Origin of the sequence: Clostridium sp. UBA1056 (assembly GCA_002316385.1) — a bacterium.
In the GTDB taxonomy this organism is placed as follows: Bacteria; Bacillota; Clostridia; order Clostridiales; family Clostridiaceae; genus Clostridium_J.
Map to the genome: position 1 here is coordinate 1 of DCDL01000059.1, position 57,671 is coordinate 57,671.

48 protein-coding genes (1 of these 48 running past the window's edge) are annotated in these 57,671 nt (G+C 30.1%); 3 read left to right on the forward strand and 45 right to left on the reverse strand.

Annotation, left to right across the window (positions count from 1 at the left end):
• Positions 1–265 precede the first annotated feature (265 nt).
• The 39 genes from pyk to B3W71_RS16230 form a co-directional block, all read right to left on the reverse strand.
• Positions 266–2,023, reverse strand: coding sequence for a pyruvate kinase (gene pyk, locus B3W71_RS16040; RefSeq protein WP_346889953.1), 1,758 nt, complete (start codon positions 2,021–2,023; stop codon positions 266–268).
• Positions 2,024–2,131: 108 nt separating this feature from the next.
• Positions 2,132–3,091, reverse strand: coding sequence for a 6-phosphofructokinase (gene pfkA, locus B3W71_RS16045; RefSeq protein WP_346889954.1), 960 nt, complete (start codon positions 3,089–3,091; stop codon positions 2,132–2,134).
• A 763-nt stretch (positions 3,092–3,854) separates the two neighbouring features.
• Positions 3,855–5,375, reverse strand: a complete 1,521-nt coding sequence (gene lysS / locus B3W71_RS16050) for a lysine--tRNA ligase (RefSeq protein ID WP_346889955.1) — start codon at positions 5,373–5,375, stop codon at positions 3,855–3,857.
• A 688-nt stretch (positions 5,376–6,063) separates the two neighbouring features.
• On the reverse strand, positions 6,064–9,627 hold the full coding sequence (locus tag B3W71_RS16055; protein WP_346889956.1) for a DNA polymerase III subunit alpha: 3,564 nt from the start codon (positions 9,625–9,627) through the stop codon (positions 6,064–6,066).
• A 201-nt stretch (positions 9,628–9,828) separates the two neighbouring features.
• Positions 9,829–10,416 (reverse strand): class D sortase, encoded by a 588-nt coding sequence (locus B3W71_RS16060; RefSeq protein ID WP_346889957.1) that lies wholly within the window; start codon positions 10,414–10,416, stop codon positions 9,829–9,831.
• Between the two features lie 201 nt (positions 10,417–10,617).
• A complete protein-coding gene (locus B3W71_RS16065) occupies positions 10,618–10,908 on the reverse strand; it encodes a Dabb family protein (protein ID WP_346889958.1) in 291 nt (96 codons plus the stop codon).
• 34 nt (positions 10,909–10,942) lie between these two features.
• The gene (locus tag B3W71_RS16070; protein ID WP_346889959.1) at positions 10,943–12,247 is read right to left on the reverse strand and encodes a DRTGG domain-containing protein; all 1,305 of its coding nucleotides are present in this window, start codon (positions 12,245–12,247) and stop codon (positions 10,943–10,945) included.
• A gap of 1 nt (position 12,248) precedes the next feature.
• Entirely contained in the window at positions 12,249–13,199 is a 951-nt protein-coding gene (whiA, locus tag B3W71_RS16075; RefSeq protein ID WP_346889960.1) for a DNA-binding protein WhiA, read from the reverse strand.
• A gap of 4 nt (positions 13,200–13,203) precedes the next feature.
• Entirely contained in the window at positions 13,204–14,547 is a 1,344-nt protein-coding gene (locus B3W71_RS16080; RefSeq protein WP_346889961.1) for a gluconeogenesis factor YvcK family protein, read from the reverse strand.
• Complete coding sequence (rapZ, locus tag B3W71_RS16085; protein WP_346889962.1) at positions 14,544–15,428, reverse strand: RNase adapter RapZ; 885 nt, start codon at positions 15,426–15,428, stop codon at positions 14,544–14,546. Before rapZ ends, B3W71_RS16080 begins: the two co-directional genes overlap by 4 nt.
• A 250-nt stretch (positions 15,429–15,678) precedes the next feature.
• On the reverse strand, positions 15,679–16,863 hold the full coding sequence (locus B3W71_RS16090) for a pyridoxal phosphate-dependent aminotransferase (protein ID WP_346889963.1): 1,185 nt from the start codon (positions 16,861–16,863) through the stop codon (positions 15,679–15,681).
• A 25-nt stretch (positions 16,864–16,888) separates the two neighbouring features.
• Complete coding sequence (gene murB, locus B3W71_RS16095; RefSeq protein WP_346889964.1) at positions 16,889–17,812, reverse strand: UDP-N-acetylmuramate dehydrogenase; 924 nt, start codon at positions 17,810–17,812, stop codon at positions 16,889–16,891.
• A 158-nt stretch (positions 17,813–17,970) separates the two neighbouring features.
• The gene (gene uvrC / locus B3W71_RS16100) at positions 17,971–19,833 is read right to left on the reverse strand and encodes an excinuclease ABC subunit UvrC (RefSeq protein ID WP_346889965.1); all 1,863 of its coding nucleotides are present in this window, start codon (positions 19,831–19,833) and stop codon (positions 17,971–17,973) included.
• A 126-nt stretch (positions 19,834–19,959) separates the two neighbouring features.
• On the reverse strand, positions 19,960–21,378 hold the full coding sequence (locus B3W71_RS16105) for a peptidoglycan D,D-transpeptidase FtsI family protein (RefSeq protein WP_346889966.1): 1,419 nt from the start codon (positions 21,376–21,378) through the stop codon (positions 19,960–19,962).
• A complete protein-coding gene (locus B3W71_RS16110; protein WP_346889967.1) occupies positions 21,371–22,687 on the reverse strand; it encodes an FtsW/RodA/SpoVE family cell cycle protein in 1,317 nt (438 codons plus the stop codon). Before B3W71_RS16110 ends, B3W71_RS16105 begins: the two co-directional genes overlap by 8 nt.
• 16 nt (positions 22,688–22,703) lie before the next feature.
• The gene (locus B3W71_RS16115; protein ID WP_346889968.1) at positions 22,704–23,132 is read right to left on the reverse strand and encodes an FHA domain-containing protein; all 429 of its coding nucleotides are present in this window, start codon (positions 23,130–23,132) and stop codon (positions 22,704–22,706) included.
• Between the two features lie 70 nt (positions 23,133–23,202).
• Entirely contained in the window at positions 23,203–26,028 is a 2,826-nt protein-coding gene (uvrA, locus tag B3W71_RS16120) for an excinuclease ABC subunit UvrA (RefSeq protein WP_346889969.1), read from the reverse strand.
• 11 nt (positions 26,029–26,039) lie between these two features.
• Positions 26,040–28,025 carry an excinuclease ABC subunit UvrB gene (gene uvrB / locus B3W71_RS16125; RefSeq protein WP_346889970.1) on the reverse strand — a complete coding sequence of 662 codons (1,986 nt, stop codon included), beginning with the start codon at positions 28,023–28,025 and terminating at the stop codon, positions 26,040–26,042.
• A 25-nt stretch (positions 28,026–28,050) separates the two neighbouring features.
• A complete protein-coding gene (locus B3W71_RS16130; RefSeq protein ID WP_346889971.1) occupies positions 28,051–29,355 on the reverse strand; it encodes a hypothetical protein in 1,305 nt (434 codons plus the stop codon).
• A 213-nt stretch (positions 29,356–29,568) separates the two neighbouring features.
• The gene (locus tag B3W71_RS16135; protein WP_346889972.1) at positions 29,569–30,798 is read right to left on the reverse strand and encodes a S41 family peptidase; all 1,230 of its coding nucleotides are present in this window, start codon (positions 30,796–30,798) and stop codon (positions 29,569–29,571) included.
• 164 nt (positions 30,799–30,962) lie between these two features.
• Positions 30,963–31,856 carry a permease-like cell division protein FtsX gene (gene ftsX, locus B3W71_RS16140; protein ID WP_346889973.1) on the reverse strand — a complete coding sequence of 298 codons (894 nt, stop codon included), beginning with the start codon at positions 31,854–31,856 and terminating at the stop codon, positions 30,963–30,965.
• Positions 31,846–32,532 carry a cell division ATP-binding protein FtsE gene (gene ftsE, locus B3W71_RS16145; protein WP_346889974.1) on the reverse strand — a complete coding sequence of 229 codons (687 nt, stop codon included), beginning with the start codon at positions 32,530–32,532 and terminating at the stop codon, positions 31,846–31,848. The genes ftsX and ftsE overlap by 11 nt, the downstream gene beginning before the upstream one ends.
• A 169-nt stretch (positions 32,533–32,701) precedes the next feature.
• Positions 32,702–33,079, reverse strand: coding sequence for a hypothetical protein (locus B3W71_RS16150; RefSeq protein ID WP_346889975.1), 378 nt, complete (start codon positions 33,077–33,079; stop codon positions 32,702–32,704).
• Positions 33,080–33,203: 124 nt separating this feature from the next.
• Positions 33,204–34,142, reverse strand: coding sequence for a transketolase family protein (locus B3W71_RS16155; RefSeq protein ID WP_414632043.1), 939 nt, complete (start codon positions 34,140–34,142; stop codon positions 33,204–33,206).
• Positions 34,142–34,969 carry a transketolase gene (locus B3W71_RS16160; RefSeq protein ID WP_346889976.1) on the reverse strand — a complete coding sequence of 276 codons (828 nt, stop codon included), beginning with the start codon at positions 34,967–34,969 and terminating at the stop codon, positions 34,142–34,144. The genes B3W71_RS16155 and B3W71_RS16160 overlap by 1 nt, the downstream gene beginning before the upstream one ends.
• Before the next feature lie 322 nt (positions 34,970–35,291).
• Entirely contained in the window at positions 35,292–35,645 is a 354-nt protein-coding gene (locus tag B3W71_RS16165) for a type II toxin-antitoxin system PemK/MazF family toxin (RefSeq protein ID WP_346889977.1), read from the reverse strand.
• Between the two features lie 15 nt (positions 35,646–35,660).
• Positions 35,661–35,924 (reverse strand): CopG family transcriptional regulator, encoded by a 264-nt coding sequence (locus B3W71_RS16170; protein WP_346889978.1) that lies wholly within the window; start codon positions 35,922–35,924, stop codon positions 35,661–35,663.
• Positions 35,925–36,050: 126 nt separating this feature from the next.
• The gene (alr, locus tag B3W71_RS16175; RefSeq protein WP_346889979.1) at positions 36,051–37,214 is read right to left on the reverse strand and encodes an alanine racemase; all 1,164 of its coding nucleotides are present in this window, start codon (positions 37,212–37,214) and stop codon (positions 36,051–36,053) included.
• An 84-nt stretch (positions 37,215–37,298) separates the two neighbouring features.
• The gene (locus B3W71_RS16180) at positions 37,299–37,919 is read right to left on the reverse strand and encodes a germination lipoprotein GerS-related protein (RefSeq protein ID WP_346889980.1); all 621 of its coding nucleotides are present in this window, start codon (positions 37,917–37,919) and stop codon (positions 37,299–37,301) included.
• Positions 37,920–38,019: 100 nt separating this feature from the next.
• Positions 38,020–38,922 carry an NAD(P)H-hydrate dehydratase gene (locus B3W71_RS16185; protein WP_346889981.1) on the reverse strand — a complete coding sequence of 301 codons (903 nt, stop codon included), beginning with the start codon at positions 38,920–38,922 and terminating at the stop codon, positions 38,020–38,022.
• A gap of 1 nt (position 38,923) precedes the next feature.
• Positions 38,924–39,298 (reverse strand): holo-ACP synthase, encoded by a 375-nt coding sequence (acpS, locus tag B3W71_RS16190; RefSeq protein ID WP_346889982.1) that lies wholly within the window; start codon positions 39,296–39,298, stop codon positions 38,924–38,926.
• Between the two features lie 213 nt (positions 39,299–39,511).
• Positions 39,512–39,859, reverse strand: a complete 348-nt coding sequence (locus tag B3W71_RS16195; RefSeq protein ID WP_346889983.1) for a DUF6514 family protein — start codon at positions 39,857–39,859, stop codon at positions 39,512–39,514.
• A 275-nt stretch (positions 39,860–40,134) separates the two neighbouring features.
• Positions 40,135–41,397, reverse strand: a complete 1,263-nt coding sequence (locus B3W71_RS16200) for a hypothetical protein (protein WP_346889984.1) — start codon at positions 41,395–41,397, stop codon at positions 40,135–40,137.
• Positions 41,397–42,524, reverse strand: a complete 1,128-nt coding sequence (locus B3W71_RS16205; RefSeq protein WP_346889985.1) for a DUF58 domain-containing protein — start codon at positions 42,522–42,524, stop codon at positions 41,397–41,399. Before B3W71_RS16205 ends, B3W71_RS16200 begins: the two co-directional genes overlap by 1 nt.
• A 12-nt stretch (positions 42,525–42,536) precedes the next feature.
• On the reverse strand, positions 42,537–43,487 hold the full coding sequence (locus B3W71_RS16210; RefSeq protein ID WP_346889986.1) for a MoxR family ATPase: 951 nt from the start codon (positions 43,485–43,487) through the stop codon (positions 42,537–42,539).
• A gap of 625 nt (positions 43,488–44,112) precedes the next feature.
• Positions 44,113–44,454 (reverse strand): single-stranded DNA-binding protein, encoded by a 342-nt coding sequence (locus B3W71_RS16215; protein ID WP_147520628.1) that lies wholly within the window; start codon positions 44,452–44,454, stop codon positions 44,113–44,115.
• A gap of 233 nt (positions 44,455–44,687) precedes the next feature.
• Entirely contained in the window at positions 44,688–46,727 is a 2,040-nt protein-coding gene (locus B3W71_RS16220; protein WP_346889987.1) for a PAS domain-containing sensor histidine kinase, read from the reverse strand.
• Positions 46,728–46,971: 244 nt separating this feature from the next.
• Complete coding sequence (gene galU, locus B3W71_RS16225) at positions 46,972–47,835, reverse strand: UTP--glucose-1-phosphate uridylyltransferase GalU (RefSeq protein WP_346889988.1); 864 nt, start codon at positions 47,833–47,835, stop codon at positions 46,972–46,974.
• 124 nt (positions 47,836–47,959) lie between these two features.
• The gene (locus B3W71_RS16230) at positions 47,960–48,787 is read right to left on the reverse strand and encodes a YihY/virulence factor BrkB family protein (protein ID WP_346889989.1); all 828 of its coding nucleotides are present in this window, start codon (positions 48,785–48,787) and stop codon (positions 47,960–47,962) included.
• A 449-nt stretch (positions 48,788–49,236) separates the two neighbouring features.
• On the opposite strand from B3W71_RS16230, the gene B3W71_RS16235 reads away from it, so the two are divergent.
• Together B3W71_RS16235 and B3W71_RS16240 are read left to right on the forward strand one after the other, a co-directional pair.
• On the forward strand, positions 49,237–50,034 hold the full coding sequence (locus tag B3W71_RS16235) for a nitrilase-related carbon-nitrogen hydrolase (protein WP_346889990.1): 798 nt from the start codon (positions 49,237–49,239) through the stop codon (positions 50,032–50,034).
• A gap of 104 nt (positions 50,035–50,138) precedes the next feature.
• On the forward strand, positions 50,139–50,309 hold the full coding sequence (locus B3W71_RS16240) for an HTH domain-containing protein (RefSeq protein WP_346889991.1): 171 nt from the start codon (positions 50,139–50,141) through the stop codon (positions 50,307–50,309).
• 211 nt (positions 50,310–50,520) lie between these two features.
• Here B3W71_RS16240 and B3W71_RS16245 read toward each other — a convergent pair whose 3' ends face one another.
• From B3W71_RS16245 to B3W71_RS16255, 3 genes are read right to left on the reverse strand one after another with little or no spacing between them, the layout of a single operon-like run.
• The gene (locus B3W71_RS16245) at positions 50,521–51,513 is read right to left on the reverse strand and encodes a hypothetical protein (RefSeq protein WP_346889992.1); all 993 of its coding nucleotides are present in this window, start codon (positions 51,511–51,513) and stop codon (positions 50,521–50,523) included.
• Between the two features lie 18 nt (positions 51,514–51,531).
• Positions 51,532–52,560: a M42 family metallopeptidase gene (locus B3W71_RS16250; RefSeq protein ID WP_346889993.1), complete on the reverse strand. Its 1,029-nt coding sequence runs from the start codon at positions 52,558–52,560 to the stop codon at positions 51,532–51,534.
• Positions 52,551–53,591: a M20/M25/M40 family metallo-hydrolase gene (locus tag B3W71_RS16255; RefSeq protein ID WP_346889994.1), complete on the reverse strand. Its 1,041-nt coding sequence runs from the start codon at positions 53,589–53,591 to the stop codon at positions 52,551–52,553. Before B3W71_RS16255 ends, B3W71_RS16250 begins: the two co-directional genes overlap by 10 nt.
• Before the next feature lie 582 nt (positions 53,592–54,173).
• On the opposite strand from B3W71_RS16255, the gene B3W71_RS16260 reads away from it, so the two are divergent.
• Positions 54,174–54,788 carry a 4Fe-4S binding protein gene (locus tag B3W71_RS16260; RefSeq protein WP_346889995.1) on the forward strand — a complete coding sequence of 205 codons (615 nt, stop codon included), beginning with the start codon at positions 54,174–54,176 and terminating at the stop codon, positions 54,786–54,788.
• An 80-nt stretch (positions 54,789–54,868) separates the two neighbouring features.
• On the opposite strand, the gene B3W71_RS16265 is transcribed toward B3W71_RS16260, so the two are convergent.
• The 3 genes from B3W71_RS16265 to addA all read right to left on the reverse strand — a co-directional run.
• A complete protein-coding gene (locus B3W71_RS16265; protein ID WP_346889996.1) occupies positions 54,869–55,036 on the reverse strand; it encodes a hypothetical protein in 168 nt (55 codons plus the stop codon).
• A gap of 167 nt (positions 55,037–55,203) precedes the next feature.
• Positions 55,204–56,847, reverse strand: a complete 1,644-nt coding sequence (locus B3W71_RS16270) for a hypothetical protein (protein WP_346889997.1) — start codon at positions 56,845–56,847, stop codon at positions 55,204–55,206.
• A 164-nt stretch (positions 56,848–57,011) separates the two neighbouring features.
• A protein-coding gene (addA, locus tag B3W71_RS16275; RefSeq protein ID WP_346889998.1) for a helicase-exonuclease AddAB subunit AddA crosses the window boundary here: on the reverse strand, positions 57,012–57,671 show its 3' end. Its footprint extends 3,252 nt past the window's final position; the window shows 660 of its 3,912 coding nt (coding positions 3,253–3,912); its start codon lies off the right edge, out of view; its stop codon occupies positions 57,012–57,014.

A 57,671-nucleotide genomic window follows, 5' to 3' on the forward strand; every position in this document is an offset into this window, starting at 1 on the left:
ATTCTGACTTATTTATTTTTGGAAGATGCCTAAAGTTGTAGATATGATTTTAAAGACTAATATCCTTTAATTTATATTTTTGCGAAAAAGTAAAGACACCCTTTACGGGTGTCAATAATGAATCAGTTGCCAAAAATGTTATATTGTAAGTCTTATCCACTGGATTACTAATTATACATTAAATTTCAGACAATTTCAATATTTTCTATATATTTTACATAAATTCCATAATTATCTTGTTTTTAAAGAAATACACTAAATAAAACTATATAATATTAGCTTTTCCGCTATATACCATTCCCACTTTTGAGTCCATTGTTATAAAACAACCTGATTTTATAATTGAAGATGCATTTTGTGCATTATATATAATCGGAATATTTCTTGATGTACATTCTAGTAATACACTAGAACTCATTTCATCACTTTCAACTATTATACCTGTAACTTCATCAAGTACTGTAGAGAAGTCTCTACTTAACTTATCAACTACAATAATTTGTCTCTCATCTAAGGTATTAAAGAATTCTTTTGCACTCTTTACATGCATTACTGTTCCGTAAGTTGTTCCAGAGTTAGTTCCTTTACCTTGTAAAAGTACATCTCCTATAATATGAACTTTCATCATATTTGTGCTACCTATATAGTTCATTGGTATTCCTGCAACAATTACTACAAGATCACCCTTTTTTACATAATTAGCTGCTAATGCAATTTCCGAAGTCTTATCTATTAATTCATCTGTATCCTTTAATTTTGGAGTTATTACAGCAAATACACCCCAGTTTAGTGCTAAGCTTCTTGCAACTCTTTCATAAGGCGTACAAGCTATTACTGCACATTCTGATCTATATTTAGAGATTTGTCTTGCTGTTTGACCACTTTGAGTTGCTGTAATTATTGCTGATGCATTTAACTCTATAGCTGTTGTACAAGTGGCCACACTTATAGCATTAGGTACATTAGAAACATGGAAATTTCTTCTCTTATTGAAGCTTTCTTCATAGTTTATATATTCCTCTGCCTTCATAGCTATTTGTGACATTGTCTTTACAACTTCCACTGGATATTTACCGCTAGCAGTTTCTCCACTTAGCATTATAGCATCAGTTCCATCAAATATAGCATTAGCTACGTCTGAAGCTTCAGCTCTTGTAGGTCTTGGATTTCTAATCATAGAATCTAACATTTGAGTAGCAGTGATTACTGGTTTTCCAGCCTTATTACATTTTTGTATAATCATCTTTTGAACTACTGGTACCTCTTCAGTAGGAATTTCTACTCCTAAATCTCCTCTTGCTACCATAATTCCATCAGAATATCTTATTATTTCATCAATATTGTCTACACCTTCTCTATTTTCAATTTTTGAAAATATTTGAATGTATTCGCCACCATTTTTGTCAAGAAGGTGTCTTATATCTAAAACGTCTGTACCTTTTCTTATAAAAGATGCAGCTACTATATCTACTTCGTTCTGTATACCAAACATTAAATCTGAAATATCTTTTTCAGTTAATGCAGGAAGATTTAATTTAACTCCTGGTACATTCATGCCCTTATGATTGCCTATAACTCCTGTATTTTCAACATGAGTTTTTATGTCTTTTCCTTCTATAGATAGTACTTTTAATGCTACTAATCCATCATTTATTAAAAGCACATCTCCTGGTTTCACATCTTTATAAAGATTCTTATAGGTTATAGAACACTTAGTTTCATCTCCTATAATCTCTTCACCACAATGAACCATAAAAGTAGTTCCTTCTTTAAGCTCTACAGTTCCATTTTCAAAGTTTCCAGTTCTGATCTCTGGTCCTTTAGTATCTAATAATATGGCAATATGCTTATCTAGTTCAACTCTTCCTTCTTTAACCATATCTATTCTTTTCTTATGCTCTTCATGGCTTCCATGAGAAAAGTTTAGTCTGGCAGCATTCATGCCATTTTCAATTAGCTTTTTAATAATTTCTTTCTCGTCAGTAGTAGGTCCCATTGTACAAACAATTTTAGTTTTTTTCATAGTTATCCTCCTTTTATTTAGATAGCTTTAAAGTTTTTTACTCAGATAACTTTATCAATCTATAAAATTATATTAAAAAATTTGCAATTCTACAATAGCTGTAGTATATTAATTCGACAAATCTACACTTAGTTTATATAGCTCTTCATTAAAATGTGGTTTCATCTCAAGAGCTTCGGTTATATCCATATCTATAATCTCATTTGCCTTTATACCTATAAGTCGTGCAGTCTTTCCTTCTAGTAATACCTCAACAGCTCTACTTCCCATCCTTGAAGCTAGTATTCTATCAAAAGCACTTGGACTTCCACCTCTTTGTATATAGCCAAGTACCGTTGCCCTAGTCTCTATATTTGTTATTTCCTCTATACTTTTAGCTAATTTTTGAGCTCCACCTACACCTTCAGCTAAGATTATAATATTATGAAGCTTACCATTACGCTTTCCCCTAAAAATATTTTCACATATATCTTCAATGGTGAATTTTTTCTCTGGAACTATTACTTGCTCAGCCCCGCCAGCAATCCCTGAAAATAAAGCTAAATCTCCACAATTTCTTCCCATAACCTCAATTACACTTACTCTTTCATGGGAGCTAGAGGTATCCCTAATTTTATTAATTGCATCTATGGCTGTATTTAAAGCTGTATCAAAGCCAACAGTATACTCTGTATAAGCTAAATCATTATCTATAGTCCCTGGTATTCCTACTGTTGGAATACCTAAATCACTTAATTCTTTAGCTCCTTTAAAAGAACCATCTCCGCCAATTACTACAATCCCATCTATCTTTAGTACCTTAATAACATTGATTGCCTTCTGTCTTCCCTCTGGTGTTCTAAACTCTTCACTTCTGGCAGTTCTTAGTATTGTACCACCTCTTTGAATTATATCTGAAACAGAATGTCTATCCATTTCAAATATCTCCCCATTAATAAGTCCATTGTATCCTCTATGTACTCCAAACACCTGAACTTTATTTTCAATTCCCATTCTCACTACGGCTCTTATTGCTGCATTCATTGCTGGTGAATCTCCACCACTAGTCAATACCGCAATTCTTTTCATCATATTACCCCCTAGCTTTATTGTGGTTATTATCTATAATTATTGTTTGTTCATGTATTATCATAGTATACCTATATTTATAAATAATTCTCCTTTAGAACATATAATTACTCATACATTCTCATATATTCACCTAGGCTCACCCAACTACTATATTAATCAAAAATACCAATATACTATTGATTTCCTACATGCTTGCATAACTTAATTTTAATGTTTAGATTTACTCCTTGCAACCTATTATTAGCAACATTTAAATATTTTTCTTTAATTCTCCTTTGTAAATGTTATCACCAGTCTAATAAACTCTCTTAAACTCTATTCTCTCCATTTTTCATTTTATAATTAACATATTTAATTAAAATTTATATGTATAATTTCCAATATTCCATAGTGTAATCCAAGATTGTAAGGAAATTTAATGTAGAGACTTTAATAAAACTTATATTAAAAATTAAAAAGAGTCATGCCAACAATTTAACTAGACTTAATATAAACCTTTAATTTGCAATTTAATATTAAGTTAAAAAAACTTTATTTTCATGCACCTTAAAGTTAAATCTATGTAAATTTTGATATAACTCTTCTTATATAATTTATTTAATGCTAATTCTATCTAATGTGTAATTGCTTCCCCTTTTCCTTGAAAATTATATACAACAACAATACTATACTAGATAAATTTAACTCAATTCTAATGATGGATTAAACTTGCTCTAAATTTTATTTTTTCTACAATGCTAATATCTTATTTGTTCTTTAGTTATCTTTTAACTAATGGAAAAGCAATTACATCTCTTATAGATGATGAATTTGTTAAGAACATCATCATTCTATCTATTCCTATTCCAAGTCCGCCTGCTGGTGGCATAGCTACATCTATAGCTACTGCGAATTCTTCGTCCATTGGGCTAGCTGTTTCAAGTCCTGCCCTTAATTTTGCAGCTTGTTCATGAAGTAAAATTCTTTGTCTTAAAGGGTTATTAAGCTCTGAATATGCATTACCAAGCTCCACACCAAAAGCATATGGTTCAAATCTTTCTATTAACTCTGGATTACTTCTATGAACCTTACATAATGGAGATGAGTCTAGTGGAAAGTCTATTACAAAGGTTGGCTCTATTAATTTATCTTCACAATAAACTTCAAATAATGTAAGAATTAAATCCCCCTTATTTGCTTCTTCAAGACTAAAACCTTCTCTCTGCTCCTCTTCTAATAAAACTTTTTCTACGATTAAAGATACTATTTCTTCTTTAGTTAGCCTTTCCACGTCAATTCCTGTATCCTTATGAACTAGATTGCACATAGTTTCTCTCTTCCAAGGAGCTTTAAAGTCAATCTCAACACCATCATATACAGCCTTAGTTGTTCCTTTGATTTTAGTAAATACGTACTCATATAGATCTTCCATAATCCTCATCATATCATTATAGTCTGCATAAGCCATATAGCATTCAAATAATGTGAATTCTGGATAGTGAGTTCTATCTATACCTTCATTTCTAAAGGAACGCCCCATACTATAAACTCTATCAATTCCACCTACCATTAATCTTTTTAAATATAACTCTGGAGATACATTCATAAACACTTCGCAATCTAATGCATTTACATTAGTTATAAATGGCTTTGCTTCTCCTCCACCATATTTTGTATCTAAAATAGGTGTTTCCATTTCCATAAATCCTTTAGAATTCATAAATTCTCTTATGGCATACATAGCCTTAGATCTATTTACAAATCTTTCTCTTACATCATCATTCATTATCATATCTAGAGATCTGTGTCTTTGTCTTAAATCAATATCTTGTATTCCATGATATTTTTCTGGAAGAGGTCTTATAGATTTTGAAAGCACTGTGACATTTAAAGCTTTAACTGTTATCTCATTAGTTTTTGTTCTAAATACAGTACCCTCTACACCTATGATGTCACCTACATCAAGAAGCTTAATGACTTCATAAGCCTCTTCTCCAAGTTCATTTTTACTTATATATACTTGAATATTTCCACTTTGATCTCTTAAATTTAAAAAAGTTACTTTACCCATTCTTCTTAATAACATTATTCTTCCAGATAAAACAAATCTCTCTTCACTATTTATACTATCAAAATTATCTATTATATAGGTTGAAATTGTATTTGGTTCAAATGAGTATGGATAAGGATTAATTCCTCTACTTAAAATCTCATTCAATTTTTTTATTCTCTCTACATTAAATTCATTTGCATCCTGCATTATTTCTTGTAAATTGTTTAATTCTACATAATCATTGTACATATATAGTACCACCTTTCAATTTTGCTTTACAACTTTAATCTCTAGTAACCTTTATGAAGGTAAATAACACCTCACTATGATGCTTTCTAGTAGACTCAGTTACTTTAATTTCATAATTAAAGTACGTTACTTTCATCCATTAATATTTTTTTGCAAAATAAAAACTCTCACCTCCAAGACAATAGTCTTGGGGACGAGAGTTAGTAAGTTCAACTTCGTGGTACCACCCCAGTTTATTAATATGTCACCATATTAACCTTTTCAAGTACGGCTTTAACAATAGAATAGCTCAGCTTATACCCTAGCTCTATAACGGGAGCACCCGTTACACCATCTCCCTTTCTATAGAAAACTTCTTTCTTTTTAAGAAGCAACTTCACTCTAAAGTAAATTTTAGTGAAGTAAGGATCCTGTGCACAACTCAGAGGCTTTTTTCATCAAACTGTTTCTTGCTTTTTCTCACCATCTAAAGCTCTCTGTAAAAAAATTGAATTTGATTACTCTTCTCTTCATAGTTTTATTGAGTATATTTTAATATATTTAAAATAAAATGTCAAGAATTTTTGAAAAATTCATATTAAGAAAGGTTCTTATAATAAATTAGAAAAACCAAGGGGCTTTCGCAAAATAAATTAAATTTTTTTGCGATAACCCCTTAAATTAATTTCTTCTAAGATAATAGTTAGCTTTATTCTTCTAAAACTTTAACATTATCATCTCCAAAAAGTTGTCTTAACTTAGATGTGGTTTCATAATCATTATTAAGCCAGCTATTTTTATTTATAAGATATTTTTTCTTAGTATTGGCGGTAAATAGATATGTTGGTGTTGTACCAAATTCACCTTCAAAATTCTCTCTTATGAGCTTCATAGCACTATTTAACCTACTGTCATCTTCAACACGAATATATATCTTATCTGTACTTGCTTTAACTAGCAGAGATATTTTTTCACATAATATTTTAGGTTGTTCTTCCTCCTCTAGAGATACACGCCCTTCAATAGTAACTATTTCATCTTCCTCAACAAATTCTCTATAAGCTGAAAATGTCTTTGGGAATATAACTAACTCTATGGTTCCAAATAAATCCTCTAGGGTTGCAAATGCCATAGCCTGATTATTTCTCGTAATCTTTTTAGATACAGAAGTTAAAAGTCCTCCCAAAATTACCTTTTGCTTATCCTTTACTTTTGAAACTCTCTCATTCATAAGTTCTTCTCCAGCTATACCACTATCTTCTAAGGTATCTGCTAGAACTAAGTCTGATATCTTGTGAGTAGTTACATGTTTTAAAGTCTTCTCATAGTCATCTAGTGGATGACCAGATAAATATATTCCTGTCATCTCTTTTTCCATGGCTAACAAATACTTTTTATTAAATTCTTTAATTTCTGGATAAACTATTTTAAAAGCACTATCTTCCTCATCAACTCCCTGAAATAAGCTAATTTGACCTGGAACATTTCTCTTTCTTTCATTGTTTATTCCATCTAAAAGCTTCTCAAAGACAGCTATTAATTTAGATCTATATATTTTTAAACTATCAAAGGCCCCAACTTTTATTAAACTCTCTATGGCCCTCTTATTTACTGCTGCTGAATCAATTTTATTACAGAAGTCACTAAAACTCTTAAACTTTCCTTTTTCATTACGTCTTTCTACTATAGACTCTATAACATTTACTCCAACGTTTTTTATAGCAGAAAGACCAAACCTTATAGTATTCCCTTTTACAGTAAATCTACTAAAACTTTCATTTATATCAGGTGGAAGTACATTTATTCCTATTTCCTCTGCAAACCTAATATAGTATGCTACCTTTTCATTATTACCCATTATGCTATTGAGCATAGCTGCTATGAATTCTGCTGGATAATAGTACATTAGGTATGCTGTTTGATATCCCACCACTGCATAGGCTGCAGCATGACTCTTATTAAAAGCATAGGATGCAAAATCCATCATCTGGTCAAATATTTTATTGGCAGCTTCCTCTGAAACTCCATTTCTAATACATCCTGGTACTATAACTTTCTCATTTTCATCTACTATTCCATAAACAAAGTTTTTTCTTTCCTCTTCCATGACCTTATGTTTCTTCTTAGACATAGCACGTCTTACAATGTCACTTCTTCCAAGGGAATATCCTCCAAGATCCCTAACTATTTGCATTACTTGCTCCTGATATACCATTACTCCATATGTAACATCTAGTATGCTTTCTAATTGCGGTGTCACATACTCTACCTTGTCTGGGTTTCTTTTGCCTTCGATATATTTGGGAATTTCCGCCATAGGACCTGGTCTATAAAGACTTATTCCTGCTATGATATCCTCAAAGCAGTCTGGTTTTAGATCTCTCATGAAGGAAGTCATTCCTGCAGACTCTAGCTGGAATACACCTACAGTCTTTCCTTCTCCAATCATCTTATAAACCTTTGGATCTCCAAAATCTATATGGTCTATATCTATTTTTATGCCTTGATTTTCCCATACATTCTTAATGGCTTCATCCATTACAGTAAGAGTTCTTAATCCTAAGAAGTCCATCTTTAAAAGTCCTAATTCTTCTAGAGTACCCATGGTAAATTGAGTTACTATCATACCTTCATTTTTCTGTAGCGGCACATACTCCACTAAAGGATGAGATGCTATAACTACTCCAGCAGCATGAGTAGATGAGTGTCTTGGTAACCCCTCTAAATCTCTAGCTACATTTATGAGCTCTCTTACTCTTTCATCTACATCATAAAGTTCTTGTAGCTCACTATTCATCCCAAGAGCTTTATCTATAGTTATATTTAATACTGAAGGAATCATTTTAGCAATTTTATCCACCTCTGCATAGGAATAATTCATTGCTCTTCCTACATCCCTGATACATGCCCTTGGAGCCATAGTTCCAAAGGTTATTATCTGTGATACATTGTTTTCTCCATACTTATCAACTACATAATCAATTACCCTTTGACGACCTTCATAACAAAAGTCTGAGTCAATATCAGGCATACTTACCCTTTCTGGATTGAGAAATCTTTCAAAAAGTAAGGCATACTTTATAGGATCAATCTTTGTTATTCCTAAAGTATAAGCAACTATAGCTCCTGCAGCAGAACCTCTTCCTGGTCCTGTGGGAACTCCATTCTCATTAGCATATCTTATGAAATCCCAAACAATTAGAAAATAATCTACATATCCCATTTGTTTTATTATGCCTAACTCATAATCTAATCTATCACAAAGAAGTTTTCCTTCATCATTTTCTTCTCTTATCTTATTTATCTTTTCTTCATCAAATATTCCATTTAAAGATGAGAACACTTCATATCTTTCAATGAGCCCTTTATAACAAGTTTCTCTGAGATATTCAAAGGGATCTACCTCATTTGATAAAGGAAATTTAGGTAATTTAGATTCATGGAATTTATAATTAAAGTTACATTTTTCAGCTATCTTTACCGTATTATCCATAGCCTCTGGTATATAAGAGAAAAGCTCATACATTTCTTCAGGAGACTTAAGATAAAATTGATTTGAAGGATATCGCATTCTAGTTTTGTCATCTACAGTTTTACCTGTTTGAATACAAAGTAATACATCATGAGATTTACTATCTTCTTCATTTATATAGTGAATATCATTAGTGCATACCAATGGAATATCACATTCCTTAGATAAATTCACTAACATTTCATTTACTTGTAACTGCTGAGAAATTCCGTGGTATTGTAATTCCAGATAAAAATCATCCTTAAATATATCCTTATATTTTAAAGCAACTTCCTTAGCCTTCTCATTGTTTTCTCTTAGAAGATTTTTCTGAACCTCACCACCTAAGCAAGCACTAGTAGCTATTAATCCTTCACTATGTTTCTTTAAAAATTCGTAGTCTACCCTTGGTTTATAATAAAACCCTTCTATGGAAGCTGTAGATACTATTTTCATTAGATTTTCATAACCTATTTCATTTTTAACTAGTAGAACTAAATGGTAGGTATCATTGTCCTTTTGAGGTTCTTTAATATACATCGATTTTCCTGCTACATATATCTCACAACCGATTATTGGTTTAATGCCATTCTCTATAGCTTCTTTATAAAAATCTACTGCACCGTACATAGTTCCATGGTCAGTAATAGCAATAGCTTTCATACCTAGTTCTTTAGTTCTTTTGATAAGCTTAGATATTTTTCCTGAACCATCTAAGAGACTATACTCTGTATGCACATGCAGATGTACAAAATCCTTCATATTTTCACCCCCTGCATCTTTCGTAATAAAATTATATTACTCCACACCATTCTCATCATGTCTTACATATATATACATAAAATCTCTATAACTCACATATTCCCTTGGAAATAATCTATCCCTTAAATGTATCTGCAGATAACAATTTTCCCTAAGAATTCTATTAATAAGAAGCAAATCTTTAAAGTGTCTTTACTTATATTATTTTTCTAGTTTACCTTTTACTATTAATCTATCCTTACCATCATAGGTGCATGTTACAAGAGTTATTATTGCATCTTCACTCTTATCTAAAACATACGTGTCTTCTGGAGCAACTGTAAAGCTGTCTGTAACCTTGTAAGTAAAAGTCTTATCATGAGTAGATACTATTATATCATCATTAACTTCTAATTTGTTTAATCTAAGAAAAAATTCTCCTGTATCATAGTTTCTATGTCCTGCTAGCGCAAAATTTCCTAAATCACCCGGCATAGCAGTATCCTTAAAGTGGCCTACAGCATATTTTATAATTTCATCATCAGTACCTTCTGCTACAACTACCTTTAAATTTATTTTAGGTATTTCTAAAATCGCAATTGGATTCACCATATCTATATAAGATAGCTTTTCTTCTTTATTGTTTTTATTTTCTTCTTGATTAACTTCTTTTTCTTGAGATATAAACTTATCATAAAGCTCATCTTGAACTCTCTTTGTCTCCCATTTTCCCTTAAAAGCAAACAGTAAGAGTCCAACACCTATTAAAATTAAAAGTATACTTATAATGTTTCTAACTTTCCCCTTCATTAATAACACCTCTTTACTTAAAACTAGAAAACTTATTAAGGAATTGCACACACATATATTTTCTAACATTCTTAAAAATGGAATGTATCCTGTAATTAATCCGCCTCAAGGTCAGTAATTCATCTATAGAAACTGAAATTAAGAGCATTAATATTGAGACATTCCTATATAAAATATTATACTTATTCTCTCTATAATATTTTATATACTATAATCAACTACTTTAGAAAACTCTATATATGGTTTAATTTTATTTAACACTTCATTCACATGGTATGCATGAATTTGATATTCATTCATGTCATCCACAGAATCAAATCTTGTTATTAAACATATATCAAAGGACCTTTCCGTATGAAGTTCATCCACACCTACTTCTAATCCTTTAAGTAATGAAATTTTTCCCTCCATAGCTTTAAGTGTGTCTGCTACAAAATTCACATTTTCCTTTGTATTTTCCTTTAACTTAAATAAAACTACATGCATAAACATTACTTATCCCCCCCATAAATTAACTCTATTTTATTTAGTTGTTTTTTAGTACTTTAGCTGATAGTATAGCCTTCGCCATAATCTCTTTATTTTGGTTATACATAGTAACTTCTACCTTTGAATAATATCTTCCTCTATCTATTACTTCAGAATAAACATCCATTATTCTCCCCATCTGAACAGGCTTAGTAAAGTAAGATGTAAAACTATCTATAGCTACATTTGTAATACCATTTTGTCTTAGTACCATTGTTCCCATAGTAGATAACAGCATGTTTAGTGCATTCCATGATGCAGTACCTATAGAGTCAAGCATCTCTGGAACAATTTCTCCCCAGAAATGCATAGTGTTTTTGCTAGATTCGAATTCAAAGTTCCTTAAAATTAAGTCATCCATAGTCTGACCTACATGTGGTTGTCTTACTACTATTTGCAATGCCTTTATCACATCTTTCCTAGTAATAACCCCTACTAACTCCTTTTTATGAACTACTGGACATATTTTTATTCCTTCCCAAGCCATAATGTGAGCTGCATAAGCAACAGTACTAGTTGGGAGTAATACTATAGGATTTTTAGTCATGATATTTCCTATAACTTCATCATCATCATTATGTTTAATCTGAGTCACACTCACTACGCCAACAACTTTACCTTCTTCATCTATAACAGGATATCTCTCATGGCCTGTTTTCTCTGCTATATCTCTTATGGTTTTCGCCTTGTCCCATGAATTTACACAGGTTGGCGTTCGCTCCATAACATCCTCTACTAATACAATTTCTTTCTTCACATTATTTTCGTATATAGCCTTATTAATAAGGCTAGCTACTGTAAAGGTATCATAAGTACAAGATATTACTGGAAGATTATTTTCATCTGCTAGTGCCTTTATTTCATCACTACAGCCTAATCCACCAGTTATTAATACTGCACATTGATTTTCAAGTGCTAATCGCTGTGCCTCTTCTCTATTTCCTACTATAAGCAGTGACCCTGGGTTTATGTATCTCTTCATTGTCTCAACTTCCATAGCACCTATTATAAATCTTTCAAGGAAATTATCTTCTCCCCCTTTACCACCAATTAGGGTTCCATCTACCATATTTACAATTTCCTTAAATGATATTTTATCAATATTCTTTTTTTCTAATTTTTCTACCCTTACTGTACCAACCCTAGGAATTGTATTAACAATTCCTATAGATTCGCACTCTTTTATTGCTCTATATGCCGTTCCTTCACTTACGCCTAATTTATTACTAATTCCTCTAACAGAAATCTTAGTATTTATTTCTAAGGATAAGATATATTTAATTATTTCTTCATGCTTTGACATCCTATCTACCCTCTTTTCTAAGCTCATCTGCTATTTTTTCAATTCTTCTAAGACGATGATTTATCCCTGATTTTCCCACAGGTGGATTTAGCATAGCCCCCAGTTCCTTTAAGGACTCATCTGGAAATGCAAGCCTTAACCTAGCCACTTCCTTTAAGTTTTTAGGTAATCTGTCAAGACCAATTTCGTTTTGAATTAGCTTTATACTTTCTACCTGTCTTACAGCTGCATTAACGGTTTTACTAAGGTTTGCTGTCTCACAGTTAACTATTCTATTTACATTGTTTCTCATCTCTTTCATGATTCTTATGTTTTCAAGCTCTAGTAGAGCATTATGAGCACCTATAATATTCAAAAGATCAACGATTTGTTCCCCTTCTTTTAAATATATAACAAAACTATTCTTTCTTTGTATAACCTTAGAATTAAGCTTATAACTATTAATAAGGTCACTAAGTTCGTTTGCGTAATCTTGGTCATGGGTTACGAACTCTAAATGATAGGTTTTCTCTGGGTTACTTATGCTCCCTCCCCCAAGAAAAGCTCCCTTTATATATGCTCTTTTACAACTTTCATTTTTTATAATTTTATCAGGTACTCCATAATGTATGTTAAACAATCCATCATTCTCAATGATACCTAATTCTTGAAGAAGTCCCTTTACATCTACTTCTTCTGGTATTAAAACCATATATATATTATTCTTCTTTAAAGAATTACTTTTCTTTACTAACAATTTAGTGTGAATATCAAAGAAATCTTTTAAATTCTTAAAAATCCATCTTGCTATAGCTGGATTTTCAGTTATTGCCTTAAAGGTTATTGATCTATTAAATCCAAAACCTAAAGTTCCACTAGACTTCATTATAGCTGATAACTGAGCAGCTATTTCATCTTTAGATAATTCACTATTTCTACATACTTCATTTTTTACCTTTAGTGAAAATGACATTTCTCTACTCCCTATCCTTATTTTCTCTTCTTAATCTCTGCGATAAATATATATATTCAAAAACCCTTTTCTCATCATTAATCATTTTTTTCTTTAATATGGTTTCTATAAGTATTTTGGCAAGTTTATCCTCATCATGCCTTATAAGCCCTTTTTTAATCTTTATCATATCAAATTCTATATATTTCACGTTTAGCTTTTCTTTGTCATAATGATCAATCTGAACAAAAGTGGATCCCTTCTGTAAGTATTTTTCTTTTATATTTTCTTCTTCCTTTGTAAGTCCCTTATTTACAATGGCATAATCTATAGGCATACCTTCACAATGTTTCATTATAGCTCTTATATGATCTTGAACACTAAAGTTATCACTCTCACCTGGTTGCGTCATTATATTTGATACATAAATCTTTAACGCATTAGTAGTCTTTATAGCTTCTCTTATATCACCTACCATTAAATTAGGAATTATACTAGTGTATACACTTCCTGGTCCTAATATTATTGCATCTGCATCCAATATAGCATCGAGAGCTTCTTGAACTCCCTTAGCATCTTTAGGTTCTATAAATACTCTATCTATAGGTGATTTTCTATTTAAGCTTTCTGTAGGTATTGAAGATTCACCTTTTATCATATCTCCATTTTTTAGCTTTGCATATAATTCTACATTTTCAAGAGTAACCGGCAACACTTTCCCAGTTACTGCCAAAACATCACTAGTTCTTTTAATGGCCTCTAAGAAATTATCAGAAATTCCATTCATTGCTGCTAAAAATAGATTTCCAAAACTCTGATTTTCTAAAGATCCGTCCTTAAACCTATATCTAAATAGCTGCTCCATTAAAGGTTCTGTATCTGCTAAAGCTATTATGCAGTTACGAATATCTCCTGGTGGTAACATACCTAAATCTTGCCTTAGTATTCCTGACCCACCTCCATCATCGGCTACTGTAACCACAGCAGTTATGTTATTAGTATATCTTTTAAGTCCGCTAAGCATATTAGAAAGTCCTGTTCCTCCTCCAATGACTACCACTTTAGGCCCTTTTACTAATATACTATTTTTTAAAAAATCATCATCTAAACTTTTCTTTCCCATAGAAAAGTTTAAAGCTTCAAATTTTATTATAGTCACTACTTTCTTAGTATACCTTTTTAAGCTTATATAAGTTAATACACATCCAACAACTAGTAATGCCACTAACAATAATTTAATAGAAACGCCACTATGAGATTTTCTTATGAGCTCAATTATAGCATAGGAAATTAAGAATATACCTAATATCATTTGGCATATCCATCTCTTAATTCCTATTCCTGGCATTAACCATTCCTTAAGCTTCATTGCTTTCCAGCTCCTCTACTTACATCCTCATTTATATCTCTATGGTCTATGGTTACATTATTTCCATTATGATTTAAAACTTCATATACTTTATTTGCAATGGCCACGGAACGATGTCTACCACCAGTACATCCAATAGCAACAATTAATTGTCTCTTTCCTTCGATTTTATAATTTGGAATTAAAAATTTAAGCATATCTATAAATTTTTCTACAAATTGTTGTGTTTCAGTTTTGGATAATACATACTCTTTCACTGGTTTATCTAGACCACTAAAAGGTTTTAAATCAGCAATATAATAAGGGTTAGGAATAAATCTTACATCCATAACTAAATCTGCATCTAGAGGTATTCCATATTTAAATCCAAAGGATATTACATTAATTAGTAATGGACTTTCTATTTGACCTACATCACCATAGGCCATAGTTATTTCTTCACTAAGTTCCTTATTAGTAAGTTTTGATGTATTTATTATTTTACTAGCTCTCTCTCTTATACCTTTTAGTTTTTTCTTTTCTATGCTTATACCATTAATAATTCTTCCATCTGGTGCAAGAGGATGTTTTCTTCTTGATTCCTTATATCTTTTAACAAGAGTTTCATCTGTGGCTTCAAGATATAATACTTCATATAGGTACCCTTCTTTATCAAGCTTAGACAAACTACCCAATAAATCATCAAAGAAAGTTCTACCTCTAATATCTACTACTATTGCAATTTTATCTATTTTCCCCTCTGTTTTAAAACACACTTCTGCAAACTTTGTTATAAGGGTTGGTGGTAAATTATCAACACAGTAAAATCCTAAATCTTCAAGACATCTTATTGCTTGTGTTTTGCCCGCTCCTGACATACCTGTAACTATCAAAAATTCCATTTTATCACACCTCTTTTACACATTTGATTTTCATTAAATATATTAATTAAATTTAAATTTCCTTTTAAAGATTGTATCATCTTTAGATTAATAATTTCTATAAAAATATAATTACATTTTTATATTATATACGTTAATTATATCATATAGTAATTTATATTACTAAAAAAAGATATAGAGTAAATTAGTATTTACTCTATATCTTTTACGCAAAATTCTATTAAACCAGATTACTTTTATTATTATACATTTATTTTATAGATTCAATTAAAGCCTTAAATCCTGGTAGAGCATTTTCTATAGTACTGTATCCTACGCAATAAGCAATTCTAATATATCCTGGACAAGCAAAAGAAACTCCTGGCACAATTAAAATGTTATATTTTTTTGCCATGTTACAAAACTCAATATCATTTTCTATAGGTGACTTAACAAACAAATAGAAAGCACCTTCTGGCTTTATACAATCATATCCATAAGAGGTGAGCTCATTATAAAGTAATTCACGATTTTTATTATAAAAATCAACATTTACTTCATTATCTAAACATCTACTAATTACTCTTTGGAAAAGTGATGGTGCATTTACATAGCCTAAAATACGAGTTGCTACGTTAGCTGCTGATACAACGTTTTCAAAATCTGAAACTTCATTTGGAATAACTAAGTATCCAATTCTTTCTCCTGGTAATGAAAGAGATTTACTGTAAGAATACCCAATAATTGTATTTTCATAATACTTTGTTAGATATGGAACTTCAATGTTATCATATGCAAGCTCTCTATAAGGCTCATCTGAAATTAAATAAATATCGGTTCCTAATTCTTTTTGTTTCTCTTTTAAGATGTTAGCAAGATTTATAATAGTCTCTTCTGAGTAAACAACACCAGTAGGATTATTTGGCGAATTAACTATAACAGCCTTAGTTTTATCAGTAATTTTACTTTTGAATTCAGCTAAATTAGGTTGAAAATCCTTAGTATTTGGTGATACTACCACTAATTTTCCATCATAATTAGCTGCGTAGCTTCTATATTCACCAAAATGTGGTGCAAATACTACTACTTCATCACCTGGATTTAAAAGAGTTTTAAAAATTACATTTAAACCGCCTGCTGCTCCTACGGTCATAACTATGTTCTTTTCTGTAAAGTTTGTATCAAACTTTTTGTTTATTGACTTGGCAATGGCTTCTCTGACATCTTCATATCCTGAATTACTCATGTAACCATGAACCATAGTATTAGGTTCATCGTTTAGAATATCTATAATTGCCTCTTTTACAGTACTTGGTGGTTCAAGATTTGGATTTCCTAAACTGAAATCATAAACATTTTCTGCACCATAAATTGATGCAAGTTTTTTACCTTCTTCGAACATAGCTCTGATTAAAGAGCTACCTTTTACATAATCAACCATTTTTTCTGAAATCATGTCCCCATCTCCCCTATTTTTTATATTAGGTTAAACTATCTTCACCTATAATTCTAACTTCAGTGTGTAGTTCAACTTTAAATTTTTCATAAACTCTAGCTTTTACAACTTCAATAAGGTCTAAAACATCCTTTGCCGTTGCATTGCCTTTATTTATGATAAATCCTGAATGTTTTTCAGACACTTCAGCGTCTCCAACGCTATTGCCCTTTAATCCTGAATCTTGAATAAGCTTACCTGCAAAATATCCCTCTGGTCTCTTAAATGTACTTCCTGCTGATGCATATTCTAAAGGTTGCTTATTCCTTCTTCTCCCCGCTAGGTCGTCCATTCTTTCTTTGATTAGAGCCTTGTCACCATAAGACAACCTAGTTCTAGTTTCTAACACTATATATCCATATTTCAAAATCGCACTAATTCTATATCCAAATTCTAATTCTTCTTTGCTTAGCTCCCTAATGTTTCCCTCATTATCAATAACTGTGGCACTTTCAATTACTTTTGACATTTCTCCATCATAGGCACCTGCATTCATGGCAGTAGCTCCTCCAATAGACCCTGGTATCCCTGATGCAAACTCTAAACCCGTTAAACTATTCTTCAAAGCATAATCTGCAACTTCATTTAATTTAGCTCCACATTGTGCAGATACTAGATCTCCATCCACTACTACTTTATTTAAATGTCCTAATTTTATAACTACCCCTCTTATTCCTCCATCTCTTACTATGAGATTAGAACCATTTCCTAATATGAAATAATCTACTCTATTTTCTTTACATATACTAATCAAACTTTTAACCATTTCATAATTAGAAGGGTAAACTAATGCATCTGCTGGTCCACCTACTTTAAAAGAAGTATGATTCTTCATTGGTTCATCTATCTTTACATTTTCATTTCCTACTATATCTATAACATTTCTTATAAAACTATCCTTTAAATTCATTATATACCTCTTACTATATTATTATATATTAAGTATAAGATATTTACGCTATACATATCAACAGTTATTACATATTTCTTTTACTTTTAATCATACTATTCTATTAATCGTATAACATAATTATCTTCACTCAACATCTTCTTACCCATTAGTGGTAACTAACTGTTCTTCTTAAAATACTCCATTATACTTTCACTGGCTTTACCATCCATAGACGGTGTATCCATTAACTCTTCATAGGTAGCCTTCTTTATATTTTCAATACTACCAAATTTCTTTAAAAGTTCACGTCTTCTCTTTTCTCCTATTTTAGGTATCTCATCCAAAATAGAATATAAAGTGCGTTTATCTCTTAAGGTTCTATGATAAGTAATAGCAAATCTATGAACCTCATCCTGAATCCTAGTTACAAGTAACATAGCTTTAGATGATGGCTTTAGCAAAATGTCTTTATTATTATAAATAAGACCTCTTGTTCTATGCTTATCATCTTTTACCATCCCACATACAGGTATATTAATATTTAGCTCCCTTAATACTTGAAGAGCTATATTAATCTGTCCTTTTCCTCCATCCATCATAATCAAATCAGGAAAAATAGAAAATTTACTTGTATTGAAGTTCATATCATTATTATTTATTTTCTTTATCTCCTCTAACCCGTGAGTAAATCTTCTTGTTAATATTTCTCGCATAGAACCATAATCGTCAGCACCCTCTACAGTCTTTATCTTAAATCTTCTATAATCACTATTTTTAGCTACGCCATCTTGAAAAACTACCATAGTTCCTACAGAGTCCATCCCCATAATATTAGATATATCATAGGCTTCAATCCTATTAGGTATTTCATCTAATTCAAGTGCTTCTTGAATTTCAGATAGAGCTACATTATTAAGCTCCTTGTCTACTTTATGCTTAACTTTAAACATTTCAAGTGCATGGCTAGCATTTTTTTCTACCATATCAAGAGTCTTTCTCTTTTCTCCCTTATGCGGAATCCTTATAGTTACCTTATACTCTTTTTTTATAGTCAGCCATTGCTCTAAAATTTCAATTTCATCACAGTGGCTTACATATATGGTCTTAGGTATAAAAGCAGTTCCACCATAGAAGTTTTTAATAAATTCTTCTATGACATAGGCTGGTTCTTCCCCTCCTGTATTATCTAGTATGAAATCTTCTCTTCCAACAATTTTTCCATCTCTCAAGAAGAATATCTGAATACAACTATCCTTTTCATCTTGGGAAATACCTACAAAGTCTTCATTTTCAAAGTTATTACTAATAATCTTTTGCTTTTCATTTATCTTATCAATTGCTAATAACTTATCTCTTAAAGAAGCTGCTCTTTCAAAGTCTAAATTTTCCGCAGCTTCTTCCATTTCAGCTTTAAGCTTATTAGTAATCTTTGTATCTTTTCCTGTGAGTAAATCTACTACATCATTGATAATTCTTCCATATTCAGCTTTGGAAATTAATCCTTCGCAAGGTCCACTACATAACTTAATGTGATAGTTAAGACATACTCTTGTTTTAGGTCCATCCTCTTTTATAACTCTCCTACATGTTCTAAGTGGAAATACCTTTTTAATAAGTTCGTTTATGGTGTATACAGCACTTCCATCAGTATATGGTCCAAAATATCTAGATGAATCATTGCCATAATTTCTTGTAACTAATACCCTTGGAAATTCTTCATTAGTAATTTTTATAAAAGGAAAATACTTATCATCTTTTAGCAAAATATTATACTTAGGACTATATTTTTTAATTAAATTACATTCCAGTATTAAAGCCTCTACTTCTGAGTCTGTAACTATATACTCAAATTCGCTTATATTCTTAACCATAGCTCTAACTTTTTCGCTATGATTTTTAGAATTTTGAAAGTATTGCCTTACTCTATTTTTAAGATTTTTCGCTTTTCCTACATATATTACTTCTCTTAAAGAATTTCTCATTAAATAAACTCCAGGATTATCTGGAAGATTTTTTAGATGATACTCAAAATCGAACATTAAATCACCTCACTTCTTATCCAAAAGTTGCTTCATCTTTAGTATGATACTTCTATTTTTACTTCTCTATCTATTAATTAGCATCCATAATTTATCCTATATAAATTCATTCTAAAAGTTTCCGAATTAGTTTGTATTAAAATGGGTTTTCATAAGCTCCTTTGCCATAGCACTAGCATTAAAGCTATCATTTCCACCCTCTTCTGCAATTATAGCAAATGCTATTTCTGGTTCATCATAACCAGCAAAACCTATAAACCAAGTATGTGGTTCCTTATCTCCAGAGTCATGGTCTGCAGTTCCAGTCTTTCCTGATACTTGAACTCCCCATAATCCGGCTGCCTTACCAGTTCCTTCATTTACAACTGCTTTCATATATTCCTTTAATAAGGCTGCATTCTCAGGAGTTGTAACTGTAGCAGCTTCCTTTGGTTCATAGCTTTTAACTACTTTTCCTTCTGGATTTATGACTTCTTTTACTATATTAGGCTCCATCATTACACCATTATTAGCTATAGCGCTAGCCACCAGTGCCATTTCTATAGGACTTGCTAATACTCCACTTTGTCCTATACCACTTTGTGCTATATTTCCAACCTCGTCACTTTTATATTCTGGGAAAATGCTATTATCAATAGTAAGCGTTCTAGATGGAATATCCTTATTAAATAAAAATTTCTCAGCTGTTTCCTTTAATTTATTATTTCCAAGCTCCATGGCTAAAGTACCAAAGATCACATTACTAGATTTTAAAAAGGCTGTTCTAAGTCCTATAGACCCATTGGCATATCCCTTATAATTTTCCAGATATTCCGTTTCATTAAAGCTAATTTTTCCTTCATCATTAAAGGTTCTATCCGTTACCCCTCCTATGTTCTCTAGAGCACTTATTGCTGTAATTACTTTAAATGTCGATCCTGGTGGATAAAGTCCAGACACTGCTCTGTTTAGGAAAGGTGTATCCTCTTGTTGAGATAAAGTTTCAAAATCTTCTTGGATGTTATTAGCATCAAAACTTGGCTTCGATACCATAGCAAGAACCTCTCCAGTCTTAGGATCTAATGCTACTACTGAACCCTTTCTATTACCTAAAACCTCAAATGCTCTTTGTTGTAGCTTAGAATCCAATGTGGTAACTACATGATTTCCAACTTTATTCTGATCTTTCTTACTAGAGAAAATATCTTTTATAAGGTTTACTGATTGTCCTGAAAGTTCTTCATCAAATTTCTTTTCAATTCCACTAGATCCATATTTAACATCGTTATATCCTAATACATGCGAAAAAGCTGGACCTCCAATATATTGTCTTGTTTGAGAAAACTCTCCTGTTTTTTCACCTGTAGTTAAAGCATTCATATCTCTGTCGTAAATAGTTCCTCTTAGAATTCTATTTTTCTCTGCCTGATTTCTTTTATTATAAACACTATCTAATGCTGCCTCACTTTTAAATAATGCACTATAACTTATATAGGAGATCAGAGCAATAAATAATAACAAAAATACAATCATTACATGTTTTATGTTCTTTTGTAGATTATTCATAATTATTACTCTCCTCTGATATTTTTTGTATTATACCTAATGAAAGATAACTTATAAGCATAGAGCTTCCTCCATAACTAACAAAAGGTAAAGTTATTCCGGTAAGAGGTATGGCTCCAGTTACTCCTCCTATAATTACTAGAGTTTGAGACACTATCATAGTACTGTATCCCACAGCTAATAATCTTGAGAATTTATCTTTAGTATAAAGAGCAGCTCTTATACATCTATAGAACAATAAAAAATTTAAGATTATAATTGCAAAACCTATAAGTAATCCTAATTCCTCACAAATAGCTGCAAATATGAAGTCCGATTCAACTACTGGAATGTATCCTGGATATCCATTTCCAAGGCCTACTCCAAAGAAACCTCCATTAGCTATAGCTATAAGAGATTGAACAAGCTGCAAGCCTTCATCATACCCATATTTCCATGGATTTTTCCATATCCTTACCCTTACCCTAACGTGATTGAATAAGAAGTATCCTACTACACCTCCAACTACAAATAAAAGTAAAGCTATTATTACATATTTTTTATTTGATGTGGCAATATAAAGCATAGTAAGAGCTATCGCAAAGAAAATTAAAGCTGATCCTAAATCCGTTTGGGCTAGCATAAATAACAATGATATCATCATTACCATGGCAGGCTCTATTAAACTTATGTATTCATATGAACTTTCTTTTCTAAATCCTATTCTCTTTCCTATCTTAATCCAAAACTTCGAGGGTTTCCCATAATCTTTTAACGCTGAAGCTAGATAAGCTACTAAAGCAATTTTACCGAACTCAGATGGTTGAAATCCAAATCCAAAAAAATTTACCCAGTTTTTAGCTCCAAATTGTTCTCTTCCAAAAAAAGTACCCATGGACATAAATATTAATGTGATTATAAGATATAAATACTTATACTTGCTAAACCTTTTTAAATCTGGAAGTATTACAACTACTAATATAAACATTGTAATACCTAAAGCAAAAAATATAATTTGCTTAGCTGTTAAAAAGTTTCTAGTTCCTTCAGCTATGTAGCTTCCCCCTGATATAGGTAAGTCCAACCTATATATCATTGCAATACCTATGACCGCAAGAATATTAGAAAATAGTAATATAAATTTATCTCCATCTGGATAAAACCTTCTTATTACAAAGTGAGAATAACATAATAACCCACATATTATTGCTCCTATAAATATCGCACCCTTATCAATGGTTGGAGTTAGAATTGCTACATTAAAAAACAGCACCATTACAAGCAAATAAGTAAACCTAAGCACTCTTTTCTCTTGTTTTATACTCTTCATACCTGCCTCCTTATAATTACATAAATTTAAAGGTAGCAGTTCCCACCTTTATTACATCCCCTGATTTTAATATAAGGGAATTCTTTATTCTAACATCATTGACCTTAGTACCATTAGTACTCTCTAAATCTTCTAAGACATATTCATTATTCCTTTTAAATATTTTAACGTGATGAGAAGAAACATACTTATCATCCAAGATTACTGTATTATCACTTTTTCTTCCCATAGTCAAATTATCTACTATTGGCAGTATTCCTCCATTTTTTAAATTTGTATTTTCGCCAGCTACTACGATTTCTAATCCAGAAGTAGCTTTTCTAGCTTTATTTCCTCTTTTTCCCACTGATTTAGTATCTGTACTCATTATTTTCAAAGCATAAATTATAATAAAATAAACTATAGCTATTATTCCTAAATTCAATCCGAATTTTAAAATATTCATAAGCAAAACTCCTTTATACATATATAACATAACTAGCATCAATATAAAACATGATGCTAGTTATAAATAATTATATCATCTTTTTTAAATACTGTCCTGTATATGACTTAGAACATTTAATTACTTCTCTTGGATTTCCTTTAACTATAATAGTTCCGCCTTTGTCGCCACCTTCTGGTCCTAAATCAACAATATAATCTGAACACTTTATAACATCTAAATTATGTTCAATTACTATAACAGTATTTCCTCCGTCTACAAGTCTTTGAAGAATCTTTATAAGTTTACTAACATCATCTATGTGTAATCCTGTAGTAGGTTCATCTAATATATATAAAGTTTTCCCTGTACTTCTTTTAGATAATTCATATGCAAGCTTTATTCTTTGAGCCTCTCCTCCTGATAATGTAGTTGATGGTTGCCCTAATCTTATATAGGATAATCCAACATCCATAAGAGTCTGAAGCTTACTGCTTATACGCGGTATATTTTCAAAGAAAGCAAGGCCTTCTTCTACGGTCATATTTAAAACATCTGCAATAGTCTTTCCTTTATATTTAACTTCTAGTGTTTCTCTATTGTATCTCTTACCTTTGCAAACTTCACATTCCACATATACATCAGATAGGAATTGCATTTCTATCTTTATTATTCCATCACCCTTACAAGCTTCACATCTTCCCCCTTTAACATTAAAGCTGAAACGTCCTTGTTTATACCCTCTACTCTTTGCTTCTGGAACCATAGAAAAAATTTCCCTTATTAAATCAAATACTCCTGTATAGGTAGCAGGATTACTTCTTGGAGTTCTTCCTATAGGACTTTGATCTATATTTATAATTTTATCAATCTGATCTACCCCTATAATTTCATCATGCTTTCCCGGTAACTTCTTAGAGTTATTTAACTTTCTATTTAACCCCTTATATAAAACTTGATTAATTAATGTACTTTTTCCTGATCCAGAAACTCCTGTTACAGATGTAAATAGTCCTAACGGAAAATCAACAGTTACATTTTTTAAATTATTTTCATTTGCCCCTTTTACTCTTATAATCCTATTTTTATCCATAGTTCTAAATTTTTTAGGAACCTCTATAGTTTTACGACCACTTAAGTATTGTCCTGTAATGGATTCTTTACATTTCATTACTTGATTTACTGTACCTGCAGCTACAATTTTACCTCCATGCTCTCCTGCTCCTGGCCCTATATCTACTAAATAATCTGCCTCTCTCATTGTATCTTCGTCATGTTCAACTACAACTAAAGTGTTTCCTATGTTTCTAAGATGCTTTAAGGTCTTTATTAATTTATCATTATCTCTTTGATGTAGTCCAATACTTGGCTCATCTAAAATATATAAAACCCCCATTAAGCTAGATCCAATCTGAGTAGCTAATCTAATTCTTTGAGCTTCTCCTCCTGATAAGGTACCAGCTGCTCTACTTAAGTTAAGATAGCTAAGTCCCACATCCTTTAAAAAACTAAGTCTACTATTAACTTCCTTCAATACCTGAGCTGCTACAATTTCATCCTTCTGTGATAATTTTAAACTATCTACAAAATCAAGTTCTTCAAGAATAGGCATATTGCAGAACTCGCTTATATTTTTACCACCTACAGTAACAGATAGAGCTTCTTTAGATAATCTTCTTCCTTTACACTTTGGACAAGGATTATCACTCATGTACTCTTCTACTTCTCTTTTTATGTAATCTGAGTTGGTTTCCATATATCTTCTTTTTAAATTATTTATTATACCTTCATAAGCATAATTATAGACTCCAGTTTTAAATTCCTTTGTATACTCTATTCTTAGCTTTTCTCCATTTGTTCCATACAAAATAGCATTTAAGTTTTCTTCTGACAATTTTTCTATAGGGGTATCTAATGTAAATCCTCCTCTTTTAGCAAGAGCTTCCAATATAGCGCGAGTCCAAGAGTCATCCTTTAGACTTCCATCACCTAAAGTTAAAATAGCTCCTTCTAATATGGATTTACTTTTGTCCGGAATTATTAGATCTTCATCTATTTCCATCAAAGTTCCAAGTCCATCACATTCATCGCACTTTCCAAAAGGAGAGTTGAATGAAAACATTCTAGGCTCAATTTCTCCAATACTAATTCCACAATCTACACATGAAAATTTTTCACTTAGAAGTATATCATCGCCATCAATAACATTTAAAATCGCTATACCTTCACCTAGTTTTAGAGCCGATTCTAGGGAATCAGTAAGCCTTGATTCAATTCCATCTTTAATAACTATTCTATCTATTACTATTTCAATAGTATGTTTTTTATTCTTCTCTAACTTAATATCTTCATCTTCTAAATCTATAAGATCACCATCAATTCTAGCTCTTACATAACCATTCTTTTTTATATTCTCAAGAATTTTTACATGCTCGCCTTTTTTCCCTGTAACTATTGGTGCTAAGATTTGAATTTTTGTTCTTTCTGGTAAAGTCATAGCTTGGTCTACCATTTGATCTAAAGTCTGCTGAGTAATCTCTTTACCACATTTAGGACAGTGTGGTACTCCTATCTTTGCATAAAGTAATCTCAGGTAGTCATAAATTTCAGTAACTGTTCCTACTGTTGACCTTGGGTTTCTGCTTGTAGTCTTTTGATCAATAGATATAGCTGGTGATAGACCTTCTATGTACTCTACATCCGGCTTATTCATTTGTCCTAAAAACTGCCTTGCATAAGCAGAAAGAGACTCCACATATCTTCTTTGCCCTTCTGCATAAAGTGTGTCAAAAGCTAAAGAAGATTTTCCTGACCCTGAAAGTCCAGTGAAAACAACAAATTTATCCCTTGGTATTTCTAAATCTACATTTTTAAGGTTATGTACCTTTGCACCTTTAATATAAATACTATTTCTCATAGGATTCTCCTTTACAAATTAAAATCTCTCTTCATACGCTCTATCTCATCTCTTAAAACTGCTGCTCTTTCAAATTGTAAGTCCTTAGCTGCTTCTTTCATTTCTTTCTCTAATTTAGAAATATGCTTAGCTAATTCCTTCTTATCTAAGAGCAAGTCACTACTTGCTTCACTAGTGTATGTGGCTTTTTCCTCCGCTACTGTAGAAATTTCTATAACTTCTCTTATTTCCTTAATTATGGTCTTAGGAACCATGTTATGCTCCTCATTATATGCTTTCTGGATACTTCTTCTTCTATTTGTCTCATTTATAGTTCTTTCCATAGAATTAGTCATCTTGTCAGCATACATTATTACTTTGCTTTCTGAATTTCTTGCAGCTCTACCTACAGTCTGAATTAAGGATGTTTCACTTCTTAAGAATCCTTCCTTATCTGCATCTAATATAGCAACTAGAGCTACTTCTGGAATATCTAATCCTTCCCTTAAAAGGTTTATCCCAACTAATACATCGAAATCTCCCTTACGAAGTTCCTGTATAATTTTCATTCTTTCCATGGTATCTATATCAGAATGTAAGTAAGTAGTTTTTACTCCTAACTCCTTTAAGTATTTAGTTAAATCCTCTGCCATTTTCTTTGTAAGAGTTGTAACTAATGTTCTAAATCCTTTTTCTGTAGTTCTATTAATTTCGCCATATAAGTCATCTATTTGCCCCTTTACTGGCTTTATTATAATTTCAGGATCTAATAATCCAGTTGGTCTTATTATTTGCTCTGCTGTATTCTCCGAATACTCTTTTTCATAAGAGCTAGGAGTAGCACTCACAAATAATACTTGGTTTAGTTTTCCTTCAAACTCTTCAAATTTAAGTGGTCTATTATCATAAGCTGACGGAAGCCTGAATCCGTATTCTACTAACGATGTTTTTCTAGATTTATCGCCTCCATACATAGCCTTAATTTGTGGCAATGTAACATGGCTCTCATCTATAAAGAACAAAAAGTCATCTGGAAAATAGTCAATAAGAGTTTGAGGTGGTGTTCCTTTTGCTCTTCCATCTAATATTCTAGAATAATTTTCTATTCCTGTACAGTAACCAACTTCTCTCATCATTTCTATATCAAAATTTGTTCGTTGTTTTAATCTTTGAGCTTCTAACAGCTTATCTTCAGCCTTTAATTCCTTTAGTCTCTCTTCCAATTCAAATTCAATCTGAGAAATAGATCTTTCTAAGTTTTCTTTTGATGTAGCAAAGTGAGATGCTGGGAATATAGATACATGTTTTCTTCCACCAATTATATTCCCTGTAAGCACATCAAACTCACGTATTCTATCTATCTCATCTCCAAAGAATTCAACTTTTATCCCTTTATTAGTTGATGATGCTGGAAATATATCTAGCACATCTCCTCGAACTCTAAAAGTTCCTCTTACAAAATTAATATCGTTTCTTTCATATTGAATATCTACTAATTGGCTGATAACACTATTTCTATCTTTAATCATACCTTCTCTTAAAGATACAGTAAGCTTTTTATAATCCTCTGGATTACCTAGCCCATATATACATGATACAGAAGCTACAACTATAACATCTCGTCTTTCTATCAAAGCTGAGGTAGCTGAGTGACGTAATTTTTCTATCTCCTCATTTATTGATGCATCCTTTTCTATATATGTATCAGTTTGAGCTACATATGCTTCTGGTTGATAGTAATCGTAGTAGGATACAAAATATTCTACAGCATTCTCAGGAAAAAACTCTTTAAATTCAGAGCACAATTGTGCTGCTAAAGTTTTATTATGGGCAAGAATTAACGTCGGTCTTTGAACTCTCTCTATAATATTGGCCATAGTAAATGTCTTTCCTGATCCTGTTACTCCAAGTAAGGTTTGATATTTTTTATCTTCAAACATTCCTTGAACTATACTATCTATAGCCTCCGGTTGATCTCCTGTTGGCTTAAATTTTGAATGAATCTTAAACTGACCCATGATACATCACCTCACCTTATAAAAATTACTCTTTATCGTTACTATCCTTCTTTTCCTTAATTTTATTTAATACATCTGAAAAACTAGAGTTATCCGATCTTGTTACAGTAGCCTGCTTAGGAACTTCTCTCGGTACAATAACAATACCTAGTTTTTCTTTGCTATTGAGAACTTTACCTTCCAACTCTTCTATATTACCATTTTCTCTTCTTACTTTCATATTTATGATACTTGGAAGAGTTTCTAATATATTGAATATAATTTCATCCTTATATAATTTCATATTATTTATTTCTAGTATCAAATCTCCCATTTTAATTCCCATACCTTTAGCTATAGAATCAGATGCCACATCAAGAACGCATACACCTTCTTCATTACTCACATATTTTATTTTTCCTTTTTTCTCTGATAGTCGATCAATGTATAGCATATACTCATGTAGAGCAGGCATTAATATAAGAATTATTACATCTAGAACTTTATTTATATCTCCTAAGAAAGATAATAAAATTAATACAATACCATATCCTAGAATAAGTAATCCTGAAAACACAGGCTTACTTTTTTTACTTTTTGTAAATGTCACTGTAGAGTAATTAACCCCTGCAAAAATTGGTAGTGCACCTATAACCATAGTAGCAAAAAGTAGAGTATTCTTGCTATGCTTAATAATTGGCCACCACTCTGGAGTTGTTACACTTCCTCCCATAGTCGTGTTTGCGCTAGTAGCCTGTACCATTAGCAATATTATCATCGGAAGTATCCACTGTCTTCTATATGCAAATCCACCTATAATTTTTTTATCTCTTGATCCAAATACGGGTATAGCGCCACTTCTACCATCAAAGATTACTAATAATCCTTCAACAATATGCATTACTGCAATTAACACTAATAAATTAGTTATATCCATTTTTATAACATTTAAACTTGGATTACCCATAATTAATGATACGAAATACAGTAGTATAGATATTAGTCCTAAAATGGCCCCAGAATATGAAAGACAAACTAACTTGGGACTAAAGAACATTAGTGCTACTGATAAAATAAATATTAAGAATATGTTTGAAGTCTCATAAAAAGCAATTCCTAAAAATGTAAGAATCAAACTAGCTACTACGCCTCCTAATATCCCCATAACTATTTGTGATATAGTCAGTTCAAAGGCAGAAGATGAACTTTTACCCATAATTAATCTTTCCATTACTGTAGTTTTTTTATTTTTCATATAGAATACAACAGCCATCATTACCAATATGAATGCATAAGACGGTTCCACAATAGCATATGATACCTGCTGCAAAGTATACTTTAAAAGTTCCATTCTTTTTCTCCTTTTCATTATGTAACAAAAAGTAAATATACATAACTTAAATTAAGTATCTATTTATTATAATAGATACTTAATTTAAAATCATCATTTATCTACTTTAAACTATAAAATTAGTTTTTAATTGCTTCTATGCATTAACTTATTTTAACTTATTGTTTACTATAATAAAAAACATCTACCTTCATTATAGTACCCTATATTTAATTACTTAATCTTTTCTTTTGCAACTTCTAAAGCTTTCCCAAATTGAGGGTCTACTGATTTATCATAGGTTTTTCCTCTTAACTCCTCTGGATATTCTACTGCAATATCTGGCTCTATACCTATGCCATGGATATTTTGACCATTCGGAGTATAATATTTAGAAATAGTGACTTTTAATGCTGTTCCATCACTGAATCCATCCCTTTCTCTATAGAAAGTTGTTTGAACAACACCTTTTCCAAAGGTTTTAGTACCTACTAAAGTTCCCAGTTTATAATCCTTTATAGCGCCTGTAAATATCTCTGAAGCACTAGCACTACCTCCATTTATTAATACAGTAAGTGGTAAACCTTCTGCAATTCCTCCTATAGAATCATAATCCTTTCTATTTCCATACTTATCTTCTGTGTAAACTATATTCTTACTTTTAGGAATAAATTGTGAACACATATTTACAGTTTGATCTAGCAACCCACCTGGATTATCTCTTAAATCTACTATTAAGCTCTTCATTCCTTGTGATTTTAAATCTTTAATAGCATTTTGAAAGTTACTAGATGTATTTTCATCAAACATAGTAACTTGAATATATCCAACCTGACTATCAATCATTTCTTTCTTAACAGTTACCATTTCTATCTCGTCTCTTACAGCTTTAACGTCAAAAGATCCTTTCTTTTCTCGAGATAAAGTAAGCTCTACAGCTTCTCCTTTCTCTCCTTTCATAGTTGCTACAGCTTTTTCTAAATCTTTACCTTCAACCTTTGTGCCATTCACACTCTCAATAACATCTCCTGAAAGTATTCCTGCTTTCTCTGCTGGTGAGTTCTCAAAAGTAGCTACAACAACTATCTTATCATCTTTAACACCAACTTGTATTCCTAAACCTACATAATTCCCTTCTGTTTGAGAATAGAAATCCTTAAATTCTTCTGCATTCATGTATGTTGTATACGGGTCTCCTAGGGCTTCTGTCATTCCCGCAGCTGCTCCATCTACAAGTTTATTAATATCAATTTCCCCCAGATAATACTTTTCTAACTTATCTTTTATAGTATATAACTTCTCAAAATCTATTATATTTTCATAAGTATTTCTACTAACTAAAACTTTACCATTGGGCAAACTAAATGATATATAATTAGCCAGTACTAAAGTTATTAAATTTGTGACTACTACAAGAGCCACTATGCCGGTTATTCGTTTCCATTTACTTTTCTTTTTATCCATAAAATCACCCTCTCATTCTCTTACATCTATTATTTCTTTTCAGCCCCTATAATAATACTATGTAATTTAAACTATTTTATTAATTTTTCTACAAACCCAATATATTATATTATACACAAATGAGACTAAGAAATAAATTCTTAGTCTCATTTGTTCTTTATAATTTAAACTTTTAAGAACTTTCTCATTGATAATATACTTCCAATAGCTCCTATGAAAACTCCACATCCCGATAATTCCCAGATAACTACCTTCCATATATAAGAAATCTCTACTAAATTAAATCCCAATAATGCATCTGTACTTAAGTTGCTAATCATAATCGCATATATAGTACCTAGTGCTAACACTGATATGAATGCCCCAATTATACCAAGAACTACACCTTCTATTATAAATGGCCATCTAATAAACCAATCAGTAGCTCCTACATATTTCATTATCCCGATTTCTCTTTTTCTCGTAAACACTGTAATCTTTATAGTGTTTCCTATTAAGAATAAAGATATCATAATAAAAACTACAAAAGCTACAATAGCAGCTATTTTAACTGAATCTGTAATTTTAGTAATTTTACTAATTAGAGCTCTAGCATCTTTTATCTCTTCAATTCCTGACATATCCTTAACACTACTTACTACTTCATCTACCACTGGTGGCTCTTTAACATTTACCGTAAATGAAGCCGGGAATGGATTTCTCTCTTCAAATCCAGAAGATAACTGACCTGATTCGTCATTCAGCTGTTTCTGTACATCCTTTAAAGCCTCTTCTTTACTTTGGAAGGTTATTGTGTTAATGCCTTCCACTGCTTTTATTTTACCTTCTATAGCATTTTTATCATTATCACTTATATTATCTTTTAAATAAATTTTTGCCTCAACCATAGACCCTAGTTGAGTAACTACTTTGTCTACATTGGCAATCCCTAGTGTTATAACTCCTAAAATAAAAAGGGTAGCTGTTACTGTAGCTATGGATGATATACTTAAAGTTTTATTTCTTTTTATACTTTTAAATGCTTCCTTTATCGAATATTTAAGAGAATCAAATTTCATAACCATATTTCCCCCTTTCCTCATCTCTCGCAATAACACCTTTTTCAATAGCTATAACTCTCTTTTTCATAGAGTCAACTATATCTTTTGCATGAGTTGCCATTACAATTGTAGTTCCAGCTCTACTAATATCACTTAAAATATCCATAATCTCTAATGAAGTTTCAGGATCTAAGTTTCCTGTTGGCTCATCAGCAATAAGTAATGATGGACTATTTACTATAGCTCTAGCTATAGATACCCTTTGCTGTTCCCCACCTGACAATTCTGTTGGAAGAGCATCTCTCTTTTTAGATAATCCTACCATTGATAGCACTGCTGGCACTTTCTTTTGTATATCTTTTTCACTTGTTCCTATAACTCTTAATGCAAAAGCCACATTTTCAAACACATTCAAAGTTTGTATTAATCTAAAGTCTTGAAATACTACTCCAATTTTCCTTCTATAATAAGGTACTTCTCTTCTTGTTAATTTTGTTAGGTCTGATCCTGCAACCATAACCGAACCTGCTGTTGGATCAACTTCTTTTAATAACATTTTTATAAATGTAGATTTTCCTGCTCCACTTGGGCCTACTAAGAAAACAAATTCACCTTGGCCGATATGTACGTTTAAATTAGATAAAGCTAGTACATTATTATTATAAACCTTAGTAACATTTTTAAAATCTATCATAATTATTAACTCTCCTCGACTTTTTACTTTATATCTGTGTATATTATAACATAAAAATAAAAAAATCAAGTCCTACAAAAATTAAAAAATAATAAATTATTACTTATTTCTATAAAAAAAGATGAAAATACACAGATAATTTCCCACAATTAATTATATATGTATTTTTTTACATGTATAATTTATAAATTATTATGTCATATATGAAAAAATATAATATTAAAAATGAAGAAGTACAGAATATAGTTCCTACTAAGCCAAATTTATCAAGATATTTTCTCCAAGTTTTTTCATAATTTAAAGGTCTTAATAATTTTGTAGGCTGTAGAAATCCTAATGCTGATATAAATAAACCAGCACAAGAAAATATAATTCCTATATTTCTTATTCCCATAAGTATTGGTAAAAATTCTATAGCTTTTCCTTTAATTAATAAATATGTAAAACTAATAACTGCACCCAAAACTATAGGTATAATGGCTAACTTTAAAGACAGTTTAAAACAAAAAAACACATCGCCCATATACCCTTTAACACCTTGCTTCATTTACGATTCTCTCCTTAGTAAATAGAATTTTCGAATTATTATGTTTATAAATTATATCACAGGTTTTTAAAAAAAGAAACCTAAGATAAGTCCTAGATTTCTTTCCTCTATAAATTTTATTATTTTATTTCATGCTAATTCCAGTTTTAACTGCTTTAACTATATCTGTTGCTGTTAATCCATAAGCCTTTAATAACTCTGCAGGCTTACCACTTTCACCAAATGTATCCTTTATTCCAACTCTTAAAACTGTAGCTGGAGAATTTGTAGTTACAACCTCTGCTACTGCTGAACCAAGTCCACCTATAACGCTATGTTCCTCAGCCGTAACTATAAGTTTTGTTTCCCTTGCAGCCTTTGTTATTAATTCTTCATCTATAGGTTTTATAGTATGGATGTTAATAACTCTAACTCTTATACCTTCCTCAGCCAAGATATTATAGGCTTCTAACGCTGCTTCTACCATAATACCAGTTGCAATTATAGTAGCATCTTTTCCATCTCTTAAAGTTACACCCTTACCTATTTCAAATTTATAATCCTCATTATCATTTATTATAGGTACTGCACTTCTACCAAGTCTTACATAACAAGGCCCCTCATATTTTGATATAGCTTCTATTGCTGCTTCAACTTCAATTCCATCACTTGGACTAATTACTACCATATTAGGTATACTTCTCATTAATGAAATATCTTCTACAGATTGATGCGAAGCCCCATCTTCTCCTACCGTTAAACCAGCGTGAGTAGCACATACTTTTACATTTAATTTAGGGTAGCATATAGAATTTCTTATTTGCTCAAAAGCTCTTCCTGTAGCAAATATAGCAAAAGTGGATGCAAAAGGTATTTTACCGCAAGCTGCCATTCCTGCTGCCACAGTCATCATATTTCCTTCTGCAATACCCATATTAATAAACCTTTCTGGGCATACAGCTTTAAAATCAGCAGTTTTTGTAGACTTAGATAAGTCTGCATCAAGAACTACAATATTTTCATTTTCTTTACCAATTCTTGCTAATGCTTTTCCATAGGCTTCTCTAGTTGCAACACTCTTCATTATTCTTCTCCCCCAATCTCTTTTAATGCCATTTCACATTGTTCTTTGCTTGGAGCTGAACCATGCCAACTTGCTTGATTTTCCATAAAGGATACACCTTTTCCTTTAATAGTTTTACAAACTATCATTGTAGGCTTATCTTTTACTTGCTTTCCAGCTTCTATGGCATCTTTTATCTTAACTAAATCATGACCATCCTCTAAATAAATTACATTCCATCCAAAAGCTACAAACTTATCAGCTATTGGATTTGGATTCATAACTTTATCAATATCTCCATCTATTTGAAGTCCATTATAATCTACAAAGGCTGTTAAATTATCTAGTTTATAGTGAGCTGCACACATAGAAGCTTCCCAAACTTGACCTTCTTCTAACTCGCCATCTCCAAGTAGTGTATACACTCTATATGAACTATTGTCAAGCTTACCTGCTAATGCCATACCTACAGCCGCTGAAATACCTTGACCTAGTGAACCAGTAGACATATCTACACCTGGTATATAATTCATGTTTGGATGGCCTTGTAGCATTGCTCCAGTTTTTCTCAATTTCATAAGCTCTTCTTTATTAAAGAATCCTTTTTCAGCAAGAGCTGCATATAAAACTGGTGCTGCATGACCTTTTGATAGTACAAATCTATCTCTATTAGGATCCTTAGGATCTTCTACGTTAATATTCATCTCACTAAAATATAACGTTGTAATAATTTCTACAGCTGATAGGGAACCACCTGGATGACCAGATGCTGACTCTGTTACCATCTTAACAATATCTTTTCTTAAAACTTTCGCTATATTTTCTAATGATGCTAATGACTTTTCCATTACTTATCCCTCCCTGATTTTCTTCTAAACTCATTATATCAATAATTCATTTATTCTCAACTATTTAGATGAAATTTTCCTTGTACACATACATTTTATCACAAAAGTTACATGCTAACTTTATTTATATTATATATAAATAAATACATTAACAAATTAATAAAATATATTATTCCCCTTATACTTTAATTAAATACTAATACCCTACAATATTTATGAAGGCACTCCAATTCTTACATGTTAGATAAAACTCATTATCCTTTAAATAAAAAAAGAAGATAGACTCACTTTAAATCTATCTTCCTCTATATTAAGTTTAACCTTACATTTTTAAATCTAAACTAATTTTAAGAGCAACATCAACTTTACTCATATCTTCGTCAGTCATATGACCAATCTTTTCTTTTAGTCTTCTTTTGTCTAAAGTTCTAACTTGCTCTAGCAAAACTACCGAGTCTTTATTTAATCCATATTCTTCAGAAGAAATTTCTACATGGGTTGGAAGTTTTGCCTTATTTATTTGAGAGGTTATAGCTGATACTATAACAGTTGGACTATACCTATTGCCAACATCATTTTGTATAATTATTACAGGTCTTATTCCACCTTGCTCCGACCCAACTACTGGGCTTAAATCAGCATAAAATATATCGCCCCTCTTTATAACAATTGTCATTAGGCATTCACACTCCTAAAGGCTAGCTTCATATTCGTTCAAGTCATTAATATAACTCTCAAAGCCATATTCTGATAATTCTAAATTTAATTCTCTCATAGCTAAATATCCTTGTTTCATTTTTTCTATATAGCTACTATTATTATAACCTTCACTATATACTATTCCATAATCCATAATTAATTTACTATTTGTTATAAATTGTTTTTTATCTACATCATTAAAATCTTTACAAAAATTCTTGCTAAAATTTAGAATAAATTTCTTTGAGCTACCCATGGATTTCATTACCTCCAATTAAAATAACAACTATATGTACAACTTAATTATAAATCATCAATTGTTATTATGTCAAAGAGTTTATCCTTAATTTCTACTTTTTACAACATTTTTTTCTGATTTTTATTATACATAATTCCTTACAGCAAAAGCTTTTCCATCTTCTGTATATACTCTAGGCACTCTCTTACTTATATCACAAACCACTTCATAACTAATAGTTCCTATAGCTATTGCTATATCATCTGCCGTTATAACATTATCTCTATCATCTTTTCCCATTAATATAACTTCGTCACCAACTTTTATATTTGGTACATCCGTTACATCTACCATACATTGATCCATACAAATACGTCCTACTATTGGTACTACTTTACCATTTATTATCGCCTTAGCCTTTCCTGTTAGCAATCTAGAAAAACCATCTGCATATCCTATTGGAAGGGTACCAATTAGACTCTCTCTAGGAGCTCTATATAATCTACCATAACTCACATAGTCTCCTTCTCGTATTTTTTTTACATGAATAATTCTAGACTTTAATGACATAACAGGTTTTAAATTAATGCTATTTTTATTTACATAATTTGAAGGATAGTATCCATAAAGCATGATTCCTGCTCTCACTCCTCCATATGGTAGATTGGGAAAATCTATTATAGCCGCACTATTACTTACATGCTTAAAATATATGGTTACGCCTAATTCTTCAAGGTATACATTGAACTCATTAAATCTTTTAATCTGTAAATTGGCATAACTTTTATCTTTCTCATCCGCAGTAGCAAAATGAGTAAATATTCCTACAATTTTTACTCCTTCTAATTTAGTTATCCTATGTACTTCTTTCGCCTGTTCCCTTGTTGGTAAAAAACCTATTCTTCCCATACCCGTGTCTACCGCAATATGAATCTTAGCTAATCTATCCTTTTTCACAGCTTTATCCGAAAGTATCTTAGCATCCTCATAACTATATATGGTTTGTTCTATATCAAAGTCAATGACTTCGTCATAAAACTCCCTTGGTGTAAATCCCAATATAATAATAGGAATTTCTACACCAGCTTTTCTAAGCTCTATAGCTTCTGTAATTACAGCTACGGCAAACCTACTTACTCCTTCTTCTAACATTGTCTTATATATGTCTATAGCTCCATGTCCATATCCATCGGCTTTTATTGTGGCAATTACTTCTTTCCCCTTAGAAATCTTTTTAATTTCCCTCACATTATTCCTTAAAGCATCTAAATCTATTTCAGCCCAGGAGGGTCTTATTTTATTTAACATATTACTCACCTTACTTACCTTTCCAGTTGCGAAGAACTTACCGTAGTAAATACTAGGTTTCGTGCTTACTTCTTTGTGTCATTGTTATAAATCTAACTCAACATTCTCAACTTTATCAGTCCAATTAAAGTTTTCATAAGTATATATAACTCTTTCTCGACCTTTGTTATCATAAATTGCTATTTTCTTTGGTACACAATTTTTAATATCATAGTATAGTCTACCTTTGTAAATATTATTATTACTTCCAGGAATTAATGTTGTTATTATAAGGTATTCATTGCTATTTATTGTTTCAGTTTCAAATTCTAGCTCTTCATTGGTATATATCAACCCTATATATTCACCAATAAATCCATACTTAAATACTTCATCAAACTCTTTATTTAAAGTATACTCTTTGGTGTTATCATTGTCTTTGATAAGTATTTCATCTCCCTTAAAAATAAATGATCTATTATCATTTAAATCTAGCCTATATCCTATGTCCTTTTTATAAGTTTGAACCCCTTGGTATTGGTTAGATTCTCTGTCATTTATAACTTCTATAGTTATATTGCTTTTATAAGCTTTAATTTCTTTTAAGGTATCAATGGCATCATACTCATCTAAAGCCTTTGATTTTCCTTTCATTAATAAACCTATTATAACTATTAGAGTTATACCTATAACAGACACTAGTGTATAAATTAGTTTTTTCTTCATAAACTCCTCCAATTAACTTACTACACTATATGTTTATTATAGTTATATCTCCTCTATAACCATATTTATTTTATTATCATCAATAGTGATCTTTTATGTATCAATTACTATCCATAATTTCTTTTATTCCAAAAGGCAATTCTTCTATAATATGAGTAGCATTGACACAGAACATATTCTCTGACAATCTATCACCACAATACCCATGTACAAAAGCCGCAATATATGTAGCTACTAAAGGTTCATATCCTTGAGCAATAAATGAAGTTATAATTCCTGTTAAAGTATCTCCCATTCCTCCTGATGCCATAGCGCTATTTCCTGTGGTATTTTCAAAAACTTGTGTTCCATCAGTTATTATGGTTCTATGATCCTTTAATAAAACTATCACATTATATTCATAAGCAAAGTTTCTTGCTACTTCTATCCTATTTTCTTTTATTTCATCAATTGATAACCCAGTTAATCTTGCCATTTCCCCATAATGCGGTGTCAATATAACGCTGTTGTTTTTGCTATGAAGCAATTCAAGTTTTCCTTGTAGTACATTTATTCCATCAGCATCAATTACAATAGGACACTCTGCATTTTCAATCATACTTTTTACTACATTAAAAGTTAACTTAGTATTCCCCATGCCCGGTCCAATAGCAATACAACTAGACTTAACCATGATATTACCAATTTTTTCACTTTGTTCAAAGTTAATTGTCATTGCCTCGTTAAGCTTTATGCTCATTATCTCTTGTATTTCCTTAGGAACACAAAGAGTCACTAAGCCTGCACCGCTTCTTACCGCACTCTGTGCTGCAAGATATGCTGCACCTGAAAACCCCATAGATCCTGCTATTATAAATGCTTGTCCGTAATCACCTTTATAGGAATTATCATCTCTAACCTTTAATGTGCCCTGTATCATTTCTTTGTCTACTTGTACGGTCCTATGCTTGAATCCTATAAATCCCAATCTATTATTTTTTAACTTATCAAAAGGATTTACCATATTAAATGACCTCCAAAACAGCATAAGCAATGGCACTATCATATCCATGAGAAATACTTAGATGAATAGCTGTATCCCCATTCCTATTTGAAATATTTTTTGCTTCACCTTCTAATCTGACTATAGGTTTACCAAGAGTAGTACTCTCTATTATTATATCTCTGAAGTTGAATCCTCTAAATCCTGTTCCTAGAGCTTTCGAAACTGCTTCTTTGGCTGCAAACCTACCTGCTACATATTCAGGCCGCAAATTTCTAGCTTTTAGATACTCAATTTCTTTAGTTGTAAATATTTTTTCTAAAAATTTATCATTTCTTTCTAATATATCCTTTATACGCCTTATCTCAATTATATCTACTCCAATGCCTACTATCACTATCTCACCTCCTAATCTCAGGAAAACAGTATATATTTATAATCCATTGAAAAATGTAAACATATTTTTACATCTTTAATTTTAATAAACAAACAGATTAATATCAACTATAACTTTTATATACATGAGCATATATGATAATAATATTTTCACTTATTCTATTAATTAAGTTTAACTATATAAAGTAATTATATAAATATTAATAATCCATAGTTAATTTGCTATAGCTTGTACAACTTCGTCAAAATCAGCATAATATTCCTCTATATATTCTTCTATAATATCTATGAGATGTATTGGTGATACGCCATTGTTTCTTAATAAACCTAGCAGTTCACTTCCCTTGTATCTATTAGGAGTTATACAGCCCACATTTTCTCTATATCGCTCTACATGTTTATCTTTATTTTTCACTTCGCTTTCTATTTCTACACCATATACATCTATAACCCTTCTTTCACCATTTGTATTAACTTCTAATTCTGATTGAATTAAATTATAAGTATATTCTACGGTATTCTCTTCACATACCATGTTAGATTTCAATGTCTCGATTATCATAAAAGCACCCCCAAATAAAGTAAAACCCATTATGGCAATAAAACATTTTAATTTTATTGCCTAAAGAGATTGTATCACTATGCAAAAAAATAATGTGTAAATTCTTGTAGGTAACAATAATATATTCCCCCTTAAAATTTACACCTTATTTCACAAAATTCCTTATTCCTTACAATTATATGACCAGGTTTGTTACTGTTAATATATTGGTGGATAAAATGTTAATATTCTGTAAGTTTTCTTGTCTTTTATTGTAGATTTATTTTTTGTTTACATTATTTAATCTTTTTGTTAATGTTATCCACATACTTTTCCACTTTTTGTCCATATTCTCTGTTTATAATATGTGTAGAAAACTTTGCTTCATTATATATATTAGTAACTTCATCAACTTCATTGCAGTTATCCACTTTTATTTTAACAATATTACCCAACTGTTTTGGTGTCATATACGTTTTAAAAATCTCTTTTTTACTAGCTACTTCTACAAATTCACTATACTTATATAAAACTTCTTCTCTAGGAGTTCCTTTCTTTCTAAATATTTTCTTAATTTTATTTATACCTTTTTTATCACTAGGATATTTTTGACCAATATCTTCAATTGTTTCTGTATATCCCTTATCTTCATTAAAATTAGTTCCATTTAATATTCTTTTTACTATTTTAATTGTAATTATAATTAAGATTAGTATGACTATAGTCTGTATAATAAATATAAATACTGGACTTGCAGTTACTGTTTCAATATTAATCTCTTTAATTTGTTTTGAACTTTGATTACCTACTTCTAATTTTCCGAATACATCTTCTAAAGCTCTACCTCTCTCTGCAAATAATTTATTTAGAGCATTTACAATCCAAGTCATTGGATATTCTACAATTTTTGCTATTATGTTTATTATCAATCCAATTATAAAATTCAATACGCTTCGTAAAACATCGACTATTTTTATACATATGTTATAAAAAAATCTCTGCGTAGTTAATAGAGCTAATATAACTAACGAGAAATTTATAACTTTATTAACTTTTGAACTTCTTATATTGTAACAGTAACCCATGATTTCTCTCATGGTTATAACCATCAGTATTAAGTATATAATGGAACCCCTAAATACAATATTAGCATACTGAGGTTTAAAGATTCCACAAATAACTGCTGATATAAAAATACATGATACTCCATTCATAAGAATACTTTTATATCTATCATAATTTATATTTTCATTTGATTCTTTAATTAGGATTGAATTAATAAGTACTATAAATATCAAATCTAGAACAGCAATCATTATTTCTTGACTAAATATTTCATAAATAATAGCCGGAATTAATCCTACTATAAGTGAAAACTTAACTTTTTTACCTTTTCTTAATAAATGTTTGCTAACTAATATAGCAACAAGAGTAAAAATAAATATAGAAAATTTCATATCTTTAGAAAAGGCTAGTGCTGTTACTATCATCCAAATAATAGATGCTAGCATACTAAAAGTTATATCATAATAAAATCTAACTTGATCAGACCAACTCATTACTTCAACTCTCCCTTATATGAAATTTTATCAATTCCCTTTATATTTTTAATTCTATTATCTCTAGATACATCTATGATCTTTATTTTATATCCCCCCGTAACTAGAGTATTTAAAATTTTTATATCCTTTTCATTTAAATAAGAAGTAATTAATACATAAGTACAGTTTTTATCAAAATACAACATTCTGCTCTCTAGATATTTATTCAGCTCATATTTCACAGCCAAATATATTCTAGTACAAAACTCTAATATTCTATTAAAATTCCCTGTACTAGGTTGAATTTCATTTATCGCATTTCCATTACAGTAAATTAAATGTGCATTACTCCAAATACCTGTTGGAATACCTTCTTTAGATGCCTTTGCAGCTAATGCAACTGCAATATCTATAGATGTTTCTAAAAGTTCCTCATCTATATAATTGCAACAAGGATCTCCACATTGTGTATTTAAGATTATAACCATCTGTTGTTCTGAGGTATAATCATAGTCCTTAACCATAAGCTTATTAGCTTTTAAAGAAGTTTTCCAATGAATATCCTTCATTCTATCTTCAACATTGTATTCTCTTATTCCTTTTATATAAAGCGGATCCTTATGTATCCATCTCCTTACTGTGTTATCTCCTAAAAAGTTTGTCACATCAAACCTAAAACTTCCAAGTGATTTTACTTTAGGATAAACCAAAACTTCTATATAATCATCCATTTCTCTACTTTTAATATTTAGTCCAAGTATATTTCCTATAAAAATATTCATACACTTTATTATATATGCGCCTCTTTTATCGCCTACTAAAGTATATGTTCTGCTCTTTCTTTGAAGCTTACCCATAACATACTTGCAAATGTGCCAATTATCATTTCCGTATTTGTAAGTCGAAACCTCTCCTAAGAACCTTAATTCAGCAGGTATTCTTTCTTCAACTACTAAAAATAAAACTGGCATTCTTTTATTATTCTCCACCTTAATAGTTATTTTAAATTCTTCGCCTACAGTTACCCTATTTGGTTTTATTTCTCTGTAAGCCTTTAAGTTTTCATATCCTTTTTCAGCAACAAAATTTACTATACATACGACTACAATTACTATTGCTGCAAGAAAAAATACTTGAAGTATCATATTACAACACCTCTACTGTCTATCTATCGGAGTTTCAACAGTGGCGAGAATACTTTGTATGACCCTATCGCTTTTTTCACTACCACTATTTATTTCACTTTTTAAAATAATTCTATGACTCATTATAGGTACTGCAAGTTCTTTTACATCTTCAAGAATTACATAATCTCTTTCTCTAATAGCAGCCAATGCTTGGCAACCTTTCATAAGATTTAATGTAGCTCTAGGGCTACATCCTAGCTCTATTTCACTATTAGTTCTAGTAGCATTAACTAAATCTACTATATATCTTCTTATCTCTTCACCTACATGAACTTTATTATAATTATCCTGAACATAATTTATTTCATCCATAGTTATAACAGCTTCCAATGATTCTAATGGATCTGCTTCTATAAATCTGTCCATCATTCTTACTTCTTCATCATAGCTTGGATATCCCATAGACAATCTCATAAAAAATCTATCTAGCTGAGCCTCTGGTAATGGAAAAGTTCCAAATTGTTCTACAGGATTTTGAGTTGCTATAACAAAAAATGGTCTCTTTAGCTTTATAGTATTTCCTTCTACAGTTATCTGTCTTTCTTCCATGCATTCAAGCAATGCAGATTGTGTTCTTGGAGTAGCTCTATTTATTTCATCTGCCAAAACAATTTGGCTTAGCAAAGGTCCTTCTCTAAATTCAAATTCTTTTGATTGCTGATTATAAAAATATATTCCTGTTAGATCTGAAGGTAATAAATCTGGCGTGAATTGAATTCTTTTAAAGCTACAGTTCATAGTTCTGGATAATGTTTTGCATAATTTAGTTTTACCAAGACCTGGCACATCCTCTAACAGCACATGACCAGAAGCTATAAACGATACTATTATTTTATCAATTACATTTTCCTTACCAATTATAACTTTAGATATGCTTTTCATTGTCTTGTCCCTAAATATTTTAAACTTTTGAATTTCCATAATAATCCCCTTTACTCTTATATTGTATTTAACTTTAATCCATTCATTAAATATAGTCATTATCATAAGACTAAAGTTTCACCTTATGAATTTATTATACTCTTACTAGGGCTATTATCCAAATATTTTTAATATACTAAAATAACATTTTTCTTATTTAAGTTAATTTTAAAATTTATTATTAATTAATTTAAAAAAGAGACTTTCGCAAAGTATATTACTAATCTTATATAAAATATTGAAGATGCACTTTAATATTATTGTTAGCGAATATTTGGATAAGTAAGAATCTAAATCTTTGATTAGTTATTCAAACTTAATTCTTCTAATTTGCTATAAGAACCTCCTATGAATATTTCTTTACTTAGTATTTATGATGGTAAAATCGTAAGCAACACAACTTGTTTGAGTGTATACGGGTTGTTGTGTTGCAGATTTTACCTTGAATAAATGCTTTAGTAAATCAATATTCCGAAACGGCTGAGCGTCAGTAATATAAGTGCTTATTCAATATTTATTTAGATTAGTTTTTTTTGCGAAAGCCCCTTTTATTGATTAAAATATTATTCTAGAGTGTCCGTCCATATATGTAGTTTATTAATATTATAATTCAAGTCATGTAGATTTAACCAATTTCTTCTTTTGGCTTTTTAGTATTCATGAACTGAAATTCATCTGCAATAACTTCTGATATATACTTTTTCTGTCCATCTTCATTTTCGTAATGTCTACTTTGAAGCCTACCAGTTACACTGATAACACTTCCTTTAACTAGATATTCATTAACGATTTCAGCCTTCTTTCCTCTCAATACCACAGGAATGAAATCTACATGTTTTTCTCCTGATGCAGTTTTATAAGGTCTATCCACAGCCAAAACCAATCTAGTAAAAACCTTACTACTATCTTCAAAAACTTTAATTTCTGGGTCTCGTGTCAATCTACCAACTAAAACTATTCTATTCATCATATACCTCCAAAAAACATATCATTTTTTGTAATTTTACCCATGAATATATTTTTTAAACATATAATCTATAAATATATTAAATTTCCTTTTAATATATTTAAATAAAATACTATTAAAATCATTTTTCAATAGTATTTAAAGCAAATGCATTTATTATTTAAATTTATTTAACTATTACAGACTTTTTCTAATAAGTAACTATTTTTAATCTCTACTTTCAAAAGCTTAATTTATTTATATATATCTGAAAACTCTATTTTTATTCTTTCTAAGTTATATTTATCAGCATGATATAAATTTGTTGAACAAAACTGATTTTTAGAAAGTATATTTGGAAGTTCTACAATAAATTCACTTCCTCCATTGACAATACTCTTCACATATATCTTTCCACTATGATTTTCAACTATAGATTTTACTAAGGATAATCCAATTCCACTGCCCTCATGGGATCTAGTAAACAAATCTTCACCTTGAACGAATCTATCAAATATCTTTTCCTGGAGTTCTTCTGGTATTCCTATACCATTATCTTTTACCGAAATTTGAACCTTATTGCCTAAGTCATGAATAGACACCATAATCGTTCCATCATCCTTTGAAAACTTAACTGCATTTGACAAAAGGTTCAATACTATTCTTTCTATATTTTCTCTATCGATTCCTATTATCTTTTCCTCTACATCAGTATCAAATATCAAAGTCATGCCTTTACTTTCCACGTACTCTACTGCAGCCATAGTTATATCTTCCACTATAGCTACTATATCGTAATTTCCAAAGTTCATTTTTAAATTACCTACGTCTATTCTAGTAACATCTATTAAATTATTTATTAGCCTTAGTAGCCTATAACTATTTACTTTCATCAAGTCTAAATATCTATCTAATTGTTCATCATTTTTATCCTTATAGTTATATTGTAATACTTGTACAGTACTTAAAATTATATTTAACGGAGTTTTTAATTCATGAGACATATTAGATATAAATTCTGTTTTTAATTTATCATATTTTATAGCTTGCTCTAATTTAACCTTATTCAATTGAGCCTTCTTACGCTCGGCAACCTCTTGGATAAAAAATACTACTGATCTTCCATAAGTAAAGTTTATCCCAAAACTTGCAATTTCGGCGTCTAATAAACTTCCATCTTTCTTTTTAGCTTTGGCTTCTTTAAACTCTGTAGCCTTTCCTCTAAATTGGGCATCAAAATACATCTCTTTAATTAAATCTTCATATTCTTCTCCTAATATATCTACATAAGATAAATTACTCAATTCATTTATGTCATCAAATCCTAAAATATTGCTTAAAGCTTTATTTCCTATTTCAAATTTGCTATCAGAATATATAACCATACCGAAAGGTAAAAGTTTAAGTAACTCTACATAATTATCTCTATTCTTTATTACAGCTTCTTCCACTTTTATTCTTCTAGTTATATCTTTGATTAAAAATAGAGAATATATATCATTACCATTTACAAAGCACATTGGAGTCATCTCACAGTAGACAATGCTACCATCTTCTCTAATAAATCTTCTTTCTACTATATTTAAGCTAGAATCATATTTAGAGTATTGTTTTTTTAGAAACTCATCATTATACTCTATAGGTTGTAGTTTAATTAATTCAAAAAGATTTTTACCTAAAAATACATTATCCTTAGGTTCTCCAATTATATCCATAGCAACTTTATTTATATAACTAATTTTATTTTCTTTTTCTATTACAATTCCCGTGGTGCTTGCAGCAAAAATAGCTTTATAAAAATTCACATTTAAATTCATTTCTTTCGTTGATATGAAGGCCTCATCCTCATATTTATCTACTACAATATATTTAAATTCTTCGTGTTCTTCTAACTTATTACTACTTGTATTATCATCTATTGATTTAAAATGGAGGTTCTTACTTGCTATACTCTTTAATAACATTAGGGCTCCTTCATCATTTCCAACCTTTATATTCCTTATAACTAATTCTATTTCTATCTCTCTATATATTCTTGTGTCTATGCTTATACTCATTTCCTCATTTATATTATTTGGAGCAAAATCTTTTATGTTAAAGACACCGTTCTTTAATGTAGAAAACTTTATCATAGCATTTATATCTATATCTTCAACTGAATCTACACTCTGAACTCCTAAAAATTCTAATGCTCCTTCATTACAATATGTAATTTTATTATCAATATCTATAGCTATAATAGGCTCTGAAATGTTGTTGTAAAACTCCAAATCTAATTTGTTTTGAAACTCCATTGTTTATCCTCCATTTTTAACGTTACTCTATGCACCACTTAATCATTTTACACTAAAATCAATATTTTTTTTACTACATTTTTCTACTATTATTCTACATTTTTTTCTTAAGTCTGTACCTAAAATAAATCTATGTATTTCTTCTGAGTAAAAACAATAAAATTTGATACGAAAAATAAAAACTGGCATAACCTATTGGGATTATATACCAGTTTTCTTTCTCATTATTAAGTTGTATATAGATTTAAATAAATTTTTCCTCTAAAAAATTTCTAAAGTTCTCTTGTAAGTCTTTTCTTTTTAATGCGAATTCTACTGTAGCTTCTAAAAATCCTAATTTATCACCTACGTCATATCTTCTACCTTCAAAAATATAAGCATGCATACTTTGCTTTTCAATTAGAGTTTTCAGCCCGTCTGTTAACTGTATCTCATTACCTTTTCCCGGTTTAGTATCTTCTAGTATATCAAATATCTCTGGAGTTATAATATATCTACCTAAAATAGCTACATTAGATGGAGCCTCTTCAACTTTTGGTTTTTCTACTAAGTCTTCAACTATATATTCTCTACTATTAATTTTATTACCTTTTACAATCCCATATTTATTTACATTTTCCCTTGCTACTTCTTGAACTCCTAAAATTGAAGTGCCATGCTTATCATAAGCATCTATTAATTGCTTTAAGCAAGGAATTTCACTATCTACTATGTCATCCCCTAACATAACTGCAAAGGGTTCATTTCCAACAAAAGCTTTAGCACAGCTTATAGCATGCCCTAATCCTTTTGGATTCTTTTGTCTAATATAGTGAATATTGGCCATATTAGTAGACTTATCTACTAGCTCTAAAAATTCTTTCTTTCCATCTCTCTCAAGATTCATTTCTAATTCTATAGCTCTATCAAAATGATCTTCTATAGCCTTCTTATTTCTGCCTGTTATTATAAGTATTTCTTCTATACCTGAAGCTACAGCTTCCTCCACTATATATTCTATAGTTGGTCTATCTACTATAGGAATCATTTCTTTAGGTACAGCCTTTGTAGCTGGTAAAAATCTAGTTCCTAACCCTGCTGCTGGAATTATAGCCTTTCTAACCTTCATCTCATAACCCTCCATAACTATCAATCCCGTTTATTTTATGTTTATCTACTCCTTTATCTTAACACAATATGACAAATAGTTAAACTAATATATCTCATAAGTATCAATATTCAACATGAATTTCCTATAAGTTCAAATTATGTTCTCTATCATACATTAATAATGCATTTAATTCTCCACCTAATAAAATTGTATTAGATGTTATCTGTAACCATATCATCATAACTATAACTACTCCAATACTACCATATATATCTGTATATTTTCCAAAATTATTAACATAAAAAGCAAATCCCATTGACAAAATTATCCAAACAATACTTGTAAATACCGCACCTGGAAAAGCCTCTCTCCATTTTATTCGTCTTGATGGGATAAGCTTATATACTGCTGAAAATACAACAATCATCCCAGCTAGTCCAATTGGATATCTTAAATATCTTATAAAATAAAATAGCTTAATATCAAGGTTTAACCATTCAACTAAGGTTAAGCTTATCATTTCTCCAAATACTAAAAATGCTAATACAAATATTATCATAAAAGATATCACCATCATAAATAAAACAGATAGTATAACTACTTTTATCATATTCATATCTTCATCTTCATTATATGCTCTATTTAGTCCATATCTTACAGCTCTAAAAGCTCTAGATGCAGTATAAAGAGAAAACATTAATGAAAAGGATAGTAAATTTCCATTTCTGGTTTGTAGTAATTGTAGTGCTAAAGTAGATACTAATTCATATAATTCCTCTGGCATTATAGTTTGCAAACTACTAATTACTTCTGCAGGGTCTACATTTACAAATCCTACTAGAGTCAATAACAAAATTAAAAATGGGAAGAATGAAAATAGCATATCAAAAGCCAACTGGGAGGCTAATGAAGATATATGATGATTCCTATATCTTAATACCATTTTTACTATATACTCAGTTATTTTCATAGGCACTACTCCTACCTTATATATTTTCTATAATATCTACTCACTACAATATTTCCATTATTTTTAAGTAAAATATATCAGTGACTTAGATTTTATACAAGCTAAACTTTAATCTAAAATAAAGCTGGTTTTAAAAATAAACTTTCCTTATTTATAACAATTAATTATATCACCTTTTTTAACATAATTAAACAAATGATACTGCATAATTTTTATTTACAACTAGATTATAAAACAATAAATTTCTTATAATTATTATGAATATTAACTTTAAAGTATATTATAATTAATAGTATGAATAATTTAAATTCAAAAGAAAAACTTAAGTTTTCTCTAAGTAATAGTGATTTCTAATCAATACATTTTTAAGAAATCTATAATATTATAAGTATTGTAAACTATGCTTATAATTAACTTAATTATTCTGTAATAGTATAAGGGGTGGTATTGTGAAAATCGGACTCGTACAAAATAACATTTTATGGGAAAATAGACAATTTAACTTGTCAGCTAGTAAAGAATTTTTTAAAAAAGCTAAAAATCTAAAGATAGATTTACTTCTATTCCCTGAACTTTCTTTTACTGGCTTTACAATGAATGTAGAAAAGTTAAAAGAATTTGATTTTTCTACTATTACCTACATTGCTAGTCTATGCAAAACCTATTGTATTAATGCAGGAATTGGTTATATTCAAGGTGTTGATAATGATAAAAAAGCAAAGAACAATTATGCAATAATCTCTTCTACTGGAGATGTGTTATGTAATTACTCTAAAATACATCCATTTTCCTATGGTAATGAAAGCAATCACTACATAGGTGGAAATGAAATATTTTTTTCGCAGATTAATGACATAACTCTTTCACCTTTTATATGCTATGACTTAAGATTTCCTGAAATTTTCCAAATAGCCTCAAAAAAATGTGATTTAATTACAGTAGCAGCTAATTGGCCTGATGCTAGAAAGGACCATTGGATAACTTTGCTTAAAAGTAGAGCAATAGAAAATCAGTGCTATGTTGCAGGTGTAAATAGGATTGGTATTGGTAACAGTATAATATACAGTGGAAATTCTTTAATTATAGATCCTTTAGGCAAAATTATATCTAGTTTAGATGAAGGTGTTGAGGATATTCTTATTGCAGACATAGATAAAACCTTAGTTAGTATGGTGAGAGCTTCCTTTAAGCTAAAGAAAGATAGGCGTGAATCCCTCTATGAAAAATTAAAAACAAATAATTCATAAAACATCATGTCCATAGTTAAATTGAGTTGATATTTCCATTTAAGTAATATATAATTGATAATAAACATTGTCAAATAATTATAATTATTAAAAGAGGTGTTAACATGATCGATAAGGTTTTAGAAGTACTAAAAAACTCACCTGAGCCATTAAAAGCTGGAGAAATTGCTGAAAAGGCTGGTATTGACAAAAAAGAAGTAGATAAAGCTATAAAATCACTTAAAGCAGAGGATAAAATAGAATCTCCAAAGAGATGCTACTACGCTGCAAAATAATTAGGAAAGTTATATTTTAAAGAGTATATCTAAAGTAACTTAGGCTACTTTAGATATACTCTTTTTATGTTTTGTTATCTATTTCTCCAGAAATTACTTTAAATATGACGTATCAACTAAATGAATGCTTTTTATGAATAACTCTATACTTAACTGGCACAAATAATCCACCTATATTTACAACAAAATATTATTCTTCAAATGACTTCTTCTATAATGTAATGTAATTATAAATAACCTGAATTCCTTCTTCTATATCTTTATAATTTACCATTTCCATGTTAGTATTTTTATATCTTACAGGATATACTAGAGTTCCAGTCTTAACTCCAATACCTTCCTTATGGATTGTTTTACCATCCCCTTCATTTTCTCCAAAGATATAGTGAGGTTTTTTATCTAGCTTTTCATAAACTTCTTCTAATTCCTCTTTTACCTCATGATGCATTAATAAAGTTCTATCCATAAACTTTATTCCTGTACCCTTGCCTAAGGCAAATTTCCCACTATCACCTAATGCATCTCCAGCCTTTTCTCCATCTATAACTAAAGCATACATAGGACTTATTTCATAAGCAGCAGCTCTAGCTCCTCTTCCTCCTAAGGTGTTTTGAGTTGAAAATACAAAGTATACCTCTTTCTCTAACTTTTCTAATTCTTCTTTATTATCTAAAAGCCTCTCCATAGCCTTTAGTGTCATATAACATCCTACTCTATTATCTAAAGCCGGTGCAATTATATTTTTCTCTTCTTCTATCACATTGGATGTAATCATACATACATCCCCTTCTCTTACTAGTTCCAGAGCTTCTTCTCTACTTTCCACTCCTAGATCTATATACATATCATCTATTTTAGGAGCATTCTTTGCTCCACAGATTCTTCCTGAATTTCCATTTTCAAACTCTACCATGTTATTTACAAAGTCTGATTCATCAAAATCTCCTACTTTACCAATTCTTACAAATCCACTCTCCTCAATATATAGAACTATAAATCCCATGGTATCCATATGTGAAGAAATCATAACTTTCTTATCTTCATCTACATTACTATTTCCTAAAGTTGCTACTACATTTCCCATATTATCTATTCTATGTTCTATTTTTAGTGAATTTAACTGTTCAACAATTACACTTCTAATTTCATGCTCATGTCCACTAACGCCAAAAGCTCCTATTAAGTCTTCAAACAATTTATTCATCAATAATACCTCCAAAATCTATAGTGTTTTTAAGTATTCTACTAGCAATTTAACTGTGTTTTTTATGTCTTCCTTGGATGCTACTGATACTGAAGAGTGAATATATCTGCAAGGAACTGAAATAGTAGCAATCTTTGCACCACTACCTGTACCATGAAAAGTAGCTGCATCATTTCCTCCAGCTATGGCCCTTCTTCTTTGATATGGAATATTTAAATTATCTCCTACTTCCATAATTTCATCTGCTATATCAATATCAAATATACTAGTTAAATCCATTATTGATATAGCTGGTCCTTTACCTAATTCAGTAGCTCTTAGATGCTTAGAGACACTTGGCATATCTGCACATATAGTTCCTTCTAAAGCAATTCCTAAATCTCCCTTTAGATTTAAAGAAGATATGAAAGCACCTCTTTCTCCAACTTCTTCTTGAACTGTAAAAACTCCATATAAATCTATATCATACTTTTCCTTTAAAGCCTCCATTAGTACAAAGCAGCCTACTCTATTATCAAAGGCTTTTCCTTTTACAAGCCCCTCACCAAATTCATCATACTCTGTGTCAAAAACTACATATTCACCTAGCTCTATAAGATCTTCACTTTGCTTTCTAGAAGTAGCTCCTATATCAATGCAACAATCATTATAGGTAAGTCCCTTTTCTCTTTCTTCTGCTCCTTGGAGATGAATTGGTTTAGCTCCAATAACTCCAGGTATTTTATTAGGCCCTATAAGTACTGTCTTGGAAGGTATTATCTTTGCATTTATTCCTCCTAAAGCATTAAATCTTAAACTTCCATCATCATTATATCCAGTTATTATGAATCCTACTTCATCCATATGGGCATCAATTACTACTTTTCTCCCATTTCCTTTTTTATGAACAATTATATTCCCCATTCTATCTATAAAAGTTTCATCTACGTAAGATGTAATCTGCTCTTTAATAAATCCTCTAACCTCTCCCTCAAATCCTGAAGGACCACTTAAAGAAGTTAATTTATCTAAAAGACCACCCTTTTGAAGAATTTCATCTAAAAACATATTAATTCCTCCAATTCTTCACCCTTAATACTTTCTATTAGCTTTGCCATCATGTATCCTGTATTTTTTATATCATCCATATTTACAGTTTCTACTGATGTATGCATGTATTTTATAGGAATTGATATAAGTAGTGTAGCAACTCCTTCACCTGCTACTTGAATATCCCAAGCATCAGTCCCTGTATTGCCAGCTTCAACTTCCAATTGAAAGGGAATATTATATTCCTTACAAATCCTCATCAGATATTTTCTAACCTTTGGGTGAATATTAGGTCCTATACAGATCACGCCTCCCTTACCTAATTCAGTATCTCCATGTTCAAGACCATACATACCACAATCGAAGGTAACATCTACCGCAATACCTATATCTGGTTTAATTCTATTAGTAGCAGTCTTAGCTCCTCTATGACCTACCTCTTCTTGTGCTGAGCATACAAAATAAACATCCATATCATGGTCTATATTTCTAAGCTCCTTAGCACATCTATATAGAGCTACAACTCCACCTCTATCATCAACTGTCTTAACACTTACATTATTATTTAAAAGTTCTTTATAGTTTCCTTTAACAGTAACATAGTCCCCTGGTCTAACTATCTTTTCTAAAGATTCCTTAGTATATCCTGTATCAATTAACAAGGAATCTATAGTCACTGCTTTTTTACGATCCTCTTCCTTCATTAAGTGAGGAGGCTTAATTCCTATAATACCCTGAATGGTTTCTTTTCCATGGATTATAACCTCCTTAGAAACTAAAGTCTTAGGGTCAATTCCAGCACCTTTAAAAGCTAAAAATCCATTTTCTTTTATATCTGTTACAATCATAAATACTTCATCAAGGTGAGCCATAAGCATTATTTTGCCTTTCCCCTTGCCCTTCTTATGAATAATTGTATTATTTAAATTATCTCTAGTAACTTGTCCAAACTCTGAAAATACCTCTGTCACATAATCTCCAAGCCAATGCTCTCTTCCACTAGGTCCATGAGACATACAAAGGTTTTTTAGCAATTCTTTATCTTCCATAACCATGAGCCTCCCCTTATAATTACAAAATTTATTTATCCGATGACTACCAGATCTAATACTCCCATCGCACTCTNNGGGCTCTCTGCTTTTCTTCAAATTGGGTGTAAAGAGCTACTACGTCCCTGGATAACGGTTTCTAAGCTTCAAAGAAGCTAAGAAATCTGTTTATGATAAAAGTATACCTTAGCTGTTAAGTATTTACAACAATGCTATTAAGGTAGAAATATCATATTTATGAAAATAAATTTTAAATTCCTTCTATTACTCTATTTAGCGTGTTCATATATAAGTTTTGTTAAAGTTTCTACATTAAATTTACTTATAATCCTAGATTATACTAGAGAATATTAATGAATTTTATTCATTGAAACTTATATATAATAAAATAGTTCTAGAAAGACAATCTTATAAATTAAAAATAAATATTTAATTATATTTTAGTAAATCTTGAACCTGATAACATACTTTGATATTCTATTATTAATAAATAAAACTTTCAGATAAGCTTTATTTATTAATAAGTTCTATTGTAAATGTTTAATGTTATAGGGATTATATTTTGTAAAAGGAGAATTTGTTATGACTAATTATACTAAGGATATTACTAAAGTCTTTGATGAAAATTTAGATGAAGCTTTAACTGAAGCAAGAAGAAATGTTCAGGGTTTTTTATATGAAAACTGTGAAGCTATTTTTAAAAGAAGTACACTACCTACACCTGCAGAAAGCTACAATGAAAGCGACCTGCCTAAATTAGTAGATATAGTGGACAAGTATAGTGAAATCTATCAAGACTGTATAGGAATACTTAATGGTACAAAAGTAAATTTAAATCAACGTGAATGTATTGCTTGTACGAGATGTACTAAATACTGTCCGAGTGGTGCTCTTGAAAAAATAAATAAAGAGTTAGTACTTCATGAAGACAAATGTTTAAGATGCGGAAACTGCATTGGTAACTGCTCATTCTTAGCTCTATCTTCAGAGAAAACTGGACTAACTATATATATTAATAATATTAAAGAAGCCTGTCCTCCATACATCTTGCCTAAATTTTATGATATAGAAGAAATTCCTAGGGTAATGGATAAACTTTTAGCCTTCTATAATACTCATAAATCTGAAGGTGGAAACTTTGCTGCTACTGTTGATAAGGTAGGATTTGATGAACTTTTAAACTATTTAGAAAACTAGTTTAATTAATGATTATAAACAATATGATGCTAAAAATTAAGCCTAGAAAGATAATTATGCTTTCTAGGCTTTCTATATTATTATCTAATAAGCAAGTAAAAAAATCCTAAAATTAAAAGCACAATAACTCCAATAGCTATCATATTTGCTTTAAAAGAATGATTATAAGAATATTTTTCTATATCCGCACTTCTTCCTTTAAACTCTGAATCCCTCGCATTAGCTCTTTTAAATAAATCTATTGACATAATACCGCCTCCATTTAATTTTAAATTTATCTAAATATAAATCTACAACTATAGACTCATTTATGATTAATACCATTAAAAAACACGTCTATTATGTTTTATAATACTACATAGTTCAAACTAGAAAATGACTAATACATAAAAATATCTAAGAAGTGCTTATAAGTTTATAACTTCTTACTCATAACTTTATAATATTCCTCTTGTGACTTCACATACTCTAGATTTTTATCTATACTTTGAAAAAGATGATCAAAGTAAGTTATAAAATCTCCTTCAAGAGCTTTCCAGAGTTTAATTTTAATTAAAGCTGTATTATTGTAGAGTGCTTCTTTTTTGCTTATTAAATCCTTAAATTCATAATAAGATTCAACTTTAAATATATCCTCTTCATTAGATTTTAAGTGAATGTATTCCTTTAAAAATATTCTTTCTTTTTTACTAGCTTCTCTATCTAAAAATATCACCTTAGGCATATTTAAATGGTATCCTTTTAAACCCTTATAATTATCATGTATTTTATTAAATTTATTAAATAAGTCTATAACCAAACTTTGATTATAAATCTTTATATTGCCTACAAAACTATTTATAGATTTAAATACATTCATGCATCTAACAGATTTTATATTATCTATAAGCATATCTACAATATAATTATAATAGTTATCTTTAATGTTTTTTAATGAGGATTTAATAAGTCCGTAAATTATATAAGTAAACTTCTCTTCAAGAATACCACATATACTGTAGAAATCTTCTTCACTATTAATATAATAAATAGACTTAAAAAACTCATTGTAAAATATAGTGTTTATGCTGGACTTTACTTCATTATTAAATTCATCAAAGCTAGATTTACTTATATTAAGCATCATATTTAAATAATCATGTTGTATTGAAAATATCTTATAGCATATATTATATTCTGTTTTCTCCATACCCCCCTCATCAACATTTGTATATTTTATTAAATCCCTTCTATTTATATTTACTTCACTAATTTCTCTAGATAAATATTTATTTAATTCTTCTTTATAAATTTTTATTTTTTCATTAAGCTGATTTCCTAAAATTTCATTTATTAGATTTAGTACTGTATTCAAAAATTCTTCTTTTATTACAGAGCCTATCTTTTCTTGAAAATCATCTAAAAAACTTAGAACTTCATCCTCTTTAATAATTATTTTATCCATTATCTCTTCTTCATCTAGTTTATCTTTTTCATTTAAAATAACTCTTAAGTTCTTTACTGTATTCCAAATAAGTCTATGATAATTATTTACTTCATCCTTCAAAATATTTATTACATCCTTTTTAAGCTTCATAAATTTTAATTTGAAGTAAGATATAGTCCTTGGAATATCTTTATTAAGATATATATTTAATCCCTTATATATCTCTATTTCATCTTTTCCATATCTATAGTAAGATGTATAAAATTCTAATTGGCATTGCTTTTTAAATAGATTAAGCTTACATATTATATTATTTTCTGCACTATCTAAAATTTTAATTATAAATCCTTCATCTATGTTTTTATCTTGGTTTAAAACATCATAGTTGCCCTTATAATTTGTATTTATAAGCATTTCATGAAAGACTCTTTCCACAGCTTCTTTTTCTTTTATTAAAAAAAAATGACTGTACTCTCCAATAAATCCTCTATATAAAGTATCCATATTAGATTTATCTAGTTCAAAGTAGGTTAAAAATTCTTTCTGGAGATATTTAAATATCTCTGCAAGTTCTGAATATAAATTAATTTTATTATACAATGAAGTCAATAGTGTTTTATTTACTTTATTCATAAATACTCAACTCCAATACATTCATTGAATAACATATTCTACATATTTCATAGAATACCTTTGTTCTAAGTTTTAATAAACCCACTTCTATATAATCTACTAAAGAAAATTTATAAGACTGATCTCAATAGTCATTGAAATCAGTCTTATGATATTATTATAATTTATTCTACTTCCACTTCTCTATCTAGTGAAAATAAATATAAGTATTTTTTTACTTTTTCCTTCTTAAAAGCATTCTTTACAGCATTACTATAGTAATCTAATTGAACCTTATATCTTGCCTTAATTTCTTCTATATTATTTTCTTTTACATAATCAGTTTTATAGTCTAATATTATGCCTTCTTCCCCATATTCAAAGTAACAATCTATTACTCCTCTTAAAAGCATTTTTTCTTCTGAATATTTTTCTTCATTGATATTAGGACAAATAGTAGAGGCATTAATTTCTACTCTAAAGGGTAGCTCTCTTTTTAAGGTATTTTCTTTATATGATTCTATTATTTTTTTACCTATGTTACTCTGTAAAAACTTAAGAATTTTATCTACCTTCACTGATTTTGCAGCTTCAAAGGTTATAAGTTCATTCTCTACCATAGCATTAACTTGACTTGTAATATCTTCTTTAGTAAGATCACCACTTAAGTCTAACCTTTGCATTATATTATGATAAGCAGTTCCTACTTCTGATGGAGTCAAGCCTTTTTTCTCTTGAAGAAATAAAGGTGTTTGCATTAGTGGCCTAAACTTTCTTGCTCCTTCTACTTCTTCATCATAGTTTAAATCCTTATAGGCATCTTCATTTAAATCATTATTATCTAT

Coding starts and splice junctions, on each gene's coding strand:
- B3W71_RS16255 (WP_346889994.1), bottom strand. CDS start 53,591: ATGGAAGATAAAGAATTGCTAAAAAACCTTTGTATGTCTCATGGACCT.
- B3W71_RS16090 (WP_346889963.1), bottom strand. CDS start 16,863: ATGATTTCAGAAAAAATGGTTGATTATGTAAAAGGTAGCTCTTTAATC.
- B3W71_RS16080 (WP_346889961.1), bottom strand. CDS start 14,547: ATGAAGCTTAAGGAATGGTTAATGCCAGGAATAGGAATTAAGAGATGG.
- B3W71_RS16205 (WP_346889985.1), bottom strand. CDS start 42,524: ATGATACTTCAAGTATTTTTTCTTGCAGCAATAGTAATTGTAGTCGTA.
- B3W71_RS16055 (WP_346889956.1), bottom strand. CDS start 9,627: ATGAAGGATTTTGTACATCTGCATGTGCATACAGAGTATAGTCTCTTA.
- rapZ (WP_346889962.1), bottom strand. CDS start 15,428: ATGGAATTTTTGATAGTTACAGGTATGTCAGGAGCGGGCAAAACACAA.
- B3W71_RS16170 (WP_346889978.1), bottom strand. CDS start 35,924: ATGGGTAGCTCAAAGAAATTTATTCTAAATTTTAGCAAGAATTTTTGT.
- lysS (WP_346889955.1), bottom strand. CDS start 5,375: ATGTACAATGATTATGTAGAATTAAACAATTTACAAGAAATAATGCAG.
- B3W71_RS16110 (WP_346889967.1), bottom strand. CDS start 22,687: ATGAAGAGTATAAAACAAGAGAAAAGAGTGCTTAGGTTTACTTATTTG.
- B3W71_RS16240 (WP_346889991.1), top strand. CDS start 50,139: ATGATCGATAAGGTTTTAGAAGTACTAAAAAACTCACCTGAGCCATTA.
- B3W71_RS16210 (WP_346889986.1), bottom strand. CDS start 43,487: ATGGAAATTCAAAAGTTTAAAATATTTAGGGACAAGACAATGAAAAGC.
- B3W71_RS16245 (WP_346889992.1), bottom strand. CDS start 51,513: ATGAATAAATTGTTTGAAGACTTAATAGGAGCTTTTGGCGTTAGTGGA.
- B3W71_RS16200 (WP_346889984.1), bottom strand. CDS start 41,397: ATGAGTTGGTCTGATCAAGTTAGATTTTATTATGATATAACTTTTAGT.
- B3W71_RS16265 (WP_346889996.1), bottom strand. CDS start 55,036: ATGTCAATAGATTTATTTAAAAGAGCTAATGCGAGGGATTCAGAGTTT.
- B3W71_RS16250 (WP_346889993.1), bottom strand. CDS start 52,560: ATGTTTTTAGATGAAATTCTTCAAAAGGGTGGTCTTTTAGATAAATTA.
- ftsX (WP_346889973.1), bottom strand. CDS start 31,856: ATGAAATTTGATTCTCTTAAATATTCGATAAAGGAAGCATTTAAAAGT.
- B3W71_RS16155 (WP_414632043.1), bottom strand. CDS start 34,142: ATGAAGAGTGTTGCAACTAGAGAAGCCTATGGAAAAGCATTAGCAAGA.
- alr (WP_346889979.1), bottom strand. CDS start 37,214: ATGTTAAATAAAATAAGACCCTCCTGGGCTGAAATAGATTTAGATGCT.
- B3W71_RS16185 (WP_346889981.1), bottom strand. CDS start 38,922: ATGGTAAATCCTTTTGATAAGTTAAAAAATAATAGATTGGGATTTATA.
- murB (WP_346889964.1), bottom strand. CDS start 17,812: ATGAATTTAAAGGATAGTTTTATAAGAAATGTTATAGATATAGTAGGA.
- B3W71_RS16195 (WP_346889983.1), bottom strand. CDS start 39,859: ATGATAATCGAGACATTGAAATCTAACATGGTATGTGAAGAGAATACC.
- B3W71_RS16150 (WP_346889975.1), bottom strand. CDS start 33,079: ATGAAGCAAGGTGTTAAAGGGTATATGGGCGATGTGTTTTTTTGTTTT.
- uvrC (WP_346889965.1), bottom strand. CDS start 19,833: ATGTTCGATTTTGAGTATCATCTAAAAAATCTTCCAGATAATCCTGGA.
- ftsE (WP_346889974.1), bottom strand. CDS start 32,532: ATGATAGATTTTAAAAATGTTACTAAGGTTTATAATAATAATGTACTA.
- B3W71_RS16070 (WP_346889959.1), bottom strand. CDS start 12,247: ATGTCAAAGCATGAAGAAATAATTAAATATATCTTATCCTTAGAAATA.
- B3W71_RS16165 (WP_346889977.1), bottom strand. CDS start 35,645: ATGACAATTGTTATAAAGAGGGGCGATATATTTTATGCTGATTTAAGC.
- galU (WP_346889988.1), bottom strand. CDS start 47,835: ATGAAGGTTAGAAAGGCTATAATTCCAGCAGCAGGGTTAGGAACTAGA.
- B3W71_RS16220 (WP_346889987.1), bottom strand. CDS start 46,727: ATGGAGTTTCAAAACAAATTAGATTTGGAGTTTTACAACAACATTTCA.
- B3W71_RS16130 (WP_346889971.1), bottom strand. CDS start 29,355: ATGGAACTTTTAAAGTATACTTTGCAGCAGGTATCATATGCTATTGTG.
- B3W71_RS16180 (WP_346889980.1), bottom strand. CDS start 37,919: ATGAAGAAAAAACTAATTTATACACTAGTGTCTGTTATAGGTATAACT.
- uvrB (WP_346889970.1), bottom strand. CDS start 28,025: ATGGGTCAGTTTAAGATTCATTCAAAATTTAAGCCAACAGGAGATCAA.
- pyk (WP_346889953.1), bottom strand. CDS start 2,023: ATGAAAAAAACTAAAATTGTTTGTACAATGGGACCTACTACTGACGAG.
- B3W71_RS16065 (WP_346889958.1), bottom strand. CDS start 10,908: ATGTTTATGCATGTAGTTTTATTTAAGTTAAAGGAAAATACAAAGGAA.
- pfkA (WP_346889954.1), bottom strand. CDS start 3,091: ATGAAAAGAATTGCGGTATTGACTAGTGGTGGAGATTCACCAGCAATG.
- uvrA (WP_346889969.1), bottom strand. CDS start 26,028: ATGAGAAATAGTATTTATATTAAAGGTGCAAAGGTACATAACCTTAAA.
- B3W71_RS16160 (WP_346889976.1), bottom strand. CDS start 34,969: ATGGAAAAGTCATTAGCATCATTAGAAAATATAGCGAAAGTTTTAAGA.
- whiA (WP_346889960.1), bottom strand. CDS start 13,199: ATGTCATTTTCACTAAAGGTAAAAAATGAAGTATGTAGAAATAGTGAA.
- B3W71_RS16060 (WP_346889957.1), bottom strand. CDS start 10,416: ATGAAGGGGAAAGTTAGAAACATTATAAGTATACTTTTAATTTTAATA.
- B3W71_RS16230 (WP_346889989.1), bottom strand. CDS start 48,787: ATGAAAATAACTGAGTATATAGTAAAAATGGTATTAAGATATAGGAAT.
- B3W71_RS16215 (WP_147520628.1), bottom strand. CDS start 44,454: ATGAATAGAATAGTTTTAGTTGGTAGATTGACACGAGACCCAGAAATT.
- B3W71_RS16260 (WP_346889995.1), top strand. CDS start 54,174: ATGACTAATTATACTAAGGATATTACTAAAGTCTTTGATGAAAATTTA.
- B3W71_RS16115 (WP_346889968.1), bottom strand. CDS start 23,132: ATGAATATTTTAAAATTCGGATTGAATTTAGGAATAATAGCTATAGTT.
- B3W71_RS16135 (WP_346889972.1), bottom strand. CDS start 30,798: ATGGATAAAAAGAAAAGTAAATGGAAACGAATAACCGGCATAGTGGCT.
- B3W71_RS16105 (WP_346889966.1), bottom strand. CDS start 21,378: ATGAATAATCTACAAAAGAACATAAAACATGTAATGATTGTATTTTTG.
- B3W71_RS16270 (WP_346889997.1), bottom strand. CDS start 56,847: ATGAATAAAGTAAATAAAACACTATTGACTTCATTGTATAATAAAATT.